At 44.2% G+C, this 57671-nt stretch carries 50 protein-coding genes (1 of these 50 running past the window's edge); 24 read left to right on the top strand and 26 right to left on the bottom strand.

The window, feature by feature from the left end; all coding sequences use genetic code 11:
- Nucleotides 1–576 precede the first annotated feature (576 nt).
- From H4K34_RS07465 to H4K34_RS07370, 20 genes are all read left to right on the top strand, one after another.
- The gene (locus H4K34_RS07465; RefSeq protein ID WP_210760194.1) at nt 577–1842 is read left to right on the top strand and encodes an RHS repeat domain-containing protein; all 1266 of its coding nucleotides are present in this window, start codon (nt 577–579) and stop codon (nt 1840–1842) included.
- Entirely contained in the window at nt 1839–2300 is a 462-nt protein-coding gene (locus tag H4K34_RS07460; protein WP_210760193.1) for a hypothetical protein, read from the top strand. Before H4K34_RS07465 ends, H4K34_RS07460 begins: the two co-directional genes overlap by 4 nt.
- A 228-nt stretch (nt 2301–2528) precedes the next feature.
- Entirely contained in the window at nt 2529–2795 is a 267-nt protein-coding gene (locus H4K34_RS07455; RefSeq protein WP_210757338.1) for a transposase, read from the top strand.
- A gap of 32 nt (nt 2796–2827) precedes the next feature.
- Nucleotides 2828–3613, top strand: a complete 786-nt coding sequence (locus H4K34_RS07450; RefSeq protein WP_210760513.1) for an IS3 family transposase — start codon at nt 2828–2830, stop codon at nt 3611–3613.
- Between the two features lie 320 nt (nt 3614–3933).
- Complete coding sequence (locus H4K34_RS07445; protein WP_210760192.1) at nt 3934–4455, top strand: hypothetical protein; 522 nt, start codon at nt 3934–3936, stop codon at nt 4453–4455.
- Between the two features lie 195 nt (nt 4456–4650).
- Nucleotides 4651–5025: a hypothetical protein gene (locus H4K34_RS07440; RefSeq protein ID WP_210760191.1), complete on the top strand. Its 375-nt coding sequence runs from the start codon at nt 4651–4653 to the stop codon at nt 5023–5025.
- A 639-nt stretch (nt 5026–5664) separates the two neighbouring features.
- Nucleotides 5665–5865 (top strand): HTH domain-containing protein, encoded by a 201-nt coding sequence (locus tag H4K34_RS18180; protein WP_210760190.1) that lies wholly within the window; start codon nt 5665–5667, stop codon nt 5863–5865.
- 116 nt (nt 5866–5981) lie between these two features.
- Entirely contained in the window at nt 5982–6173 is a 192-nt protein-coding gene (locus tag H4K34_RS07430; RefSeq protein ID WP_210760189.1) for a hypothetical protein, read from the top strand.
- 50 nt (nt 6174–6223) lie between these two features.
- Complete coding sequence (locus H4K34_RS07425; RefSeq protein ID WP_210760188.1) at nt 6224–6412, top strand: hypothetical protein; 189 nt, start codon at nt 6224–6226, stop codon at nt 6410–6412.
- Nucleotides 6413–6482: 70 nt separating this feature from the next.
- A complete protein-coding gene (locus tag H4K34_RS07420) occupies nt 6483–7415 on the top strand; it encodes a carboxypeptidase-like regulatory domain-containing protein (protein ID WP_210760187.1) in 933 nt (310 codons plus the stop codon).
- Nucleotides 7416–7421: 6 nt separating this feature from the next.
- On the top strand, nt 7422–8360 hold the full coding sequence (locus tag H4K34_RS07415) for an ATP-grasp domain-containing protein (RefSeq protein ID WP_210760186.1): 939 nt from the start codon (nt 7422–7424) through the stop codon (nt 8358–8360).
- Nucleotides 8361–8517: 157 nt separating this feature from the next.
- Nucleotides 8518–9636, top strand: coding sequence for a grasp-with-spasm system SPASM domain peptide maturase (gwsS, locus tag H4K34_RS07410; protein ID WP_210760185.1), 1119 nt, complete (start codon nt 8518–8520; stop codon nt 9634–9636).
- Nucleotides 9621–11840, top strand: a complete 2220-nt coding sequence (locus H4K34_RS07405) for a peptidase domain-containing ABC transporter (RefSeq protein ID WP_210760184.1) — start codon at nt 9621–9623, stop codon at nt 11838–11840. Before gwsS ends, H4K34_RS07405 begins: the two co-directional genes overlap by 16 nt.
- A 16-nt stretch (nt 11841–11856) precedes the next feature.
- The gene (locus tag H4K34_RS07400; protein WP_210760183.1) at nt 11857–13224 is read left to right on the top strand and encodes an HlyD family secretion protein; all 1368 of its coding nucleotides are present in this window, start codon (nt 11857–11859) and stop codon (nt 13222–13224) included.
- Nucleotides 13202–14167, top strand: a complete 966-nt coding sequence (locus H4K34_RS07395) for a DUF6624 domain-containing protein (protein WP_210760182.1) — start codon at nt 13202–13204, stop codon at nt 14165–14167. Before H4K34_RS07400 ends, H4K34_RS07395 begins: the two co-directional genes overlap by 23 nt.
- Before the next feature lie 335 nt (nt 14168–14502).
- Nucleotides 14503–14913: a hypothetical protein gene (locus H4K34_RS07390; protein WP_210760181.1), complete on the top strand. Its 411-nt coding sequence runs from the start codon at nt 14503–14505 to the stop codon at nt 14911–14913.
- A gap of 50 nt (nt 14914–14963) precedes the next feature.
- Complete coding sequence (locus H4K34_RS07385) at nt 14964–15431, top strand: hypothetical protein (protein WP_210760180.1); 468 nt, start codon at nt 14964–14966, stop codon at nt 15429–15431.
- A gap of 48 nt (nt 15432–15479) precedes the next feature.
- The gene (locus H4K34_RS07380) at nt 15480–16097 is read left to right on the top strand and encodes a hypothetical protein (protein WP_210760179.1); all 618 of its coding nucleotides are present in this window, start codon (nt 15480–15482) and stop codon (nt 16095–16097) included.
- 290 nt (nt 16098–16387) lie between these two features.
- The gene (locus tag H4K34_RS07375) at nt 16388–16615 is read left to right on the top strand and encodes a hypothetical protein (protein ID WP_210760178.1); all 228 of its coding nucleotides are present in this window, start codon (nt 16388–16390) and stop codon (nt 16613–16615) included.
- A gap of 141 nt (nt 16616–16756) precedes the next feature.
- Nucleotides 16757–17338, top strand: coding sequence for a hypothetical protein (locus H4K34_RS07370; protein ID WP_210760177.1), 582 nt, complete (start codon nt 16757–16759; stop codon nt 17336–17338).
- Nucleotides 17339–17781: 443 nt separating this feature from the next.
- Here the strand turns inward: H4K34_RS07370 and H4K34_RS07365 are convergent, their stop codons facing one another.
- The gene (locus H4K34_RS07365) at nt 17782–18309 is read right to left on the bottom strand and encodes a hypothetical protein (RefSeq protein WP_210760176.1); all 528 of its coding nucleotides are present in this window, start codon (nt 18307–18309) and stop codon (nt 17782–17784) included.
- A gap of 276 nt (nt 18310–18585) precedes the next feature.
- Here H4K34_RS07365 and H4K34_RS07360 point away from each other — a divergent pair, with 276 nt between their 5' ends.
- Nucleotides 18586–19740 carry a hypothetical protein gene (locus tag H4K34_RS07360; RefSeq protein ID WP_210760175.1) on the top strand — a complete coding sequence of 385 codons (1155 nt, stop codon included), beginning with the start codon at nt 18586–18588 and terminating at the stop codon, nt 19738–19740.
- On the opposite strand, the gene H4K34_RS07355 is transcribed toward H4K34_RS07360, so the two are convergent.
- From H4K34_RS07355 to ppk2 (H4K34_RS07340), 4 genes are read right to left on the bottom strand one after another with little or no spacing between them, the layout of a single operon-like run.
- Nucleotides 19737–20408: an alpha/beta hydrolase gene (locus H4K34_RS07355; RefSeq protein WP_210760174.1), complete on the bottom strand. Its 672-nt coding sequence runs from the start codon at nt 20406–20408 to the stop codon at nt 19737–19739. The two genes, H4K34_RS07360 and H4K34_RS07355, sit on opposite strands and share 4 nt — an antisense overlap.
- A gap of 9 nt (nt 20409–20417) precedes the next feature.
- On the bottom strand, nt 20418–20834 hold the full coding sequence (locus H4K34_RS07350; RefSeq protein ID WP_210760173.1) for a hypothetical protein: 417 nt from the start codon (nt 20832–20834) through the stop codon (nt 20418–20420).
- Between the two features lie 42 nt (nt 20835–20876).
- Nucleotides 20877–21638 carry a polyphosphate kinase 2 gene (gene ppk2, locus H4K34_RS07345; protein WP_210760555.1) on the bottom strand — a complete coding sequence of 254 codons (762 nt, stop codon included), beginning with the start codon at nt 21636–21638 and terminating at the stop codon, nt 20877–20879.
- Between the two features lie 23 nt (nt 21639–21661).
- Nucleotides 21662–22510 carry a polyphosphate kinase 2 gene (gene ppk2, locus H4K34_RS07340; RefSeq protein ID WP_210760554.1) on the bottom strand — a complete coding sequence of 283 codons (849 nt, stop codon included), beginning with the start codon at nt 22508–22510 and terminating at the stop codon, nt 21662–21664.
- A 121-nt stretch (nt 22511–22631) separates the two neighbouring features.
- Here ppk2 (H4K34_RS07340) and H4K34_RS07335 point away from each other — a divergent pair, with 121 nt between their 5' ends.
- Nucleotides 22632–23033 carry a hypothetical protein gene (locus tag H4K34_RS07335; protein ID WP_210760172.1) on the top strand — a complete coding sequence of 134 codons (402 nt, stop codon included), beginning with the start codon at nt 22632–22634 and terminating at the stop codon, nt 23031–23033.
- Here H4K34_RS07335 and H4K34_RS07330 read toward each other — a convergent pair.
- The 13 genes from H4K34_RS07330 to H4K34_RS07270 form a co-directional block, all read right to left on the bottom strand.
- On the bottom strand, nt 23023–26169 hold the full coding sequence (locus H4K34_RS07330) for a M4 family metallopeptidase (RefSeq protein WP_210760171.1): 3147 nt from the start codon (nt 26167–26169) through the stop codon (nt 23023–23025). The two genes, H4K34_RS07335 and H4K34_RS07330, sit on opposite strands and share 11 nt — an antisense overlap.
- A 71-nt stretch (nt 26170–26240) precedes the next feature.
- A complete protein-coding gene (locus tag H4K34_RS07325) occupies nt 26241–27956 on the bottom strand; it encodes a glycoside hydrolase family 26 protein (protein WP_210760170.1) in 1716 nt (571 codons plus the stop codon).
- Nucleotides 27953–28858 carry an MBL fold metallo-hydrolase gene (locus H4K34_RS07320; protein ID WP_210760169.1) on the bottom strand — a complete coding sequence of 302 codons (906 nt, stop codon included), beginning with the start codon at nt 28856–28858 and terminating at the stop codon, nt 27953–27955. The genes H4K34_RS07325 and H4K34_RS07320 overlap by 4 nt, the downstream gene beginning before the upstream one ends.
- The gene (locus H4K34_RS07315; RefSeq protein WP_210760168.1) at nt 28848–29345 is read right to left on the bottom strand and encodes a hypothetical protein; all 498 of its coding nucleotides are present in this window, start codon (nt 29343–29345) and stop codon (nt 28848–28850) included. The genes H4K34_RS07320 and H4K34_RS07315 overlap by 11 nt, the downstream gene beginning before the upstream one ends.
- Nucleotides 29346–29371: 26 nt before the next feature.
- A complete protein-coding gene (locus tag H4K34_RS07310) occupies nt 29372–30262 on the bottom strand; it encodes a DUF1853 family protein (RefSeq protein WP_210760167.1) in 891 nt (296 codons plus the stop codon).
- A gap of 51 nt (nt 30263–30313) precedes the next feature.
- Nucleotides 30314–30961 (bottom strand): trimeric intracellular cation channel family protein, encoded by a 648-nt coding sequence (locus H4K34_RS07305; protein WP_246452213.1) that lies wholly within the window; start codon nt 30959–30961, stop codon nt 30314–30316.
- 27 nt (nt 30962–30988) lie between these two features.
- A complete protein-coding gene (locus H4K34_RS07300; protein ID WP_210760166.1) occupies nt 30989–31960 on the bottom strand; it encodes an NAD(P)-dependent alcohol dehydrogenase in 972 nt (323 codons plus the stop codon).
- A gap of 29 nt (nt 31961–31989) precedes the next feature.
- Nucleotides 31990–34278, bottom strand: a complete 2289-nt coding sequence (gene pbpC / locus H4K34_RS07295; RefSeq protein WP_210760165.1) for a penicillin-binding protein 1C — start codon at nt 34276–34278, stop codon at nt 31990–31992.
- The gene (locus H4K34_RS07290) at nt 34254–39734 is read right to left on the bottom strand and encodes an alpha-2-macroglobulin family protein (RefSeq protein WP_210760164.1); all 5481 of its coding nucleotides are present in this window, start codon (nt 39732–39734) and stop codon (nt 34254–34256) included. Before H4K34_RS07290 ends, pbpC begins: the two co-directional genes overlap by 25 nt.
- A gap of 77 nt (nt 39735–39811) precedes the next feature.
- Nucleotides 39812–40927: a hypothetical protein gene (locus tag H4K34_RS07285; RefSeq protein ID WP_210760163.1), complete on the bottom strand. Its 1116-nt coding sequence runs from the start codon at nt 40925–40927 to the stop codon at nt 39812–39814.
- A 71-nt stretch (nt 40928–40998) separates the two neighbouring features.
- On the bottom strand, nt 40999–41310 hold the full coding sequence (locus H4K34_RS07280) for a hypothetical protein (RefSeq protein ID WP_210760162.1): 312 nt from the start codon (nt 41308–41310) through the stop codon (nt 40999–41001).
- 61 nt (nt 41311–41371) lie between these two features.
- Nucleotides 41372–42058, bottom strand: a complete 687-nt coding sequence (locus H4K34_RS07275; RefSeq protein ID WP_210760161.1) for a helix-turn-helix transcriptional regulator — start codon at nt 42056–42058, stop codon at nt 41372–41374.
- Complete coding sequence (locus tag H4K34_RS07270) at nt 42058–43062, bottom strand: helix-turn-helix domain-containing protein (RefSeq protein WP_210760160.1); 1005 nt, start codon at nt 43060–43062, stop codon at nt 42058–42060. The genes H4K34_RS07275 and H4K34_RS07270 overlap by 1 nt, the downstream gene beginning before the upstream one ends.
- A gap of 228 nt (nt 43063–43290) precedes the next feature.
- Between H4K34_RS07270 and H4K34_RS07265 the strand changes: the two genes are divergently transcribed.
- A complete protein-coding gene (locus H4K34_RS07265) occupies nt 43291–44385 on the top strand; it encodes a hypothetical protein (protein WP_210760159.1) in 1095 nt (364 codons plus the stop codon).
- Nucleotides 44386–44455: 70 nt separating this feature from the next.
- Here the strand turns inward: H4K34_RS07265 and H4K34_RS07260 are convergent, their stop codons facing one another.
- The 3 genes from H4K34_RS07260 to H4K34_RS07250 all read right to left on the bottom strand — a co-directional run bounded on the left by H4K34_RS07260 (nt 44456) and on the right by H4K34_RS07250 (nt 47380).
- On the bottom strand, nt 44456–45256 hold the full coding sequence (locus tag H4K34_RS07260) for a class I SAM-dependent methyltransferase (RefSeq protein ID WP_210760158.1): 801 nt from the start codon (nt 45254–45256) through the stop codon (nt 44456–44458).
- A gap of 4 nt (nt 45257–45260) precedes the next feature.
- Nucleotides 45261–45599, bottom strand: a complete 339-nt coding sequence (locus tag H4K34_RS07255) for a zinc ribbon domain-containing protein YjdM (RefSeq protein ID WP_210760157.1) — start codon at nt 45597–45599, stop codon at nt 45261–45263.
- A 104-nt stretch (nt 45600–45703) separates the two neighbouring features.
- A complete protein-coding gene (locus tag H4K34_RS07250; protein WP_210760156.1) occupies nt 45704–47380 on the bottom strand; it encodes a pullulanase X25 domain-containing protein in 1677 nt (558 codons plus the stop codon).
- A gap of 117 nt (nt 47381–47497) precedes the next feature.
- Here H4K34_RS07250 and H4K34_RS07245 point away from each other — a divergent pair, with 117 nt between their 5' ends.
- The gene (locus H4K34_RS07245) at nt 47498–49330 is read left to right on the top strand and encodes an alpha-amylase family glycosyl hydrolase (RefSeq protein WP_210760155.1); all 1833 of its coding nucleotides are present in this window, start codon (nt 47498–47500) and stop codon (nt 49328–49330) included.
- A gap of 64 nt (nt 49331–49394) precedes the next feature.
- On the opposite strand, the gene H4K34_RS18115 is transcribed toward H4K34_RS07245, so the two are convergent.
- The 5 genes from H4K34_RS18115 to H4K34_RS07220 form a co-directional block, all read right to left on the bottom strand.
- Nucleotides 49395–51206, bottom strand: a complete 1812-nt coding sequence (locus tag H4K34_RS18115) for an MFS transporter (RefSeq protein WP_246452211.1) — start codon at nt 51204–51206, stop codon at nt 49395–49397.
- Nucleotides 51207–51217: 11 nt separating this feature from the next.
- Nucleotides 51218–52588, bottom strand: a complete 1371-nt coding sequence (locus H4K34_RS07235; protein WP_210760154.1) for an alpha-amylase family glycosyl hydrolase — start codon at nt 52586–52588, stop codon at nt 51218–51220.
- Nucleotides 52589–52595: 7 nt separating this feature from the next.
- On the bottom strand, nt 52596–54923 hold the full coding sequence (locus H4K34_RS07230; RefSeq protein WP_210760153.1) for an alpha-amylase family glycosyl hydrolase: 2328 nt from the start codon (nt 54921–54923) through the stop codon (nt 52596–52598).
- Nucleotides 54924–55055: 132 nt separating this feature from the next.
- On the bottom strand, nt 55056–55739 hold the full coding sequence (locus H4K34_RS07225) for a formylglycine-generating enzyme family protein (RefSeq protein ID WP_210760152.1): 684 nt from the start codon (nt 55737–55739) through the stop codon (nt 55056–55058).
- A 69-nt stretch (nt 55740–55808) separates the two neighbouring features.
- On the bottom strand, nt 55809–57671 hold the 3' portion of the coding sequence (locus H4K34_RS07220; protein ID WP_210760151.1) for a family 65 glycosyl hydrolase domain-containing protein. 423 nt of this gene lie beyond the right edge of the window; 1863 of the gene's 2286 nt are visible here — the last part of the coding sequence; its start codon lies beyond the right edge, outside the window — the gene reads right to left on this strand; its stop codon occupies nt 55809–55811.

Below are 57671 nucleotides of genomic sequence, written 5' to 3'. Positions count from 1 at the left end.
TGTTTTACTGATAATGATAGATCCCCTATCCTTATTTGAATGGTACTTTGATTAGAACTGACGTAACTGGATAAAGGAAGAAATCTCCCGGCCACAGAGCCGGGTTTTTTATGGGGCGTAGGCCTGCCTTGTCTTGTAGTCCCTGAGCAGCGCGGAAACCACTTTGATAACAGTGTTCCTTTCCTCGGTCCGTAGCTGATCTACTTTGTAAGTCCCCCTAAAAATCCAACAGCTTAAATTGCGTAATTTGATTCTCACTAACCGTTTATTCCTGAATTATCAGCAAGCCTTTAGAAGATAGCCCCTACACCGAAGACCTTAAGTCTTATCGTGATTTAAGCCAGCAGCGAGCTGAGTATGCTTTAAAGCGCTTAGATATTGTAATGATTGCTCATTCCAACTCGGCCTTGGTACTTTTGGGTAATTTGTTAAAGGATAATTTGGGACACAAGGAGGCTTTAGCCCTATTAATATGGCCTTTTGTGATAGCGATACTTAGTAATGTGCTTTCGCAGTTTTATATCGTAAAGTATTTAGTTAATAGAGGAATTCAAATCATTCTGTAAGCATTATTACATGGCCAGCCAACGCATCGCCTCTGCCTTAAGTCACCGGGATGATACCACTGGTTTCGTGCCAGGCATAGGCTATGAGGAAGGTAATATGAGTTTAAGTACGGATGCGATAATTGTTGATATTGAAGCAAGTTTAGATTGTCTTTACGGAGAGGATGTAGATTTGGATTGGGAGCAGATTTTGGCGCCCGTATCTTTGGGAGAAGGAATTTTATTTAATGGATGTGATGGGACAGAAGCTGAAATTGAGAATCCGTATTTATCCTCGCTTGTTAATGATTCCTGTGCTTGCGCTCAAAGCACTTATTGGGCTTCCTTAAGCGGAGTGAATTGCTCGGCTATACCCACTATGTACTTTTATCATCCAGACTACCTAGGTAGCGTAGAGTTTGTGACTGATATGAGTGGGGACCCGTGTCAGTTTTTCTTAAATACTATTTGGGGGGGGAATCTACAGAATCAGATGGCTCTTAGTACAACTACTTTTAGTAGTCGATTTAGGTTTAACGGTAAGGAATGGGATGAAGAAACTGGTAACTTCTATTATGGGGCGAGGTATATGGATCCACATATCTCCATGTGGTTATCGGTTGACCCTAAAGCCTATGCCTTCCCTTCAGTTACGCCATATTCTGTCATGATGAACAATCCCATCAATATGATTGATCCGGGCGGGGACTCAACATATGTGTTTGGGGATCAAGCTCAGATGTTGGTTGATGACTTAAATAAGTCAAGTGATCTGACAATAACTCGGGATGAAAAATCAGGCCGACTATCAGCGTCAGGAGAGGCAGTGACTGATGCTGATAAGGAACTCTTAGCATCAATTAATTCAGATGATTGCAATACAATTATTTACGCCAATGATAAAGATGATATGCAGACAAATGGGAAGAATTATGCCATTGATGGTGGGGTATTTATGGGAGGATTTGATGAGGGTAAAAATGGGAAACCAACTTCAATCCAACTCGTTAATGTAACTCATACTCGAAATATTGAGTCTGCAGGAGGAAGATCGTCCGGTGTTTCCATAACCCATGAGCTCTTGGAAGCTTGGAGTGGAGTCCAAAGAGGTGATTTATTATTTTTAAAAGATGTCCTCGGCACCAATCGGCAAAAGGAATTCTTTGATAGATTATATACTCCTTCTCATAATCAAGCAATCGAATGGGATAAAGTTAGGTGGGAAGATTATGATAGTCCACAAACCTATAAGAGGGTGATAAAGGGTAAGACAATTGACGTAAGAACAGGGCGATGACGATAAGAAACATTTTAGTATTGATTAATTTAAGTATTTCTGTTGTAGGTTGGGCTCAGAAAGACTCCTCATTTTGTTATTCCATATTTGAAGTGGATAGTAGTACAAACACTTTTGTGGGATATAGAGGTGTTAATGTAATGACCAAGGACACCATTGTTATGGTATTATCCCTTGATTGTGATTATGACTATGGTTTAGGAAGTACTATCTGTTCTAAAATGGATACGTCATTTATTATACCTTTTGAATATAAGGATGATTTAAAGGATAGCACATATTTACTATATGAATATCGATCCCTTTCCACACCAAATGGAATGAAGATATTGAGTATGAAAGATGATATATTCCCTTTATATCCTATTATATGTAAACCCAAGTGGTTTCATAATATTCCTGATGAATACCGAAAGTCTAAATATAGCCCTGATTTGTTTAACGAACTCTGCAAATAGGTTGCCCCCTGATTGTTCGAGTGTCCGGCTTGTGTAATTACCTTAGAACAGCCCAGCCACTGTGCCGGGTTTTTTTTTGTGGCGTAAGCCGGCTGTCTTATTAATCCCTGAGCAGTGCAGAAACAACCCTGATACCGGTGTTCCTTTCCTCGGTCCGTAGCTGATCTACTTTGTAAGTCCCCCAAAAAATCCAACAGTTTAAAAGTGTGTAAATTTAAACTGTTGACTATGAAAAAATCAAGATTTAGTGAAAGCCAGATCAGCCAGGCTTTAAAGGAGCATGAGGCTGGTAAGAAAGTACAGGATATCTGCAAGGAGTTAGGTATAAGCGCCAATACTTTTTATATCTGGCGCAAGAAGTACGGGGGCATGGATTCAGCAATGCTACGCAAGTACAAGGAGTTAGAGCGAGAAAACACGAAGCTAAAGCAGATGTATGCGGATTTGAGCTTAGACCACAGGATCCTTAAGGATGTGGTGGAAAAAAAGCTCTAGGGCTCTGTCAGAAGAGGTTTTTAGCAAAGCAGATTAAAGCGGATTACGCTGTCAGTACTGCCAGGGCCTGTAAAATCATTAGCCTTGAGCGCTCTGGATATTACTATATATCCAAGCGAGACGATAAGGAGGTAGAGGAAAAGCTACGCTGGTACGCGGAGCATTATCCTGCGCGTGGCTGCCCATTTTATACCAAGCGTATTCGTAAAGAGGGTTATGCCTGGAACAAGAAACGTATCCGCAGGGTGTACATCAAACTGGGGATGAACAAGCGCAAGAGGAAATGGAAGCGACGTATTCCTAACCCTGACAAAGAGGTGTTGCTGCAGCCTTTAGCTCCTAACCTATGTTGGAGTGCCGACTTCATGCAGGACCGCTTAGAGAATGGTGTGAAAATGCGTGTGCTCAACATTATTGACGACTACAACCGCGAAGCTTTGGCTTGCAAGGTATCCAGCAGTTTCCCTTCCGAACATGTAGTAGAGCAATTTGAGCAGCTAATAGAGTGGCACGGTAAGCCATTTACCATAAGAACTGATAACGGAACAGAGTTTATGGCAGAAGCCTTTCAAAAGTTTTGCAAACGACATCAGATAAAACACTTAAGAATACAGAAAGGAAAACCTATGCAGAATGGCTTTTGTGAACGCTTTAACCGCACCCTGAGAGAAGACGTGCTCAACGCTTATCTCTTTGAAACGAAGACGCAGATGCAAGAGTTAATCAATCATTGGATGGAAGACTACAATCAAAACCATCCGCATTCTTCTCTTGGAGACATGTCTCCAAGAGAATTTAAACAAAGGCTTATTGCCTAAAATCGATAATTTAGACCTGTTGGAATAATGGGGGACTTACAGGTTCCATACCAATGGATTCGGATTGGATAAATGTTCATGTGAGTGGAGGCATAATGATCACGGAGTTAACAGCTTGTAATACCAGTAGAAATGTGGGAGTATTTCCTTCAATGGAATGAGTTTGAGAGTAAAAATAGCAGGGAATGCCCTGTAAGTGTTTAGGTATTTTTAAGGAGAATGGTATTCCCTGTAGGTGCCATGTTCTAAGGCTAAGAACCTTGGGCAATGCTCTTAGGTCTACAAATGTGAGCTTACATTATTAAATTAAGCGGTTTAAGATGAGGTACTTTCACATATTGCTATTAATAATTCCCATTACTTGTTTAAGTCAGAAGGATTCTGAGCTTATCTGTTATTCAAATTATTCAATAACAGATAAATCATTAGATGGATTTTTGGGAGAGCAGCTAAGGGAATTGAGTGCTTGTTTGAATGATAGCGTCGTGCTTTCCTTTACAGTGTATACTTCTAGCTTTAAAAACAGTACCCAAATTGATACAAACATTGCCCTAGAAATTGCCCCCTTGTTCACATGGGGAAATGTAGGGCGCAATTACTATGGAGTAACAAAAGTTGATGGTGTCATGGTTTTTATCCGTGAAAATGAAAGGGAACTTTTCTTGCAAATTTTAGAAACGGATACATGTGTTAGCCAAAAAGTAATTGGTGTTTTTGATCCAGAGTTTAATGAGTCTTCTACTGAATTGCCAAATAGTATTTATCAGAGTATTAAATGTTATTACAGAATAGAGAATGGCGTTTTTGTACTGCAAGGCCGAAAATGCGAATGCATAGAGTGATGTATGACTTTATCTACCCCCTTGAACCAGTTTCAGGGGATTTGCGTGGAGTGGCCTAATCTTTAACTTAGGGGTTTTAGCTTATGCAAATGTAGCGGCTTTGTAAAGTGGGTGTATTCTAATGATATCCAGAAGAGTAAGAATAAGGGAGGGCCTAATAGTAGAATTCTATTAAAGCTACTAGTGTTTCAATTGATGGTAAAAATTCTTCGTGCCATTTATTGGCGGTTTCATATTTTGATCGAGCCTTTTACAGCGGATTCGGAGTCGGCAAAAATTCTAGGTTCATCTTCTTTATTTACAATGGCCACCACCTTTTGGTTTTTATCAATCTATAAGGGTATTGCAAAGCACTTTATGGATAGGCCTCTATTGGATAGGCCAAAAGTTGGCGTCGTTTTTTTACTTGCCCTACTTATTTCCATCTACATAAGCACAACAACAAAAAATGGCAAGGAGTATTCGCCTTATCGAAACACTAAGGCAAACAGGTTTTTAATTCCTTTGCTGACTGTGGTTTATGTATTGGGAGCATATATCACATTTTTTGGTTTTACTCTAGATAGCTGAGTTTTTTTAGCAAGCACTTTTAAGGCTACTTATTTCTTCCGATGTCAGTCACCAACATTAAAGGCTTAATAAAGAGGATCTGATGCTTGTCCAATATTGTCTTCATAAGGTGAAATATTGACTTGGATTTAAATATTCTTGCTGGATTCAGGGCCGGATTAAAATATTTTCATAGTTTTAATTCCAAGGGAAGAAAGATTAATAATAATGTGCGATGAAACACAGCCGTACTCTATTCTTTCGTTCTATTTGCCCTGTCCTTAGGGCTTATTTCTCAGCTTTTTATCTTTCAGTTAGTAGTTGGAGTCTTTTCAATTATCATAGATTGAAAATGAATTCTAGGCCTTTTTGGGCTGCTCCACCTCCTATTCCGAATTGCGGATAATTTCCATTGTACTTCTGAATTCAGCTTTAGTAAAATTTAAAAGACTTCTAATTCATTTACAATCTTTTAGCTTTACGCTTGAGATAAATTGTCTTATAGTCTCAATTTAAAGAATGTGTCCATCATTATTTAAATGTGGAATACTATTTAATTTGTATGATTTTTATGGCTATTGTATTAATTCAGTAAAATTTTCAAATGCCTTCTGAAAATTTTTTACATCCTAAAGATAGTGCTCAAAGACCCATTGATTTATGGATTATATAACCTACCAAAGTAGACTGTCGTATATAGTTGAATTACTTGAAAAAGAGGCTGTTGTAACTCCTGTGGGCATGTCGGAAAAGTATGAATGCTCCACAAAAACTATTAACAGAATGATAGCTCATTTGCGTGAGTCGGGCTATAATATAAAATGGTGCCGCAAAAGGAAAAGTTATTGCTTAAGTGTTTAATGTGTAATTAAATCCTAATTTAGGCGGACAAATAGTGTCCTTCTGCTCTCTTTTATTTGTAAGGCGTTTGCCGAAAAGCAGTATAGAGTAGGCGGAATTAATAATTTTAGTTTTAAATGGAAGCATTAAATTCTAAGAAATTTGAGGCACTTAGCCCAGAGGCTATGGAATCTCTAAACGGAGGAAAATGGGTGTACCAATGGCACGTTTCAGATGCAGATGGTAATACCGCAGTAATGTATTACCAAGACTCTGGTATTCGACGTTTTTTTGGCGATGATTACAAACAAGAAGTAGATCATACCTAGGCTTAGGTTGAGTTCAAATTCTTATTAATCATTTGAAATAAAATAACAGTATGGAATCTTTAAACAGTAACAAATTCAATTCATTATCCGCTGAAGAAATGATGGCCCTTGAAGGGGGAGCCTGGAGTAAGTGGAAAGTAATTGATGGTGTAGAAGACCCTTATGGGTATACTTATTATCAACGCTATAATTGGTTTGGTTTACATGCTACAACCGATACCAGAGCGGAACAAGACTAGTTATTACAGTTAGTTATTAGGATGAGGCTATCTTTTTTAGGTAGTCTCATTTTCTTTTTTCAAATTTTCTATGCGCAAATTCCTTCTTCTTATCCTTTCACTACTTCTGCTCTTAGGAATTCCTTTGGAACTGTCTTCACAGTCCCATTCCTATCAGGCAATTGTATTGGATAAGAGTACCAATGAGAGTTTGCCCTATGTGAATGTGCGCGTTTACCAAGGAGATAGCACTTTTTACTTTAGTGCCACAGATGTTCAAGGGCGTTTCATCATTAAGAGGGGTTTTCCGATCGGGACCCAAATTAGTGTGAGTTGCATGGGCTACAGCACTAAGAATTTTCCCCTGGTATTTTCGGAAGCCCTGGATACCATTTTTCTCGAGCCGGATCCTATGTATCTTAATGAGGTTACCGTGATGCCGATTGATCCTCAAGAAGCTGAATATTTTGAAACCGGAACCTATCGTAAGTCTGAGGACATTTATATATGCAGGAGGCCCGGCAATAGATCGGCTGTTTTGCTGGAGCCCGATGAGGATGTGAAGCAAGGGATTCTCTGGCGCTTCGGATTATTAATCAGCGAAAGCTCGAAAGGAGAGCATCCCTTCCGAATTTTCTTTTGCGAGGTCTCCGATGCTTCAGACCAAAGGCCGGGGAAGATAATTGCCGGATCGGAGATTAAGGCTTTGAGCCAAGATCAAGGGGGATGGCTCTATTTTGATCTAGACTCATTGCGGATTCCCTTTAGTTCCAAAGGGCTTTATGCCGTTATTGAATGGCTACCAGAACAGACTCCGGAGTTGGAGTCCTTTTCGAATCTGGGCCGGCGCCGATTAGAACCCATCAATCATTTTTGTTTGGCAGAGCACCATTGCAAGTTCGAAGACTATTTAGGCTGGTATCAAAGACCCGGTGATTTTGAGGGTTGGCGCAGATTGAAAGAACGCAAAGATTTTTTAGTGGCAAATCCCATAGTATATGCGAATGTCTTAGTAATAGAATAGGGGGAGATGGTTACAATATATTCAAGGAGAGATGAAGGAAGTGTAGATCGCGTATTAGACTGGCTGCACTTTTCTGATATACCATTTAAAAGAGTGTTTCCGGAAAGCATAGCGCTAACAGGCGAGGCAGTGATTTCCAGAACCTACAACATTGAGAGCCAAAGCAGAGCCGGAGAGCGAAAAGATACCTATTGGTTGCGCAATTGGTCTAAAGCCAGGTTTGAACCCAATCCCGACTTGCCAGGTCTTGAGAAAAATCTCGAGGGAGATCTCATGGCGATTTATGATTTGGAGGCCCTGCGAAGTCAAATTCCAAGTCTGTATAGAGCGGTAGAAAAGCCACGTCAGTTATACTACGCTGTTCAACATGGCCTGCAGATTCCAGAAAGTCTGATTAGCAATAATCGAAAGGATGTACAGGCATTTATAGAGAAAGAGGGTTCGGTGATTACCAAGCCCTTGGCATTTCCCTATACCTATTATGATCCCGAGGGAAAGCAGAAGCCCAGACTATCTTATACCCGAGCCATTAGCCTCGAGGAAGTAGAGAAGCTTCCCGAAGTATTTCATTTTGGCCTCTTCCAAAAAATGGTAGAGAAACAATACGAAATCAGGACCTTTTACCTCAATGGGAAATGTTGGTCAATGGCCATATTTAGTCAGTCTTCCGAGCAAACGAAGGTGGACTTTCGAAACTACAATCTTAAAAATCGCAATCGATCGATTCCCTTTCAGCTGCCCAAGGAGATGGAGAATCGAATTAGAAGCTTCATGAAAGCCTGCGATCTCAATTGGGGCTCATTGGATTTTGCGGTCGATCCCAACAACAATTTCATCTTTTTTGAGGTCAATCCTCAAGGGCAATTCGGAATGGTTTCGAATCCCTGTAATTATCATTTAGAAAAGGAACTCGCCGAATTCATTGCTGCCAATAATCTATACTAGTGAAAGATTTTAAAATTTTTGAAGAGCATATTAGCCCTGCCTATCGAAATCTGCAAGAACCAAGCTATAGCGCTTACGGTAAGTGGGCATCCTCAGATTTGCATCAAACGGATTCCTATCAGCTAAAGTCCTTTTACAAACCGATTATTTTAAATAGATGAGTGTCGCTCGTTTTAAACGCTTTGCGCATGTCTTTCCGGTAAAGGGCTACAATCGAGCGATATTGTACGATTTAGGGCGCAAAGCTCATTTTATAATCCCCAATAGTTTTATTGGCTTTTTGGAATTTTGCGAGTCGAAATCCAAAGAGGAAATCGAGGAATCTCTTCAACCTAAAGGGATTTACCCCCTTGAGTATTTTCAGTTTATGATGGAGAAGGAGTTTGGTTTTTGGACAGAAACCCCAGACTTCTTTCCGCCCCTCAATCTGGATTGGCAGTCACCCAGCCATATCACTAATTTAATTTGGGATGTTGAGGGAGAACAACTTTCCACGCTTGTAGATTGGGTAAAGGAGCTTAATGTTAAAGCTTTGCATCTCCGTTTTTCGGAGGGAAATCTAAGATCCGAATTGAGAAAAACCATTCAGGCATTTGAAGGCTCCCCACTAAGGTCTCTGGAAGTGGCCTTTCCTTTTTCAGAAGTCATTGATCTGCCCTTTTTGAAGGATTTACTCTATGATAATCCTCGGATATCCATGTTTATAGCGCATGATGCGCCGGCCGATGGCGTGGATTATTTAGATGAGCGCAAAGCCCATTTTTACATCCAAACTCGAAGCCCCTTATTCTACGATCCTAATCGCTGTTTGGTCAATCGCTACAGCTTTCAAGTGGACTCCGAATTGTTCATTGAAGCTCAATCTCATCATAGCTATTTTAATCGCAAGCTATATATCAATACCAAAGGAGAGCTGAGAAATGCTCCTGAATGCACCACAGTGTTTGGCAATCTGAATGACATTAAAAATCCGAAGGAAATTTTGACTCTAGCGGGGATGGGTTCTCTGGATCAGGTGGCAAAATCGAAAACTGACATTTGCAAAGACTGTGAGTTCAGATACATGTGTGTAGACAATCGACTGCCCAAAGATCGAGGCAATCAACAATGGTATCATAGCAGTCCCTGCAATTACAATCCTTATATCAGTAAATGGAATGATGAACCTGGCTTCTTGTCATTGGAGGAATGTGAGGTGAAATCAAATGGGCAGGGGTTCAGTATGGATGAGGATAAAATTTCAGCCCTAAATCAGCGTATATGGCAAAAGGCCTAAATCCAATCAGGCAAAGGGATGAAAAGGATTGTGGCCCGGCGTGTCTGGCCATGATTAGTGAATACTATGGCAAAGCAATGCCCCTGCAAAAGTTGATCAAACTTTGCAAGACTACCCGTATGGGGTCCTCTTTATTGGGCTTAAGTGAAGCGGCCGAAAAAATAGGCCTGCGCTCCCTGGGAGTGAAAATCACCTTGCAAAAATTGCAGGAAGAAGCTCCCTTTCCAGCAATCCTGCATTGGAACAGAAACCACTTTGTGGTACTGCATAAAATTAGTGGTAAAGATGGGGACTTGGTCTTTCATATTGCGGATCCCGCCCACGGTTTAATTAAAGTAAATAGAGAGGATTTTACCGCAGCCTGGCAGCAATCTGGCAGTACTACCGAGCCAGAGGGGATAGCGCTTTTAGTGGAGCCCAAAGCCGAGTTTTATCAGGATCAAACGGATCCCGATAATTTGGAAGCTGATAAGCGGGGCTTTGCTTTCTTATTTCGCTATTTGCGACCCTACCGGAAATTGGTGGTTCAGCTCTTCCTGAGCCTTCTAACCGTTTCCTTATTGCAGCTTTTCTTCCCTTTTCTTACTCAAAGTATTGTAGACGTTGGGGTTCAAAATCAGAATATCCAATTCATCTATCTTATTCTAATTGCTCAGTTAATGCTTTTCCTGGGCCGTACCTCAGTAGAATTAATAAGGGGTTGGATTCTATTACATATCAGTCAACGTATCAATATCGCCCTCATTTCCGACTTTTTCATCAAACTCATGAAGCTGCCCATCAATTACTTTGATGTAAAGATGACCGGTGATCTGATGCAGCGAATAGGCGATCATAAACGCATAGAGCAATTCCTTACTGGCACCTCCCTAAATACTGTGTTTTCCGTATTCACCTTTGTCATCTTTAGCGGGGTTTTGGCTTGGTATAACTGGTGGATTGCCGGAGTCTTTTTATTAGGTAGCGCCTTATACGCGGGCTGGATTTTACTCTTCCTTAAACGCAGGAGAGACCTCGATTTTCAACAGTTCGGGAAGCTAAGTGAAAACCAAAGTGTAATCATGGAGCTGATTAATGGCATGCAGGAAATTAAGCTGCATAATGCTGAGCGTCAGAAAAGATGGAAATGGGAGAATTTACAAGCCTCTTTGTACAAAATCAGCATCAAAAACCTATCCCTTCAACAAACACAAAGCAGTGGCTCTGCACTAATCAATGAGTTGAAGAATATCGTGATGACCTTCCTATCGGCCATGTTGGTAATTCGCGGAGAAATAAGCCTGGGGATGATGCTGGCCATCAGCTATATCATTGGTCAGCTGAATGCCCCTCTAAACCAATTGGTGCTATTTATCCAGCAATTACAAGATGCACGAATTTCTCTCGATCGCCTTAGTGAGATTCACGCTAAGGAAGATGAGGGACATGACTTAAAGGATATGGCCGTGCATCTCAATGGCAGCATTGATGATTTAAAACTGGAGCAAGTTTCCTTTCGCTATACCGGAGCGGGAAATGCTTTGGTGCTTAAGGATATTTCAGTCACTATTCCGGCGAAGAAAACAACGGCTATTGTGGGAACCAGCGGCAGTGGAAAAACCACGCTGATGAAGCTCCTGCTTAAATTCTATGAGCCCGAAAACGGGAAGATCAGAGTCGGTGCTTTAGCCCTTTCAACCATAGAGCCTTCGCATTGGCGGGATAAGGTAGGATCAGTAATGCAAGAGGGCTTTATCTTTTCGGATACCATTGCCGGGAATATCGCGGTGGGAGTGGATTATCCGGATACCGCCAGACTTCTGCATTCGATTAAAGTGGCCAATATTGAATCCCTGATAGAGCAGCTTCCCAGCGGCTTAAACACCGTAATCGGAGCGGAAGGCTTGGGTTTAAGTACGGGGCAAAAACAGCGAATTCTAATTGCAAGGGCGGTTTATAAAAATCCGGATTATCTCTTTTTTGATGAGGCTACCTCTTCCTTGGATGCCAACAATGAAAAGGTGATTATTGAGAATTTGAATCATTTCTTCGAAGGAAGAACGGCGGTAATCATTGCCCATAGATTGAGTACCGTAAAAAATGCAGATCAGATTTTAGTCCTGGATGAAGGACGTATCGTAGAATCGGGTACTCATGAAGAGCTCAGTGCCAAGCGTGGACATTATTATGAATTGGTGAAGAACCAACTTGAATTAGGGGTATAGATCCAAACATTAAATTGTGGAAGAAGTAAAAGATCAAATCCAGAAGGAGAAAAAAAGCTCGCTAGAGGAGCAAGCCCTGCGCTCTTTTGTGGTAAATGATATTATAAATAAGCCGCCACATTGGTTGTTAAGGTGGGGGGTAACTTCCGTTTTTATCGTTATAATTCTTGTTTTACTGGCCTCATGGTTTGTTCGTTATCCGGATATAATTTCGGGCATGGCCACGGTAAAAGCTGAAAACCCGGTGGTGCTGAAATCCAGTTTGGTGAATGGTCGATTAAACAAGCTTTTTGTGGTGGATGGCCAAAAGGTTCAAAAGGGTGATGCTCTGCTATCTTTTGAGAATCCGATGTCGGCCGATGAATATTCTTACTTACAATCTTTCTTGATTCAATTTGACTCGATATCTAATAAGTCGGACTTGGCCCAAAACCTAATTCTGGATATTGATACCAATCGAAATTTTGGTCTTTTGCAAGCCAGCTTCAATCGACTAAGTTCTGCTTATTTGGCCATCCAGGAATTAAATAGTCGTAGCATAGATAGTATGCGTTTGCTGAATTTAAAGGAGCAGATCAGCAATTACGAAAACCTGGTGTCTATTGCCGAAACTCAGGTTAGAATTGCCAGGAACGAATTGCGAAATGCAGAGCAAAAGCATAAGGCCGACAAAAAGCTATTTAAAGAAGGAGTTTACTCGAAAGTAGATTTCATGGATATGGAAAGCGCCTATCGAGGCAAGCTTTCGGCCTTGGAAAATGCAAAACAAACTAAAGGTCAGTATAAGGTTACTACCGCGGATTATAAACGGCAATTATCGGAATTGGAATATGAGCTGCAAAAGGAGCGTCGAGAGCTTCTGATCGAGTTAAATCAGGCCCTAGCTACCCTGAAAAGTGAAATGACCAATTGGGAGCAATCGAATATTATCCTGGCAAATACCGATGGAACTATTAATTATTTGGTCGATCTCTTCGAAGGACGAACCGTTTTAGCAGGAGAGCCTCTCTTGGCGATCATCCCCGAAGATCAACAGTACTATGTTTCTGCCTTTATTCCTCCTTCGAATTATGGTAAGGTGCAAATAGGGCAGGAGGCGAATCTTAAATTAGACAATTACAATTGGCAAGAATTTGGGATACTAAAAGGCAAGGTCAAGACCGTGAGTGAGCTGCCTACAGAAGAGGGTTATCGAGTGGTGGTTGAGGTACTCAATTATCCTGAAGTAAAGGCGGCTCATAAGCTCGAGCTAAGGCCGGAAATGAATGGCATGCTGGAGATAAAAACCAATGATTTGAGATTGATCGAGCGCTTTTTCCACAATCTTAAAAAGATCTTTGAACGTAAACCCATTAAGAAAGATGAAGAGAAGGATGAGAAATGAGGCGCTTAAAGCCTGGGCAATACTGTTCTTAGTCGGTGGACTAAACCTTGACCTAAGAGCACAAGATATTGCGGTTTCGAGCTCGGCTTCATCAGCTCAATCAGAGGCAGGGCAGGATACCAATACCTTTTCAGCTTATTTGCTTTCTGCGCGGTCCGATGCGGAAAAAGGCTCCTTGGAAGAGGCATTTCAGCAATTGGAAAAAGCGATAGATAAGGGCGCGGGTCGGGATCTGGTTTATTATGATCCTGCCTTTAAGGAGCTTAAGGCCAAATACGCTTCGGAATTGGATGTATTGCTACAGAGGCAATATCAGCAGCAATACCCTACCGCAGGCAAAGCCGAGATAGGCTATAAGATATGGTCATGGTATTTGGATGAAGAGCAGGAATTATTGCCATTAAAATCCATGGATCAGCCGCCCACTGCCTCGCAGATGGAACTGATCCGCGAACATCGGGAAGAACGTAGGGATGCTTTGTTGGACCTAATCGAACAAATGGGCTGGCCGCGAAATTCTGAGGTAGGCGAAAAGGCTGGAGAGGCCTGCTTCTTTTTAATCCAACACAGTCCTCCCAAGATTTTAAAGAAGTGCTTGCCACTTTTTATTGAGGTTGCTATGGCTGGTGAAGCGGATAAGGCCAAGGCCGCACTTATGGTAGATCGCTTCTTAGTAAATAAAGAGGGGCTGCAAATCTTTGGTACACAAGCAGGGCGATCGGCCAATTCGGGCGAAGGTCTATCTCAGCAGAAGCTCACTTTATATCCCATTGCCGATGAATCAAATTTGGCCCAAAGAAGAAAGGTATTAGGCCTTCCCGCAATTGAAGAATATTGCAAGCAATTAAAGGTGGACTATGTCCCTATCGAAGAACGCCCGGACTATGAGCCCATTAAGCTCAAGGAAAAGTGGCGCAAAAAAGGGTATTTATTGGGAACATAGATGCTTTGCGTCTTGGGCCCGGAGATTCGTTTATTCCCAATTGCTAGGGAAAGGGAGGGTGTAGATCTAATCCATTAAATTAGGGCTCCAATCAAGACGGTAAACTATAATCGTCAATGCAATCAAGAAAAAGAAAAGCGGGTTTTACTTTAGTATTCATTAGCTTAATGCTGAGAATTCCGACCCTGGCTCAAGGGGATTCAATATGCCTTAAGAGTCTTTCAGAGCTGGAAAGCTTCGCGGATAGCAATATCCGAATCCTGGCAATTGACTTCAGGCTTCCTGCAAATTTTGATTATTCCCTTATTCCAAAAGGGCTAAAGTGCTTAAGGTTTTTGAAACCTTCAAAGAACTTAAAACAACCGGGAGCATTGTTTGAGAAAATGGATCAGCTGGAAACCTTGGAGTTAAATGGCGAAATGATTAGTTTTTTACCTGAGCTTCTATTCTTTAATCACAGCATTCAAAATCTATGTTTAACCGAGGCCAGCCTTGCTGATCTTTGGGCCTATACGGCCTTTGTGGATGATGTTAAGATTGAGAAATTGTATTTAAAGGAGATTGAGATAGAGAAGGATTGTCGAATATTTGAAATGCTTTTTTATGGAGGTAGATTGAGTGCCGATTACCTATTTCTTCAATATGAAAAAGCTCCAGATGCAGAGGAGCTTGCCTTTTTGATGGATTTATTTGGGGCCAAGCAATTGCACCTAAATGGGGAGCAGCAGAAGCTTTATGTGGACTAATATCCAGCTTAAATCTCTAAGGCCATAAAGGCTTTGCCTAATATTGGAATATGAATAAGGCCAAGCACATCATAGTAAACTTTTCTCTGCTGTTCAGTTTGATATTAACCAGCTGCGGATCATTTCACCAAAGTAAAACTTCACGAGAGGCGCTGGAAATTGTTATTCAGCAAATCAATCTAGTGGAAATGGATACGGGACTTACCTATATAATCAGATCCAGACGCATTGAAGTGTGGACTGATGAGGGCATGGTCTATAGCTCCGATATCACGGAGGATGAATTGTTGGAGCTGGAAAAACATCGTAAAGTATTGGAGGGTTTAAAGATGTATTATGATGCCAATATGATCGATGGATTTGTTTGGAAGGTGGTGCTACGGGACCAAAACACTTTGAACTTTGTTTATCTAAATAATGTCGGATTGCCATCCACCAACCGCTTATTTGAACAGATCAATCGTCTGCTTCCTGAAAAGCTTGAAAAGATATACCTTTTAGAACCCCTTGAGCCTTAGCTATAATGTGCTAGAAGGCTTTAGATTACTTGAATTTGATCATTAAGAATGAAACGGGATCAGGCTGTGAGCTTCCTTTTAGTACTGTTTTTGCTGGGCCTGACTCCAGATGCTTATGGGGCTTCTAAAGCGATAGAGGTAGATTCCTTACTAAAGGAATTTGTCAGCTTAGAGATATGTGAAAGCATCGGTTCTGAATCTGCCTTTATTGTTTTGCAGCATTATTCAAAGGAAGAAAGTGACATATTGATCTTTAAAATGCTTCAAAAAACTGAATTGAAGTCATATGAATATATGCGTATGACTCATTACTCTTTTATGGGCTGGACCGTCTTTATGGATACCAACCTTTTGTGTAGGACCTGTAACTACTGGAATGAGGAAAGCTTGTGTTTTAATGTAAGGAATGAAGACTTCTATCCATTCGCTATCGCAAAAGATGCAGATACACTGCTATTGCTGTTTGATGAATTTCCTATCTTCAAGATTAGTGAATATGAAGTTTTTGACACTAAAAGTCCTGTGCTCCTAAATGAGCAAAAATGTGATTTAAATAAGGTAGATGTTTATCTCGATTCACTCTATTTTGATGGCTGGAATAAATTGTATTGGGAAGACTGGAGTTCGTTCAAGAACTATCAATTTAAACCATCTGAGAAGCCCTGATTTCATTGTATTTTGAGCGCACATTTGTTAGATAAAAAAAAGTAACAGTGTCCTTGATTAATTTTCATACTAAGTTCTGCTTGCTCCTGGGCTTTGTCGCTTTTATGGGCTTTTCTGCTAATAGCCAGAAAATTGAAATACGACCACATTCGAAGATTCAGGATAGAAGCTTTATGATCGAGCTAATTGTCGCAGATAGCTTGATTGAAACTACGCAGACTTATGCGGGACAGAATCGATATTTTTATTCGATTTCTAGATCAGAATTCGATTCAATAAAGCGAAAACTATTGGAGCAGGAAATACCTGAACCTAGTATGAAGGAGATTTATGGATCAGCTTCGGATGTGTTTATTTTGATTTTTGTAATGGAAGGGGATAAGGTGTCTGAATACTATTTAGAAAGTCCTCAAAGCTTTGAGGACTTTTTTAGAGTCAGCGCAAAATGTATTCAAAACGAAGCCTTGAAGAAGCAGGTTTTGGCATTGAGGGAATTTGCTGCTCATTTGCGGGAATAGAATTTCAGCCGAACTTTAAGAATGATACTGTTTTAAGGTCTTATCTTGATGTTCCCAATGATGAAGTCAAAAGCACGATTTGTTTACCCCATTAAGACAGGGCTGCTAGGTATCCTTTGTGTTCTTTTTCAGGCCAATTTGTTGAAGGCACAAAGCCGGAAAATCGACTTTGATCCTTCCCTATGGCCAAGCTACGAAGAGGAGCTAAGTTGCATCGAAACCTATTCTATATTTTATAAGGTATCTATGGATTGTGATTCCATTGGCTTGGAATCACCGAAACTGGACTTAATGGTAAATGATTCTGTGATCAGCTTAAGTGCAGAAGGTTTATCTGTTGTCTTAGCGGATAGAGCCTTTAATCCTGAGGAGCATTTGCTCGAATTTGAAACCTTGAAATCTGATGTTAGGGTACTGTACAAGATTGATAGTTTGGTTTATTATGGTAGCTATGATATTGATACGCCAGCTACCGAGTTGGTAGACTTGACTTGTGTGATCCATAATCACAATATTGCTATTCCTAAGGCCGCTTATTCCGACTTATATGATCCCTTATTGCGTGATTCTTTTGGTTCTAAGTTTCAAATGGTAGGAGTGTATCGATCATTAGATCGGGAAAGGTTGTATTTAAAGCTAAATAGCATAAGCTCGGGATATGAGGTGATCTTCATCATCGACGGCTTTAAGTATATCGGAAGAGTTTTGTGGCCAGGGATTTAACTTAATGTGCTCCCAATGTATCGATCGCTAAAACTTCTATTGACAATCCTTGGACTGTACGCTATTCTGGCCAAAGTCTATTTTATGTTTGTTTTAGTTAATGGCCTGCAAAGTTTGGGATTCGAGCTTTTAATTTCTCTTTTGATGTTATTGCTGGTGGCCCTTTTTCTATTTCAGCTTTGGCGGCCTCGCTTATCGAAATTGGCTAGGCCCGGAGGTATGTTAATATTGTTTGCAGCTTCTTACCTCTACTTGCATTTTGGCTGGCTTGCCGCTTGGGATTTGCTAAACAAAAGACCGGATGCCGAAATGGCAAATTCAGCCTTTTGGCTAAATGATCTTCCCAATCTCTTAGTATTGCTTTTTGCACTCTGGTTTTTAATAGGCCTGTTTCGTAGGCAGTTTCTAACCTCGAGTATTTCTTAGAGCTTTTTAGAAGCCTCTTACTGCAAATCCGTTTTACCCTCTTCCATTAGCTTATAGTGCTTAATGGCTTTTTTAAGAGCCTTTTGCAATTCGTCAACTTTGCCAGAGCCAATAAAAATCCTTTCACCCCAGCTGGTTTCTACACTCATACCATTGCGCCCTGAAAAGGTGAACTTCTTTTGTAGTAAGTAATGGTTATAGGATTTTTGCCAACTAGCCATGCGAGGAATGGACACAATCCGGATAAAGCTAATTTCATCCCAAGGGATGATTCGCTTATTATGGTGAAAAGGCATCATTTTATACTCAATCCCCTTTTCACTAATTGAGGTTTTTAGGCTTAAGTGCATTAAAAACCAGATGAAAGCTAAACATAGGATAAGGGCAATGGCTCCCAAGAAGAGATCTTGAACTTGTACTTTAAAAGAGGGGCTATAGTAAAGGCGAAGCAGGGTAATGCCAAGTAAGAGCATAAAGCTAGCTATTACCCAAATGGGCTTAAATGAAAAGAATTGCTGTTTCTCTTTAAATACTTTTTTGGCCATGACAGCTATCTGTGTTAATATTGAATTAACCCCAAGTTAACAATAAATTAACAATGGGCAAGGCTTTTCAATCTGAGTCTGATATTTAAGCAGGGTTTCTAATCGTAGAAAACTGGCCTTTTCAAGCCTGCTAAGATTCAGTAGGCAAGTCTCTTGACTTCGAATAATTTGATTTCAGCTCTTTCCCTCAGCCTTCTTTCTCTTCAACTTAATTGCCCTCCCTAAGTCCTTGACTGGCACCTTTTTCGCTGCTATGCTGTGAACTAAAAAATTCCCATGAAGCGATTTTACCCTCTTATTTTCAGTTTTCTAGCCTTAGGAGTTCAGGCCCGTGATCTTCAGATTAATCCCGGAATTCGTTTGCCAAAAGACAGTCTTGAGGCCAGTCATTTGATCCAATCCTTAGCAGGCTTTTTAGAAGCCAGTCAGGCCGAAAATTCAGCTAACCCCTATGTTTGGCCAGCGGAGAAATTCGAAACCTATTTATTGCTGGATGAGTTTAAAGGCATAGAAGCCAGTAGCTCTTTTAAGGATGAACATTTCTATCAGCCCCAGCTTTGCAATGTTGCTCCTCTGGAGGAAGGCCAGTATTGGTTGCAAATCTCCTATTTAGGCCTAAAGGGAGATACCTCGATTCTGCGCGCCAGCTTTGATCTTATTGCCCATCCGGATAAAGATCAATTCAAATTTGCCTCGCCTCTTAAGCGTAATACCCGACATTGGAAGGAGTATAAGGTCGGCAAAAGCCTGTTCTTTTATCAAGATAGCCTTTATACGGCCCATGCCATTCAATACGATCAATTAAGTTCTCGCTTTGATGGCAATTTGAAGTCCGAGAACAAGGCGAATATTGTGTACTGCTGTGAGAATTTAATTGCCATGGAGCGATTGCTGGGCCTCACTTATAAGATTGATTATAATGGCTATAATTCCAGTGTTTGGGCTGTAAATGAAGCAGGCACTAAAATTATGGCCCTGGCTAATGACAATGCCAGCTTCGAGAATTTTGATCCTCATGATTTGTGGCATGCACGCCTGAGTATGGTGATATCGCGTAGGGCGGTAGATCATTCGGTTGACGAAGGCTGTGCCTACTTCTATGGTGGTAGTTGGGGATTAAGTTGGGAAGAAATTTTAAAGGCCTTTAAGGAGCAGGTCGCCTCAGACTCGGCTATGGACTGGCGAGAGCTCAAGGAAAAGCCGCAGTACTTTCAAACGGGTGAACATCGCAATTCGGCCGACTATGTAGTTTGTGCCCTGCTGGTTCAGGAAATTGAAGCCAAACACGGCTTTGAAGGGGTTTGGGAATTTTTAAATATTGGACCTAGAGAAAAGGGCAATGCCAAATTTTATCAAAAGCTGGAGAGCTTATTGGGGATTTCGGCAGAGGAGTATAATGCTAAAGTTTGGGAATTGATAGAACAGGCTTAAACCCTTTTTAGGGCTAACAATTCAGTTAACGATTGTCTTATACAATCACTTACCGCATTCGCCTGGTCGTACACAATTAAATGACCACCATTAAGCAGTTTGGGTGCTTGGCTTCTTTGCTTAAAGGCCAGCACCCGATCTTGCTTTCCGTGAATTTGAACGAGCCTTTTCGGAATCATTTGGTTTTCCCATTTGCCAAGTGCTTCCAGAGCCCATTTAATAAAGGCCGGATCACCTTCTCTTATGATCGCTCGCAAGAGTTTCTGCTCCGAACTCCCAAAAATGAAGGCCATGATAGAGGAAGGGAAATGCTGAAAACCCCAATTAGGTAAATAGGGAACCAGGCCCGAACGGAGCAATATTCGGAAATAACCTGGCAAATCTTCACTGCAAACTATTGATGAAATGGAGATGGTGGCAAGAGGTTTAAGATATCGATTCATCTCAACGGCAATCATGCCTCCCAAGCTTAGGCCGATTAGAATGAAGGGTTCACTGGGATCAATGGTCTCCGACAGACGTTTGGCATAATCGCTAAGACCTTCTTTTTTTTGAGGTGCAATCCAGGGAATGGGGATAGAAGGGAAATCCAGCTTCAAGCGTTTGAACACTCTTTCATCGGCTCCCAAGCCACTGATTAAATAGATTTTTGGTGAGCCAATTTCCATTTTTTCTAACTACCGCCTACCGTCAAAATAACGTCGATTCCAAGCGCCCATACCTGCATTTTGATTATGAATAAAATGCAGAGAATCCCCATCAAAGTGATACTGTAAGGTCCCATACAGGCTACCACCGTCCCAATCGTAAAGGCCTTCTCCCGAGCTATGGATTTTGATATCCTTAAGGATGTAAACATCTCGAGAATCGTAGTCAATTCTAAAGTTGAGGCTAGAGTCTCCAGAGCCCTTGCTAATTTTTACAATAGCATCCGAATATTTATAACTGCTTCCGGTAATGACATCACCACCACCTACTAAACCGCCACCTATATAGGTACCCGTGTATTTTTCTAAATAAGAAGTTTCTTCCTCTTTTTTACAGGATAAGAGACCTAAACTGAGGCAGAGGAGAAAGATGCGAGCTTTAATCATGGACAAGTATTTTAAAATTTGCGTCCTCTAGTTCCCTGTTGCTTAGTAAGGTAAGGATTTCAAAACATGCTCCAAAGCTTCCAGTCGGGCTTTGGTTTTTTGATCGGCCTGAATTATGATCCAGGGGGCATTCTCAGTATGGGTTTCCTTAAACATTCGCTCCTTGTAAGAGGTGTATTCATCCCATAGCCCTTGTGCCGCTTCATCTACCGGAGTCATTTTCCAACGCTTCAAAGGACTACTTTTGATATCAGCAAAACGACGCGCCTGCTCTTCCTTAGTGATGGAGAAGTAAAACTTGATGAGATAGGTGTCTGAGCTTTGTAGCATCCTCTCAAAGTCGTTCACCTGAGCCATAAAAGTTTCATATTGTTCGGCCGTGCAGAATCCATTCACAGGCTCTACCACCGCTCGGTTGTACCAGGATCGATCGAAGAATACCATTTCCCCGGGCTTGGGCAAATGATTTACATAGCGCTGAAAATACCACTGACCAGATTCTTCTTCAGTCGGTTTAGGCAGAGCGATAATGCGATAATGCCGGGGATTAATGTGTGCGGCAATCCGGCGAATAGCACCGCCTTTACCCGCGGCATCGCGACCTTCGAAGAGGATAACCACCTTTTTCTGTTGGTCAATTACCCATTCTTGGAGTTGAATTAATTCGGCTTGTAAGTCGCGCAAACGTTGCTCATAATTGGCTAATCGCAATGCCTTCAAAACATCCGTTTTCTTATCCGCAAAAAGGTATTTCAATCCCAGCGGAGAATTGAGCAATTCCAGCTCGGCATCGCTCAGGGCCATGATTTCTTTTTCTTTCGGATTCATTAGATGTCAATTTGTTCAATATGTCGATAATAGCGTGCTACCACATTGGGATCGGGTAAAATGGTGGTCCGGTTTTTTAGCCTTCGATCTTGATAGGGGAGTTGGGAGAGCACATAGCGGATGCTTTCCAAACGCGCTTCCCGTTTATTATTGGTTTTTACAATGATCCAAGGACTGAAGGTGGTGTGGGTCTTGGAAAACATTTGCTCCTTATAATAGGTATAGCGATCCCATAATTCCTGTCCCTTCATATCTACCGGCGAAAATTTCCATTGCTTCAAGGGGTTTTTCATCCGCGATTTAAAGCGTTTCTTTTGCTCCTCCTTGGAAATGGAAAACCAAAATTTGATCAGGATTACTCCATCCTCATAGAGCATATGCTCAAAGCCCGGCACCTGCACCATAAAGCGATCGTATTGCTCGGTATTGCAAAATCCCATAACCGGTTCTACCACCGTTCGGTTGTACCATGAACGGTCAAAGAAAACAATCTCACCCGGATTGGGGAGCTCCTTAATATAGCGCCTGAAATACCATTGACCGCTCTCTACCTCGGTGGGTTTAGAAAGGGCCACTACCCGCATGGAACGTGGATTGAGATGTTCTACAAAGCGCTTAATTGACCCCCCTTTGCCAGCCGCATCCCGACCTTCGAAGAGCACCGCTACTCGGAGCTTTTTCTTGGCTACCCAGCGCTGCAAATTCACCAATTCGGTTTGCAGCAGGCGCAGTTCTTCTTCATAGCGTTGATTGCGAATAATTTTACTGAGATCGGTCCCACTTTGCTCGGCAATCTGAACCAAATCCTTGCGCTGTTTTACTTTACACAGCTCTTCACGAGTATACATGTACAATAAGGCTTGGAGAAACATCTAAGTTACGAATTAAGCCGCCCAGAGTGGCTCTAAATAAACTGCTTTTCGCAAGTGAAGCCTTGGCTCTATTTAACAGAGCGACTATCTTTAAAGCATGTATAGATGGACATTTTTAGCCTTCTTGTTTTTAGGTGCTTGCAAGAGCAGTCAAGTACAAAATGCTGCGACGGATTCAGGTTTTATTCGCATTCGCTTTGAGGAAGTGGGTGGCTTTACTGGCGGAAGTGGTATGTATAGCTTGGAAGCCGATGGACGGGTCCTCAATAAGGGAGCAGAATTAAAGCAGCTTAGCGAATCCCAATTAAAGTCGCTTCAGGCGAAAGCCCAGGCCATCCGCAAATTAGCGCCATTTCAAAGCTCTGGTCAGCACATCCAAAGAAGCATTTGGCTCGAAAGCGCCCAGGACACCTTAAGCTTTAGCTGGGGATTGGAAGATACCGCGGCTAGTGCCCACGATCGACTTTACCAAAGTTTGTACCAACTCACTATTGAATAATCATGCGCTGGGCATACTGTTTTCCCTCCGGACTGCGTAATAGCACGAAATAGGTACCTGCGGCCAGATCCGTGCTAAAGTTCCAATTTTGATCCCCGGCTTGGGTTTGAATACTGCGTTTGCTGATCACTCGACCTTGGAAATCCTGTACTTCCAATTCATAGGTACCGGCGGAAGCTTTTTCTAAGCGAATATTGAAATCACCATTATGAGGATTAGGATAGAGCGCAAAGCTAAAGCTGGCTACCTTAGGTTCTTTTAGACCAATGCCGCTGCTGCCTAAGTAAATATTATCGAGGTTGATAATATCGCCATCATTGGTGACCGAATTGGTACGCTTATCCACCAATAGATGGGTCTCAAAACAGAGCTCGAAATACTGCCCGGCAAAATCATCCAAATTCACAATTTGACTTTGGAATCCATCGCCATCCGGATTGCTGGCAATAAAGGTTCCGCTAACCGGCTGTCCATTGGCTAAAACCCGCAAGCTGCTGGTATAAGCGCTGTTACTGGGTTCTGAACGCAAACGTCGGATTAGGCGAGTATAAGCCTGCTGTAAATCGAAGTTTAATTGCAAGGCTCCTTCCTGACGGGCATCTACACAGGTGCAATAAGTGGAGCGGAAGCTGGGATTTACCTGCCAAACGGCAGTGTCATTGCGAGGCACCTCAAAAGGATCCGAATAATTAACCAGCGGGCCACCCACTATTTCCAGTCCGCGATTACCGGTACTGGCCACAGAATTGCGTCTACTGCTGCTATTGTTACCATGGCGAATAAGCAGGGAATCTGCATAGGCGAAGTCCTCAAAGCCGATTTTTCCGCCCAGTAATTCATAAGGTTTTAGAACCCGATAGTTCACAATGCGGTTGTTATTCAAAGTAGGATCGCCGCTGTATACCAGGTTTAAAGTAAGGGTATAGGCCCCACGCGCATCCATATTCAAATTGGTTGGGAAGTCGAGAATTAGGGTGTCACCATAATGCACGCTTCTGCTTAAGCTGGTGCCGATATTTTGACTGGCAGTGCCGGATAAACTGTAGTCTAATGAAATATTGGTACCTACAGCTAGGCTATCACAACCCAGGAATACTGCGGCTAGGCTAATGTTGGTACTGTCATTTAACTCACAGCCCGAGATAGGATTGAGCACCTCCAGCAATTTCCATTCGGCATTCTGATAGCTTTCTTGGCGAACCCTTTGCTCGTAGGTGTTATTGTAAGTAAGGCTGTCGCTGGATGTGGATATCGAGGCGAAGAAATCGTAATTACCCGTCTGACTTAAATCGGCAGTTTGACTGTGTACGATATAGGCCACAGAATCCGGTAAAAGGGTATTGCTAATTACGGTACTCATGGTTTGCAGGAGTCCGCCATTAATGCTGTAGCTGAGGTTAATTGCCGTTCCCGCTGTAATGCTTTGGGCGCAGCTATTATTGCGAATTACAAAAATCACATCTTCCGCAGCACCTAAACTGCAGTCACGTTCGGGAAGCACCAGTGCATCAAGACTAAGATCATAATCGCCGGTAGGCTCTCCTACTCCCACTGCATACCAGGCATTGGTGGTTTGAATATACTCATTAGAGCAGGCCCCATAAAGGTCGATGGCCGATTGCATGGCCCCCATGCGGGCATCAAAATGATCCGAAAAACGGGTGAGGTAATTGTCGAGATTATGGTAGGCAATATCCGCTGCAGCTTGATAGCCAAGACCTTCAATATCGTAGCGATCATTATTGTCGTTCACGCCAGAATCACCATCACTTAGCAGGTAGTACCAAAAGTTCTGAACCCCAGAATTACTGTGTACATAGCCATTGTCGAAAAAGAGACCCTGGCCCCAATTATTGCCTTTATACGTATTGGGATGATTAAACTGAGCGGGATTGCGCAGGTTTCGCAGGCCATTGCCAGTATTTAAAAAGTCTTCACCCATTTTCCAATCTCCACCGGCCGAATCATAGGCAAACTCAATCGCTGCTCCGAAAATATCGCTGAAGGATTCATTGAGCGCGCCAGATTCTCCCTGATAGATCAAATTGGCGGTGTATTCGGTAATACCATGGGTGATTTCATGGGCTACCACATCCAGAGAAATTAATGGGGTGGAAGCGACACCATTGCCATCACCATAAGTCATTTCCTGACCATTCCAAAAGGCATTTACATAATTGGAATCGTAGTGTACAAAAGAGTTGAGCGGCGAATTTTGATCATCGTAGCTGAAGCGATTGTAATGCTGTTTAAAGTAGCTGTAAACTCTCTCTGCACCCCAATGCGCATCGGTAGCCGCCTCATCAAAATTGGCATTGAAATTATTCCAGTAATTGTCATCGTCGTAAAAGTCGATCGCCGTCCCCTTATTGGTCCGCTTTTGCATATTGAAGGTGTAGATCCCTCCGCCAGTAAGGCTATCGTGCAAAACATAAAGAGCCGAATCGCTATCGTAGCTGGTGTAAATACTGCGTGTGCCCGAATACTTGGTGCGTGCTGTACCGGTATCCTGACTGTGAATGCGACTAAGGCTATGGCTTAAGCTGCCGTTTTGAGCGTTGATATAAACCCAATTGCGATCATAAGGCTCATAGCTGTATACATCAAATTTCCAGCTGAGCTGATATTGCTGAGCTTCCTTGCTGAAATTCTTATTGAGAATAACCAGGTTTCCTTGTGGTCTGGCTTCTCCCTTGGCTTCCCAGGCAAAGATTTGAGCGGGGAAATAATTGAGGGCATATTGTAAAGCTTGGCTTTCGCTGATGCTTGCCTCTGGATTTAAGTTTAAATCGGATACAATTTCGCCATTGGCCAGGTATACTGCATTATTGCGTAGGTGAATAATCAGCTCTCCCGCTTCCACTGGGATTCCTTGATGCAATTGCTGATAATGGCGATGCTCGGAACCGTCTTTGCCATAGCTCACTCTTTGCAGCTCCAAGCGATCTTTTTCGCCTAATCCCAATTGTTGATGGTACTGCTCAATAAAGGCCTCCGCGCTTAAGCTTTGACTACCGGTATATCGATACCAACCGGCTGTTTCCATTTCTTGAAGTCCAGTGCTGTTTACCTGCTGGGCATAGAGGCCAAAGCTCATTCCAAAAAGGAGGCAGGCCATTCTCAATCGTACATTCATAGCGCTGAAATTTAGGGTCGTGGAAGTTACACGCAATTCTTGAAATAGCATTTCAGCTCCCTAAATGTTCACTAGGGTCGATCGAGAGCCTTTATAAAGTTGCGATAAGTTTGGGCTTCCACACTCCAATCGGGTGGAGCAATATCGCCCCAGGCTTTAGGCACATCATGCATATTGAAGTAGTTAATACCTGCAATCTCCTCAGCCGATTTTATAGTTTCGGCCGCCTTTAAAAGCCATTGTTCCTGAAAATCTTCAGGGCCCTTTACACCAAATTCGGTGATGAAAATGGGCTCGGGGGCTTGCCGCATTCGCCAGGATTTACGTCGGTAAATTTGCGCGAATTGCTCCTGCTGGGTGGGGTCGGTGATATTCTTATCCGGCAGGCCATAAATGGCGATGCTGATATAATCTACCTGATCACTGCCCGGGTACCATTCCAAAGAACCACGATCGCCCGCCGGCCCCCATACTTTTAAGATATTGGGAATTGCCTTTTCGGCTCTAAGCATCAAATACCGATAGGCATCGATGTACAATTTGGGATCTTTACTTTGCCAGGGATAGCGCTCAATGGGGATCTCCATTTCTTGGGAAAAGCGGAGGTATATCTGCCGTGGGAAATGTTGCAGGCTATCTAAAAGCTCTTCTAATTCCGGATCGTATTCACCATTCAAGAGCTTTTCCAAACATTGATCATCGCGCTCAAAATTGCGATCTTCTATGGTCTCGAGGGTAAGGATAAGCTCGCGTCCATTTTGCTTTACTTTTTCCAATTCCTCAAAGAAGCCCTCCTTTTTATAGGTCGCTAAATTGATAAAGAGATGCTCGGCATTAATTCCAGCCAGGTCATCTAATTTTCGATCGGGATCATATACTCCTAAATGGAAGAGGCTGTCCTCAGCGACTTTGGTTTCCAGATGCTCAAAATATTGCCTATTGTAAAGTTGGGGATTTGCTTTCTGAAAGGCGATTTGTGATTGCCAGAGTTCCGGGCTTAGATCATCATACTGTCCGGCTAAAACTAGGCATTCATGATTAAAGAAACGCAGGCGATGTAAGCGGCGGTACACTTCATCTTCTAATTTCATTTTGGGATAAACCTCTAAAGGGATTTCCGAATGAGCGATGAGGGTGATGCTCAGAGCATCTACATAATCGGAACCGGGATAATACTCCTCCAAACCGGGATAACCTGCCGGCGACCAAAGCATTTTTACGCTGGGGGCTTTGGATTTTATTAGGGCCTGCACATGGCGATAGGCATCGATATAAACGGAAGGATATTCTTGCCAGGGAAAAAAGCGCCCGGGGACTTCCATTTGAGGATTGAAATTGAGGTAGACCTCCTGCTTGAGGCTGGCCAACATATCCGCTAATTGGATAATCTTTTGATCGTAAACTCCCTCCGAAACTGCGCCCAGAGGGGCACTGCGGTATACCGGCCAATATTTACTTCCCCAACATTCGAGATCAATTATTAAAGAGGCTTGGGTCGGAAGGTCCTCAATAAGGGCAGTTGGAATTTGCCAATCTTCACTTTGGTTGAGCTGTACATAGCGATGCTCAAAAGCGGGATTTAATTCATATTGACTGTAATCCGCAATTTGAGTTTTAAGCAGCACTGCTTGATCGCGCTCGCCCCATTTATGACTGATGTAAAAGTCCTTGGCGTAGGAAGGGTAATTTACCCGGGCCCAAAAGAAAAGGGCCGAAAAAATGACCAGGCCAAAGGCGATAGCCAGGAGAATAAAACGCCGCCACAGTTTTCGCCCTGCTTTACTCATAGATTAAAGATTTGTCCCTTCCAGGATAAGCGATAGCCCTTGGCTTCCACTTCCTTAAAAGCATCCGATTGAGGCTTCCAAAGGGGATTGCTATGATTGAGATGGATGAAGTGAATCTTGGCTTTTTCTTCCGTATCTAAGCGATCGAACAGGGCCATGCTTTCCACTACAAAGGGATGGGGAATCTCACTCATATCGCGGCCTGGCAATTCTTCGGCATTGTAAAAGGTTGCGTCCAAAAGCGCATAGTCTACCGCTTGCACCAATTCCACAATATCCTCATCCCAAAGCTGCCATTTATCGATATCTGGAATAAAAAGAGCCGTCTTGGATTTTCCTTTAATGATATAGGCCAGGGTTTCGGAGAATTCATCCCGATGGGGTACTTTAAAAACATAAATGCCGGGACTGTCCACCTGCGCAATAAGATCTGCCGCTTTTAGGCTGGCTTTCTGAGGATGGAGCTTCAAATTTTGCAATTCGAATAATTGCGACCAGGGCCCATTCGTACTTAGAAATTCGGCCATTCGCTCTCCACAAAATAAGGGCAATTGATGAGTGTTGCAGGCTTCCCGACCGAAATACATCAATCCCGTATAATGACCAATATGGGCATGACTAACATAAACAGCCTTGGGTAAGCGGCCATAGCCTTGGGGAATTAATTGAAATTGCTCGCTAATATCCGGACTGGCTTCAATTAAGGTCCATTGTGCCGAATCCGGCTCCAGCCAGGCTAAGGAAACCACATTGCCTTTAGTGGCTCCAGGCTGGCAACATTCTTTTTCGCAGCCTAGTTGAGGTTTTCCTGCATCTTGGGCACGACCCAATACCATGAGCTTTTGGGCCGAAAGCTGTAGGCTTATTAAGATGCCAATCCAAATTTTGAAATTAGGCCTCATAGCTTTCCGTATTTAGGACTTGCTCTAGCTGCAACAGACTCTCATAGGCCTGGCCTTGATCAAATACATCGATATAATACTTAGGTCGGATCCAGAGCTGCAAATGAGAATCTACAATTTTCAGGCTAAGAACCTCACCAAAGCTGCGCCAATTGGCCTTACGGCGGATGCGAATTTCCTGATGATCCGAACTCAAGTCCACTTTAAATTCTCGCGGGGGAAATTTTTCCAGTAGGGCGGGATAAAGGCGCTCCAATTCCAATCCGGGAACCAAATAAGTTCGGCGGAAGTACTTAAAAACATCGCCGGGTTTTAGACCTCGTCGGCTTAATTGATAGCTTGCCCCCAAGGCAGAAATTAGGCTTACGGCGGCAATTTTCCAGGCGGGAATCGCATCACCCATCAAGGGGCCGGTCACCAATTCGCCCACCACATTTAGGGCGAAGAAAAAGAGCAGTAATACAAGGATAGATCTTAAGGGGTACAAAGCGGCCTTTTGGCTAAGTTAATTATTTAGGGTTTGGAATAAGGCCATCCATCTGGAATGATAAAATAGCGTTCTTCCTCCTTAAAGCTGCTCTTTGAATCACTCATTTTGGCGATAAGTTGCGGCCGATAGATTCGCTGGAATTCAGCTTCTAATTCTTCCACCAGCTTTGTAAGGGAAAAGCATTCTGAAGGGCTTTCAGTAAAATAAGGGCCTATCCAATCCGGTTTTTTGAGAATGCAAAATTTAGCAGTACTAACAGAATGGAGTTCTTTTAACTGATGGATGCTGAGGAAGTAAAATGAGGGCGCATCGGCTCGAGCCTGATTGGGCCAAAGCTTTTCTTTAGCCCAGGGATAATAGAGTTCACCCTTTAGGAAGAGCTCCGATTTTAAGTCACCAAACTCCGCTCGGATTTGCGAATGATGCGATAATGGCAATTGTAATTTGCGGAGTTTCTCCATCTTCCGACCCAGAAAATCACGACGACTGGGACCCAAAAAATTATGGTGATTGCCATCTTCACCCACCTGCAAGTAGTATTTCAGGGCTACTTCCCAATGTCGCTTTTGTTCCTTTTTTTTATCGTAGAGGATGAGGTCTAATTCACCCCGAGTGATTTTATCTTCGATTATCTGCACATTGGCGGCTAGTACCTCATAATGAGGGTCGAGTTCTAGAACGTATAAAAGCAATTGCTCAAAATAGCGCCCCATGACTTGCGGAACCTGAGCTTCAAAATGCGCATTGACTTTTGCGCTTTCTTGGTCTTCTTTAATTAAGAGCTCGGCAATTAATGCGCGATGTTGATCATCGTGAAAATAATGGGCAGAATCGGGTAAATCCAAAAATGATGGGGTGCTTAGTGCCCACCAAATACGGCGGAGATGTACATTTTGCAATGCTAGGGGAGCCATAGCTCTAAAGTAGGGGCAGAAGATGAGTCGGCAATGGCCGGAGCCCAAAACTTAGTGCTCCTTTCGCCCCAAAGGTAAAAAGGGACTTTCCCAGCCATATGCAACAGCCATACTGCGAATGAGTACCACCACGCAAATGGAAATCAAGGCATTGAGGGCCGTGTTTACCTCCAACAAACTACCCAGCCAATAGAGTAAACCGCCGGCCAGAGAAGCCAGGGCATAGATTTCTTTTCGGAATATCAGCGGAACCTGGTTGGTGAGCACATCGCGGATAACGCCCCCAAAAACAGCCGATACAATACCCAGCATTAAGGCGATGGGAATGCTAAGCTCGGCAATCATTGCTTTTTGAAATCCCAATATGGTGAAGAGTCCTAGACCAATGGAGTCGAAAATGAAGAGACTGCGGCGGATATGACTTAAGCGGGGATAGAACAGATAGCAGAGGATCATGGCCAGAGCCACGATTCCTAAATACTCTTCATGCAGCATCCAATTTACCGGAGTGGCGCCCATTAAAACATCGCGGGTGGTGCCGCCTCCCAAGGCGGTTACAAAGCCAATAATAAAGGCACCGACCAAATCGAATTTACGTTCTACAGCTGCCACTACTCCCGAAATAGCGAATACCAAGGTGCCTAATAAGTCGAGGATATATATGAGGTCTTGCAGGGGCATGCCGCGAAGGTAGGGCAAATGAAAAATGCTTTGCTAATAGCAGCCTTAATCCTGATCCCAGCAGAGGATCAGATTGCCTGTCTTTTGACCGGAGCAGGCATAGTGGTAGGCATCTTCCGCCTTTTGAGGCTGAATCTTAAGTGGGTCTACTAAACCCTTGTATTTACCAGCGGCCAGTAATTTGTGCATCTCCTTAAGGCTGCCAGGTATATCCTTGGGAACCGGGAAGTACACCTTAGACTTTTGCATAAAGGGCTGCAATAAAGATAGCCACACATTGGAGGCATAAGGTCCGAGTTCGGAGGAAACATAGGCGCCACCATGGTTGAGCAGATGCTTGCATTGGAAATAGCTACTCTTACCCACCGCATCCAGTACATGGGCGTATTTTTTGGAGCTCTTGCGAAAATCTTCCCTTTCGTAATCCCAGTAGCTTTCTACGCCTTTTTCTTGCCAATAATCGCGATGACTGCCTGGCCCCACCGCATCAATACGGATTCCGCGGGCACGAAGGATTTGAATAGCAGCTGAACCTATGGCTCCGGTAGCTCCTATCACCAAAACTTTGGAGCCTTTTACCAAATTAAGGGGTCGTAAAAAAGTGAGGGCATAATGGGCTCCTTCGGCGCAGCATATAGCATCAACATAGGACTTATGACCCGGTATATGACTGATAGCAGCGTTTTCCTTAATCTTCACAAATTGAGCCTGACTACCCAGGCCTTCATCATTAAAGCCAAAGACATGATCGCCCACCTTAAAGCTTTTTACCTCGGCGCCAATTTCCACTACTTCGCCTGCGAAATCGCTACCCAATATAGGGTTGCGCGGTTTGGGCCATCCTACAAAAAATCGGAAAATGTAGGGCTTGCCCCCTAAGATGCCACAATCAGTCCGGCTAATCGTGTTGCAATGCACTTTAACCAGTACTTCATTTTTAGCAGCTTCGGGTTGAGGTATATCCTGGAGCAAGATGCGCTCCGGTCCTCCGTAATTCCTGCGGACTAAGGCTTTCACGAGGGGAATTTAAAAACAAATTTGCTTGATTAATCCACCACTTTTATAAATGACTGGGCCGAATTTCCTTTTTCATCCATAATCAAGAGGCGGTGGGTGCCGAGCTCTAAGGCTACTTCCATGCGGTGATTGATCCGGCTGGAGCCGATGTATTCGTCATCCACATACCAGAAAACCTCCACTTCTCCTTGTCGATGCCCTGCTTCGAGAATCACCTTTCCAAGGGTTCCTTCAAAATCACGGGATCGACGCACGACCTCAAATTTTTCCGGGTAAATAAATTTCAGAACTTCATCTATTGGCGCCAGGCATTGAGGATCCCAATCCGGAGGCGCCTTATAATTCAATTCTGAACGTTGGGCATACCAGGTCATGGCCGGACTTAAAATCATCCAGCTCGAATCTTTGGGTTCATCCAAGCTACATTCGCGATGTACTCTTAATCCTTTAGTGTTCAAGAAAATGGGCTCGCAATAGGGGCAGTTCTTAAGGCTCGCTTTAGAGCCGTAAATGGTATCCCTATAGCGACAGTGCTCTTGCGCCAAAAAACCACTTTCGCGGCAAATCACCTTGGCATGCTGCCAGTCATAGGGTGGTTCAAAGAAGGGAGAGGCAGGCAAATAATCCATAATACTAAAGAGCAAGGGCGCTGAGGTCTCTACTCCAATAACTCCGGGTCGCCCCTCATAATTAGCATTGCCAGTCCAGCAAACAACCAACCATCGACCATCGGTACCCACGGCCCAGGCATCTCTAAAGCCATAGGAGGTTCCGGTTTTCCAGGCTATTCGTCGGCTGGAGCCCCATTGTTGCCAGTTGCTGGGTCGATTTAGGCCCTCCATAATTTGCAAGCTGCTGTAAATCGCTGCCGGATCTGAATTGGGGATTGGTCCCCAGTCTTGAGCCTGCCCCAGTATATCATAAATACTGTCTTCTTCTTTGCCTTGCATGGCCCAAATCCAGCGTCGATACATATGGGCAATTTGCAGGGCTGGCACTTCGGCTCCTCCTAAGATTAGAGATAAGCCGTAATAGCCGGCATCGCGATCTAAATTTTGCAAGCCATAGGCACGCAAGCGATGCAAGAATACGGGAACGCCCATATCTCTTAAGACTCGAGCGGCAGGCACATTTAAAGATTGCTGCAGGGCTCTGTAAACCGGGGTGGCGCCTCGGTATTTAAGATCGAAGTTCTTAGGAGTGAAATCACCGAAGCGGGTTGGGATATCAGGGACCAGAGCCCGAGAAGATAATTGCCCCAAGGCCATGGCATCGGCATAGAGCATGGGTTTTAAAATGCTGCCCGTACTACGCGGTTTATTGAGCATATTAATCTCCTTGCCATCGGCCAGCTCATTGGTGGTATTGCCAACATAGGCTTTGATACTCCCATCTTGAAGATCCATAACCAGAGCCGCTGAATTATGCACAGAATTCCCCCGCCATTGTAAAACATGGAGGTTTACCAAATCTTGGATATGCTTTTGCCAATTGGCATTTAAGCTGCTGCGCAATCGGCTTTCCGGCATCATCTTCATTTGGTACTGACTAAGATGATGGGCAATATCAGGTAAGGCTTGCGGCTCCAGGGGTAGTTCTTCCAATAAAGAAAGGCGATAGGTAAGGGAGTCAATCACTTCCTCGCTTAGTAGTTTTTGCAGCAGACGATTGCGTTTTTGCTCAAATGTCTGGTGATTACGTCCGGGGTGTATGATGCCCGGTGCATTAGGCAATACGGCTAGGGCCGCGCATTCCGACCAGGATAAACGATGCGGAGCCAGGGCAAAATAGCGCCAGGCGGCTGCTTCCAGTCCTACCACATTGCCACCAAAGGGAGCTTGACTGGCATAGAGTTCTAAAATTTCTTCCTTAGAATAGCTTAGCTCCAATCGCAGGGCTCGCAAGATCTCGGTAAACTTTTCCCAATAGGTGCGCGGTGGATTGCCACGAGCCAGGCGTATGCATTGCATGCTAATGGTGGAGCCTCCAGAAACAACTTCACCCGCCTGCCAATTTTGATACAGGGCCCTAACAATGGCAATGGGGTTAAAGCCGGGATGCGAATAGAAATGCTCATCCTCATACTGTACAATCGCCTGCCGGAAGCGCATCGGCACCGAATCCGCCGGTGGGAAACGCCATTGTTCATCTTCCGCAATACGCGCGCCCAATAATTGCCCGTTCTCTGCCTCGGTAACCGTGCTATAAGGCGGGTCAAAGAGGGGCTCGGGCAGGCAATTCCACCACCAAATTAAAAATATCAGGCCCGCAATTAGGGCAATACGGCGCAGTATTAGTCGACGAGGACTTCTACCCATTGGCCTACATTATTGGCGTTAATGCTTCCTTCGTACATCGCTTCTGCCCAAGTGGGAGGCAAATACCATTTTCCAGGATAGGTAGCGGTAAGCTCTACTTGGATGGTCATGCGTGGCGTGCGATAGCCATTGTAATAGGTCAGTACCCGATCATCGCGAATATCCTGATAGTCGAAATAGGTTTCCGTGTCATCGCCACCAGCCAGTACTCGATTATTGGTGATTTCCCAACCACTGGGGAAGAGTTGACTCACCGCCAGGTTCTCATAATCTTTGGATAAGCTTAATCGTTGCAGGGTCACTTTAGCGATAATCGGGGTGCCAATTTTTAAGGCCGAAGGATCTAGTTTGTTTCCACTTTGATCGAGGTATTGCACCGTCATATCAATACGACTGCTATTTGCTGTTTCGCTTCCGTAAACGGGTAGGCCCTCACGCATCACCGTAAGGTAGAGCGATTGTCCATTTAAGCTTTTGACGCTGATATCTTGAGCCTTTTCAAATGCTGCATCTTCATATTGGAATACGCTGAGGTCGCTGCTAATACGGCGTGTTTTGCCATTCACCACCAATTCGAAATCCATTTTTTCGGTGCCACCCCCAAATACCTGGCTCATAGCCTGTAGGGTATAAGCAATGGTTTGGGTACTATGCCAACCATCACTCAGTTTATCCGCAATTTCTTTGGCTAAGCGCAGGGCTTCTTCCTTATCGCCCATGGCATAGAAAGTTTCCATTTGCATGGCCAGGCTGCGGGTAGCACTACCATAGCAGTAATAGTAATAACGATCTTCAGCTTCGGTATAGTCATGAGCTTGCAAGAGTGCACGGGCTGCCTCTTTTTCGCCCACCAAGGCATAGGCCGCTGCTAAACGGAAGGCGGCGGAGCGCGTAAGGTCATTGCGGTTTTTCAAGCGCGTCATGGCCCCTAATTCGGGTCTTCCGGCCAATGCCAAAACATAGAGTCGATAAGCTTGGTTGAAATCATTGTTATAGGAATAGTGATTATTGTTATTCCACTCCCGCGCCGCCTTGCGCGCAAAGCGTAAATAAGAATCCTTCATTCCTACCGGGAGCTTATAGCCGGCCTTTTCGGCGGAAAGCATAAAATGCCCTACATAGGTAGAAGCCCAGGCATTGGCATAGTTCTGTCCCGGCCAGTAGCGGAAGCCACCTTCACCCAATTGCAGGGTTCTCAATTTGGATAGGCCCGCTTGAATATTACTCTCAATTGCTGCTTTTTGATTGGCATCCAGTTTAATCCATTTATTCAGATTAAGCTGAGCAAAGCATTTGGAGGTAGTCTGCTCCAAACAACCATGCGGATAGCCAATAAGGTATTCCAAACGCTCGCTTAGGTTCATCTTTGGTAGGCTGCTTACTTCTACCGTAAGCTTATTACTTCCTGCAATTCCAAAGGGCTCCGCTTTATAGCTTACCGGATTGCTGTCTTCCAAAATTGCATCGTGGAATTGTTTTTGGCGACGCATAGGGCTGCGCACCGCAATTTCAGTTTCTTCAAAGCTTTTCTCTGCACCGGATTTAGCGGTGATTTTTAAACTGCCCTTTCCTAAGGCCCGTTTTACCTTAGCCTTGAAGTAGACGGTTTGTTGTCCGGTTTTCGAGAAAGTCACTTTTTTATTGCGGTCAATCAGCTCAATTTTGCCAGTAGAACTCAGTTCCAGGTTTACATCCTTAATGCCCTCTTCCATGGCAAATACCGTCACCGGAACTAGTAGTTCCTCCTCAGGGCCTAATACCCGAGGTACGGTCATTTGAACCATCAAAGGTTGTTTCACCCGAATATTGGTATCGGCAGCGCCATAAGCTTCCTTATCATTGGCGGCTACTACCATCACCCGCACATTACCTATGTAATTGGGCATTTGCAATTTGTGATTAGCCTTTTCGCCCGCCTTTAGCTTGAAAGGTCCTAAGTGACGCACCACCGGTACAAAGCGATCAGCGTCTTCCTCATTGCTTTCGAGTAGGGCACCATCACCACCAATAGCCAGCATTTTGGCGATTTCACCACTAAAGCCACCAATCACTTCATCGTATAGGTCCCAGGTGCGTAAACCCAAAGCAATTTTAGAATAGAAATAAGGCCAGGGGTCTGGACTTTGGAAATTGTTGAGCCCTAAGAGTCCTTCATCAACCACCGCCAGGGTGTACTCCATAGCTACCCCATTTTTCTCGCTCACCTTAATGTTGTACTCCGAATTGGGACGGATTTTCTCCGGTGCTTCAATCTGTGGGTGTAAATGCGTAGCCGGATCCTCCACCATAATGGGGATGATGCCATAAAGCCTTAGGGGTAAATCATTGCCTTTACTGCTATGGGGCTGTAAAATCATAGCATGAGCATAGCAGTTAGGCGCCATTTCTGGGGTGATCTTAAGCTCATGCACTGTAGATCCTGCATTGGTAGCCAATACCTTTTGGGTGATTTGGCCTGTAGCATTTTCATAGCTGAGGATTAAGCGACCACCTGCGGCACTGGGCACACTGATTTTAGCGGTTTCGCCCACTTGATAATTGTCCTTATCGGTTTGAACATTCAATACACTTACTGATTCACCACCGGCTCTGCCACTGCGATCGCGGCCCCAGCCCCAATCTACATAGGCCAGACTGGAGCTACGGTGACCACTTTCTGGATCTTCAACAACGATATAGAGTCGACCCCAATGGTCATCAGGTATGTTTAAAGTGTAACGACCGCGGCCATTTACTAGCTCTACTTCTTCGCTGGCAATACGGTTATTGGAGCTGTTATTTAAGTAGGTGGCATTGCCTCTTTGGGCCGACCACCACCAAGACCAACTCACCTTGTAAACACTCACCTTAACCTTGCCATTGACAGCTTCGCCTTTTTGGTTTACCCGGATTAAGCCTACCGGATGATCTTTTTCAGTTTCGAGATAGCCGTATTTATTGGTTTCGGGCATTTGGATACCCACAAAGTTTTTGAAAGGCGCTAATTCGAGGCTGGTGCTATTAATGCTAAAACGACCGCCGGGCTCAAAGACCTTGGTGCCCATATTGAGGCGGAGCATTCCGGGGCTGTTTTTCAGGTAACCCAAATCGGCGGTGATGTCGGCCATTCCTGTGGCATCTAATTTATCATTGAAGATTTCATTGCCCGACATGGAAGGAACGGAACGCGATTCATCGTAGAAATCAAAAAGTGGGTGCTTATCGGCGAAAGCCCTGGGATTCCCCGAAATACTGGCACGCACTTCTGCCTGCAAATCTGAGGCTGATGCACCAGTGAGCCATTCGGCTTCCAGCTTAATTTCGGTTTCACCTCTTTGGCTACCATCGATAATTTCCGCTGGTGCACTCAGGGTGATATCGAGGCGGTTGGGTTGGATGGTTTCAATGGGTAGAGATTTGTAAAAGCTTTTACCACCCACTTTGATTTGCGCGCTGTAATTACCAGTAATGGCCTCCTTGCTGGTGGTTACCGGGAAGCTGAATATTTGAACCGATTTCCGAGGCTGAACCGTGCGATAGACCTCTTGACCGCGAGGGTCTTTTAAAGTGAGCACGATGGGGTGACTGGCCGGTAAGGGGTTTTTGGTGTCGTTTAAAATGAAGTCGAGGAAGAGGGTATCTCCAGGTCGCCAAATTCCGCGCTCGGTATAGATCATCCCTTCAATGCCGGTACTCACATCGCGACCTCCAACGGCAAAGCTGGAAACGGAAAGGCTGCTGCTGTTTTCCAGACTGAGGTAAGCGCGCTCGGAGCCACTTTCCGCCACCACTAAAAATGGTCGGGTGTCTAAATCTAAGCGCAGATAGCCATCTCCATCGGTAACTCCTTCTTTAATGAGTTGACCTTGATAATTGTAGTATTTGATTTTAACCCCATTTAAGGAGCTGGTGCTCGAAATGCGTTGGGCATAGGCATACCATTCCTTATCGGTTCCCTTTACCACCAGGCCAATATCGGAGGCTAAGACATTGCGCTCAATTTTCCGAGAGCGGTTGTAATAAGAGATATGGCAAGGATTATCGCGTTCGCTGTAATCATAACCATCAAAGTACCAGTAGTCGTAATAGTCTTCGTCGAATACTTCTTCGGGTTCATCCCAGTTTTCGGCCTCCAGACTTTGCAGTTCACTATTCTCGTCGCCTTCACAAGGGTAAAGCGAATAGGCTTTTTGATAATCGATTTCAATGCGGTAGATAGCACCCGGTTGCCTTTCGATGATGCGATCCAGGTCGATGGCAAAATTGTTCCATTCTTGCAGGTTTAAGCCTTCGCCATCCAGTTCAATGCGTTCACGATGAATAGGGCGAGCTACCCTTCGTAATTCGCGTTTGCCACTCAGTTTATTAATTTGTAAAAACTGATGCACCTTATTGGCGAAGATTTGATACACCTTAAGGTCTACCGCACGTAGGCTTACTGCCTGAAAAGGAATATTTACGGAACCCTTGGTGGGGATGATGGTACCACTGTTTACAAAACGAATTTCGGGTTTCCGCGCCTGGAAGCTTACCTGTGTAATGTATTCTTTAGGGAATTTGTAGCCGAGGATGTTTTTTAAGCCCGGGTAAATTTTTAGAGCCACCGTACCGGTTTTACGACTCTTAGGGTAGAGATGCACTACGGAGCCTTCAATTTCCAGAGAGGCTACATCTTCGCCGTCCACCTGAAACATACCGCTGGTACTTTGTTTTTCGCTGAGAGGATCAGAAAAGGAGATGCTGATTTTTTGCACCGGTAATTGCTGTACGTAAACGCCAATCACCTCAAAGTCGGAGAGGCTGGGTACCCTTAGGCTGCCAATTTCTTTACTCTTATGAAGGATGGGAATCTCGGAAGCCTTTTCCTTTCGTTCAATCGAATCAATACTAAAGAGCCAACGGTGCTCATCGCTACCGGGGTTCCAATGAATAGAGCTGCTTTCTATACCTTCAAACTTCAAGGCTTCACTCAGCTCTTCGGCATGACTTAAATCGGCGGTATTGATCTCTCCCTTTAAAACATTTAAAGCAGGGTTTTTAGCCTGATAGGGTTCGATATGAAATTGCAGCAAGGCATAAGACTGTTCAATGGCTTGAAAAGCAAATTCGAAGGTTTTTAATTTGGACTCTACCGTGGTGAGGCTGCCCAATTCGAATTCAGCGCTGTAATGCTGGCCAGGTTTAAGACTTTCTTCCGGCTTAAAGCGAATTTCGCTGCTACTTTCCCAAACTGCCTGGCCTTTGATGTCCGGACTGAAATCAAAGATCTTCGCTTCAATGGGGGTTCCGGGTTCCACCCCGGGATTTAGGTCTTGGGCCAGATGAATCTCAATCTCCGAATAAGCAGAAATGACTCCTGAGGTATGGGCCAGGATATAATCGGCAAAAGCCGGGTCATTTTCGGGGATTTCAGGTTGGTTGTTACAGCTCAGGATAAAGAGACTGAGCAAGAGCAGGGAAAGACGGCGAAAAGTCATGAATTGCAGAACTAGAATTGAAAAGCTTGAACCCCTACAAGTTAAGCTAAGCTCTAAAGTGCCGCAAGCATCTTAGTTTATTTTCCTGTGATTTTTTCGAGGGCCATTACTTTCTGCATTTCCCAAGGCGCTAAATCTGATTTAAAGGTCTCTATGCTCTCTAGAAAAAGGGCATAATGTTGTTGCATTTCTTTCAGCCTTGCGGCGGATGGATTAAGCTCTAGTTCCCGAAGGAAGCTATCCCAACGAAAGACCTCTCTAAACAGTTCCAAATTGCGGTTTTTAGCTTCACCCTCTTTAGAAATTCGATAAGTGAAACCACGCACATAGAGCTGATCTTTGAAGTCCCGGTAATTGGCTTTGTTCACGGTAAAAGAGATATGAAGGGGCCGCTCTCCCGAATATTGATCCAGGAAATAGGTGCATACATTTTGCCAGTTTTTGGCGAATTCTCCGATTTCAATCTTCTCAAATTTGAAAGGCTTTAAACCCAATTTCGCGAAGGTGGGTTCCTGGAATTCAGCAAAGAGTAGAAAGTCGATATTAATGACTTGCACATCGGTGCGGATAGCCAAAGCATCTTGCAGCATCCAAAGCGGATAGCTGTCATTATCTCCCTGAGTTAAGAGAATGCCATTGGGTTCCACAGACTGTAAGAGGTTGTAGGCGAAATCGAGCCAGGCTGCCGAATAGTCTCCACTGCGATACCAACGCAGATTAGCCTCCTTCCGTAAAGCTTCATTGTGGGTGCTGATGCTATAGGTTACCAAAGGAGCCAGTAAACCCGGGAAATCGGGATTCATCTCATAGGCTTTGAGCAGGTGATCTCCCGCCTGAGGATCGACCCCACCGGTGGAGCCTTTTACATAATGGTAAATGAAAGTGCCGGGAATGGCTTCCTCCATAAGGGCAACAATATCGCTCCCCACTCTTAATTGCGGACCATGATTTACAAAGTCGGGGTTCCAGCCAGCGCTGCCCTCGGCATTGCGACAAGCACGGTAGTAATTCCACCAGGCCATTTCATCCTTGGGGCTCTTTTCTATTTCCTGCCACCAGAGAGCGGCTTGTTTTACATAGTAGTCATGACTGCGACTTTCCTTGGCGAAGGAGATTTGAGCTTCGGCTTCGGTGAGGCTTTGCGCCGAAAGGAAAATAGGAGTCAGGAGGAAATAGAATAGTACCTGTCGCATAGATTAAATTTCCCCAAAGATGGCAATCCAATCAAGGACAGGTACTTAGTAAAATCTTAAAAAATTGAAATTTAGTGAGGATCCGATACCAATTCATAGTGTTCCATGGCTACATTGGGGAGATCCATCAAGGCGAAAACCTCTTTGCAAAGCTCCGATTGCATGGCTCGTTCCGAAGCTTCTTTGGCATCATCAAGGCTATCCCACCAAACCAGGTCGAGGTAAACTGGATGTTCCATTTCGGTGTAAGTGCGATTGCGATAGCCTTTTTGCGCCTTTAAAAAATCATTTAATTGAGCTAAGGCTTTTTGAGCTTGCTCGGCATTTACTTCATCGCGAAAGCGACAGCTTACCAATTCTAAACAAAGTTTTTTTGTTGACATATGATATGTGTTTTTAGGTCAACAAAATTCGCGGGGGCCTATGACAACAGTATGTCAGTAGCTATAAATGGGATTCCTGCTTTTTTTGAAAATAGCCTTGTAAAGCGAAGGGTCGTAAGGCAAAGTGCTCGTCTTTATCCAAAATCTCTTGAATTCGATCAACGCGAAATTCCCGTTCTTCCTGGCGCAATCGGCAATGGGCAACCATTACCCAGCTTTCGACGGTGAAATATAGGCCCAGGGGTTCTACATCCCGCTCGCTCCATTTTCCTGCAGAGTCGAGATACTTCAAATGCAGGATTTGATATTCTACTATGGCCTTTTGAATTTTGAGTAATTGAGCTTCTTTCTTATTGCGGGAGGGTAAGGAAGTACCCATTTTTAAGTCCAATTGACCCAGCCTTTCTTTTTGATCCGTAGGCAACAGATTACTCACTTTATCGCTCAGGCTGCTAAAAGCTTCTTTTACGCTTTGGTCGCCATGCCTTTGCAAAAGCGTATTGGCAATTAAAATCGCGAAGGCCTCCATTTCACTCACTTGTAAGGGGGGCAAACGATAACCATCGGCTAAGAAATAGCCTTCACCGGCCTCGGCCCCAATGGGGATGCCCGCTTCTTCCAGCACGCGAAGGTCGCGGTATATGGTGCGGACACTTACCTCAAAGCGCTCGGCCATTTGAGCGGCGGTAAGCACTTTCCGACTTTGCAGCATGGTGAGCAAGGCAATAAGGCGTGGCAAACGTTCCATTATCCGAGTATGCGTGCTTTAGTAGCTTCCAGGTCGGCCTGAAGATGGCTGATAAACTGATAGCGATATTTAGCCGATACACTGCTAATCAGGTTGGCTTTGCGCACCAGACGCTCGTACCAAAGCAGGGTTTTTTGATTCAAGGCCGGATGATCGGAGGTTAGGGTGTGGAAAGTAAGGTGGCCGATAAAGCTGAGGCGGTGCTCACCTACCATCGCTAAGGCACCATTACCGGTTAATTCGATATCACTTTCGTAGAGCTTGTAATTGTCTTTCTCCTTATCCGTGGGAACGCGATCAATAACCTTGGTTCCTTTTTCGGCCATAGTATTGAGTCGGTCTAGCATAATTTGCAAATCCGCAAAAAGGGCTTCATTTACTTCGGGGGAACGAATATGCCCGGCATTATTATAATACTCAATCTGCCTTAAGGTGCTGTTTAGGGTATTGGTGGTCCACAGTTCTATGGACGGGATTTTACAATAGGTATCGTAAATCAGTTTTCCTTTTTCCAGAAAGTAATCCGGGATAAGCTCCGGTTCGAAGATTTTGGTTTGCAGCTCTTCCACCTCTAAAATGGAATGCATCCAATAGAACATTTTAAAGGCGGCAATTTGCGGAGAACCCAAATTGAAAAAGATGGGAATGTCCAAACAGGAATAGTAGAGCCGGGCATCGGGAGCCGCTGCTAAACGATTCAAATTATTGAGGAGCAAATCCAAATACTCGGAAAAACTGCTGAAGCTGGGCTGTAAATCCTGAAAGCTGAAATGGGCATTCTGCTGGGTGGGGTCGGTAAGACCATCGAGACTTAAATTATACTGACGGGCCAGTACCAAGGCTTCTTCTAAGCTAAAGGTGGTTTTACCATTAATTCGACGATAAGCAGAGTCCATACTGATGTCCAGAGCTTCGGCAAGCACCGGAGCCAAAGATTGACCGGGGGGAATAAGCTCCTGCAGGCGGTCAACGAAAAGCATCTGTAAGGTTTGAGATTTTGTCATAATCCTAAAATACGCATAAATCGCAATATTGCACACAACTATTTGCACTTTTCGCAAGTGAGGGGTGCGTCATTCCGATATGCCGCAAGATGTTAACGAAAATTTTTAGTTTCTCATGCCAGGCTTGCGAAAAGTGCCGGATTACTTAGTTAAAGCGGCGTTTCACCGTTTTATCTAAAAGTTATGCACGCATAGCTTTGGTCTCATAATCAATAAAACAATTCGATTATGAAAAAGATGGTTTTAGGTCTGATCACGATTTTCGGACTATTCGGCGCAAGCCTCCAAGCACAACCCAACACAGAAAATTACCGAAGTGTAGCTATAATTAGTGTAGATGCCAGCGGCATTGCCCTCGACAATATTGCCATGGCAAATTTGATTCGATTTGAGCTTGAGAAAGCCCAAAAATTTGAAGTACTGGATAAGTACGATGTAGAAGCCAAAATGAAGGAAAATAAAATAAACCCTAATGAGGCTTTTGGTAAATCGGCCCTAATTGATATTGGAAAGCAAATTGGGGCCGATTTTATGTTGAGCGGTTCCGTTCAACGCTTTGGTTCCAAGATCATTTTCATTTTAAGGATGATTGATGTGCAGAAAGAGCGGATCTCTCGCTCGGATGTCAATGAGTATGTATACGACGAAGATTACCTCCAAATGATGGCTAAGGTGTCTATCGCCAGTCTTCTGGACCTGCCAGGGGACCCCGAATTAAAAGCCAAACTAACTAATGTGGAGAAGCCGGTTATTACCGATGGGCAAACCCTCAGACTTAATGGTCCTCGTTTCGGAATGCAGGTGATTGGGGGCCAGGTTGGTAAACGATTGCAGGAACCGGAGGCTGATGGTGGCTATAACTCGGTTAACTACTCAACTGTATTTGCTTATCAGCATGAAGTGCAGTATGTGAGTTCCGGGCATTTTCAGGCTTTATTGGAAATCATTGGATCTATTAATGCCATTGAAACCAAATATGCCAGTCCCAGTCTAACTCTCCTAAATGGCTTTCGTTATAAAGGCTTCGAAATTGGCTTTGGTCCGGTGTTCCGCTTTAGTCGTACTGCCTATGGTTATTACGACTATGATAAAAAATGGCATATAGGTGAAGTGCCTGAGGGTGCACCCTTCACCAGAATTTTGAATATCGACCGTCGCGGTGATCTGGATTTAACTACCGGATTAATCGTGGCGGTAGGCAAAACCTTCCGCTCTGGTCATATCAACTTCCCCGTTAACATCTACTATTCGCAGGTGCCCACCTTCGACTCCCATGTAGTGGGAATCATGTTAGGATTCAATATCGCCCGCTCAAACAAATAAACCCTGATTAATCTATTCTTTAGATTGGTTGTTCAAGAAAGCGGTGTTCTTCGGTCGAAGAGCGCCGCTTTTATTTTGAGGCCTTGCTCATTTTGAGTGCATAAACCATGGGCATTTTCCCTTCCAATCCTTTGATCTGGTATTTGCCCTTTTCCACTTCCACCAAATTGGCAAAGCAGGCATAAGGCGAATAATCGAATTCCTGAAAGATTTCCAGCTTTAATCCGGCTTTAATGAGGGCGCTAATTACCTCGGCCAAATTATGGTTCCAACTTATTGTTTTGTACTCGATATTGGCTTCCTTATCGGCATAGGTGCCGCTTTCGATCTCTTCGATGCGTTCCCGATTGAAATAGGGATATTCAATTTTTTGAAACTGACTGTCGTACATCCATAACACCGGATGGAATTCTGCAAATATGAATTCTCCCCCGGCTTTAAGATATCTGGCCACAATTTGGGCCCAGCGATCAACATCCGGCAACCAGCCGATAGTTCCATAGGAGCTAAATACCCGATCGAATTGTTCGTCTAAATGCTCCTCCAGACTGTACAGGTCACAGGCAATAAATCGACTGTTTAAACCCAGTTCTTTATTTAAATTATGTGCGGTTGCAATGGCGGCATCCGAGAGATCTACGCCCGTAGTTTTAGCGCCCATTCGAGCTAAACTAAGGGTATCCTGTCCAAAATGGCATTGCAAGTGAAGCAGACTCTTAGCATTAAGATCACCCAAAAGGCCTAGCTCGATTTCATTTAAGGAACTAGCACCGGCCATGAAGTCTTTAAGATTGTAGAATTCAGACTCCAGGTGACTTTCCAGTTTTTGATTCCAGGCTTGGCGGTTGATATCAATGTAATCGTCTGACATCGTCTTAGGCTTTTTTCACAAATTCAGATTTCAGGGCCATTGCTCCGAAGCCGGTGATCTTGCAATCAATATTATGATCGCCTTCCACCAAACGAATGTTTTTCACTTTAGTACCGGCCTTAATTGGTTTTGGAGATCCTTTAACCGGGAGGTTCTTAATTACCACCACATCATCACCATCCTGTAATTGCTGACCATTGGAGTCAATCACGGTAAGTTCATTTTCACGCGCTAAGGCTTCGGGGTCCCATTCATGTCCGCATTCAGGACAGGCAAAAAGATTATCTCCGGTGGAGTAGCCATAGGGAGAATTGCATTCGGGACAGGTTTGGGAGTCGGACATAGCTTGAAATTTGGCGGCAAGTTAGAAATTCCCCAAAGTTCGGGGCATAAAAAAACCCTCTCTGGTTTTATTCAGAGAGGGTCTTAATTAAGCTTATGCTTGGATTATTTCAATACTACTTTTTGAGTAGCAGTAAATCCTGCTTCGTTGCTCACATTAATAATGTAGATACCAGAATTCAATTGAGCGGCATTCCACTCAACTTTACCTTCTACATTGCTCATGTGCTCAACAAGACTTCCGGTTAAGTTGTACACTTTAACTTCGAAGTTACCTTCTGGCAATTCGATGGTAGTGCTTCCGGAGAATGGGTTAGGATACACTTTTAGGCTTGCAACTTCGTTCTCGCGGATGCCAACGGTAGCACAGTCTTCCCATGGAGCACTGTTTACGATAGCATTGCTGCTGGTGCGAACAATGAAGCGGTTATAGTCACCAGTTCCGCTAGGCTCTAAACAAGAGGTGTCACTTGCACTTGCGAAGCTTTCTTCTTGTTGGTTGCCACTACCGTCTTCAATCATGTATTTGAAGGCGATACGACCGGGGCATAACTGTGTAACAGTAGTTTCGAATACACCAGGCTGAGTAGTAGAAGCAGTAAGTTCGATAGCACCACCTTGCCATGATGGAGTGGTGAAGTTACCGATCAGGAATACCTTAACAAAACTGGAAGGTCCATTGGTCATGTCCACCTGGAAAGTTACATCGGCAGGAGGAGGAAGAGGAGAACAAGCTCCGCTGGCCTGACCAAAACAACGTACCGCTAAAGTGGTATCACTAGAGAGTGCAATAATATGATTATTACCACCTTCGTAGTTTGGTGATATACCTGTTTTTCTGATACGGGCTTTGTATTCGAACTCTGGACCAGGAATATTTGGAAGAGTGATATCATAGATTAAGTCACCATCGGAATCATCCATAAAGAATTCAGTGGCACCCCAGCCATTGAAAGGACCAGCGATATCTACAGAGTCGGTAGCAGGGTCAAAATCACAAAGAGCTGCGCTCATATCCACTTGAACTGTGATAGCAAAAGTGTCGGGAATAAAACAAGGCCCACACTGAGCATAGCAAAGAGGACCGAAAACGGTGTCGTTTGCAATGATCAATCGGCGGTTATTATTCACTGCACAAGCAGAAGGAACTCCTTCATCAGAACCCCAGGCAGCACCATTTAAGAACTTGAAGTTCATGGTATCAGTAGTGGGAATGTAGTAGATATAACGATACATAGAATCGTTTAGGATATCATGTAGCAAAGTGGTGCCAGGGCTCCAGCCTTGGAAATCTCCGGCTACACTTACTGTATCAGCAATACTGGCTTCTAAGCTCATATCTAATACCATAGAAACAGCCGACATACCAGCCGGAGCAGCTCCTCCGTACATCACTGCGGCTAAGGTTTCATTTCCAGTTACTTGTACCCAACGGTTGCTGTTACCACCATCAAATCCTAAACCGGCACTTACTTGAGCGGCTGCAGGAATACCCTCGTCATCACCCCAGGCATTTCCGTTAATGAATTTGTACTGGTATAATCCGTCAGGAATGTTCACAGTTACTTCGTAAATGTTGGTAGCACCAACCTGCGAAAGTGCAGTGGCGGCAGGGTCCCAGTTACTGGCGGCACCGGCAGCCATTTGAAAATCACCGGCAATATGAACACCATTGGCACTCACAGTTTGCCCAGTCATGTCTACTTGAAAAGTAACACTTCGCTGAGCCCAGGCTGCACCTGCCATCATCATGGCCAACGCTAGCGTGTAAATTTTCTTCATAACAATTAATTTAAAGTTCCGATTTAGTAAGTGTAAGAATTACATTTATTAGACAAATAAACGAAAAAATATCTTGTTTGCCCTAATATTGTGGGCAAGTTAAAATCACTTTTCTGCATGAAAACTGCTCAAAATCATAGTTTTTGGATTTTCTTATTGTCAACTTTGTGTTTTAGCCTCTTAGGCCAAAGCCATTTTTATCCTCCCCACTGGTTCCGTGGTTTGCAGGAAAGTCAACTAGAAATCATGGTCTATAACCCCAAGGGTTTTGGGGATTCGCCTAAGGTGGAGCTACCATCTGGCCTGCAAGCGAGTTGGCATCAATTAGAGGGAGCGGCTGGTAGTGCCCATTATCTCTTTATCGATTTAGACCTGGCCACTTTTCAAGGTTCCGCTTTCGATATCCGCATTAATGGCAAGAAGTACCAATATCAAATTAAGGAAGCCTCAAGTCATCAGCCCCAGCCTTTAAATCCTGCAGATGCCATTTATCTGATTACCGCCGATCGTTTCGCCAATGGTGATCCGGATAATGACCATCCTAAGGACATGAATGAAAAGAAGTATGGTCGGGAGAACGAATTTGGTCGCCATGGAGGTGATTTACAAGGGGTGATCGATCATCTTGATTACATTCAGGATTTAGGCTATACTGCCACCTGGACCTCGCCGGTAATGACTAATGATGAGTTCAAGGAGAGCTATCACGGTTATGCTATTACCGACCATTATGAGGTGGATCCTCGTTTAGGGAATGCTGAGACCTTTCGTGCCTATGTAGATGAATCCCATAAGCGGGGTATGAAGGTGATTTTAGATGTGGTGTACAATCACAGTGGTTCGCAACATTTCTTAAATCTCGATCCACCGGATTCGGCTTTCTTCCATTACGATATGCGTAAGACGCGCAGTAATTTCCGGGCCGTTAACCGGATGGATCCCCATGTATCTAAAGCCGACCTTAAGAAATTTGGCGAAGGTTGGTTTGACGATCATATGCCGGATATAAATCAGCAGCAGCCGGAGTTTGCCAATTACCTTATTCAAAATTCCCTCTGGTGGGTGCTGGAATATGGTTTGGATGCTTTCCGAATAGACACCTATGCTTATCCCGATCAGGATTTTATGGCGGAGCTGGCTAGAAGAATTAAGTTAGAGCGTCCCAGCTTTTTCATCTTCGGCGAAATTTGGGTGCATTTTCCAGAAGTGCAATCCTACTTCGCTGGTGGTAATCCCTTCAATAAATACAATTCGCAGTTAGATGCTGTCACCGATTTTCAGTTTCGCTATGCCTTAAAAGAAAGTATAGATAATCATCAAAGCTGGACCGGCGGTATCGCCAAGCTTTATTATCGTTTAGCGGCTGATCATATGTACAAGAACCCTTCGAACTTGATCACCTTTATGGATAATCATGATGAGCCGCGCATCTTTGGGGAGCTGCATGAAGATACGGCCAAGATGAAGGTAGCCCTGGGGATTTTATACACCATGCGTGGAATTCCGTGTACCTATTACGGCACCGAAATCTTGATGAAGGAAACCAAAAATCACGGAGTGATTCGCGAAGATTTTCCCGGTGGATTTGCTGGTGATGCCATCAATAAATTCGAAGCTCAGAACCTGCAAGGTAGAGAAGCCGATTTCAATCAGTATCTGCGACAATTATTAAAATGGCGTGCCCAAAGCTCAGCCATTACCCAGGGCTCCTTCTTGCATTTTGTGCCGGAGAACGACGTCTATGTTTACTTCCGAATTGTGGAAGATGAAACTGTGATGGTAGTGGTAAATAGTAATTCGAAGGAAAGCAGAGCGGTAGATCTCAATCGATTCCGTGAAGTGTGGCCAGTTGTAGGTGAAGCCAAGGATGTAATGAGCGGTGAAATAGCCCCGATGGATAGCTTGGAGATGCCGGCCATGTCGATCCGGATTTTCAGCCGTAAGCCTTAAAAAATCGCAAAAGCACAGAGAAGTGAATTCCTTCGCTTCTCTGTACCAATGCGACAACTCCTGTTTAGTTGGTACTTTTCTTTAGGGCGTCTTCTTCCCTGAGTTTAATGATTTCCGCTTCCCCGAATAAGGGTTCCTTAATACGTAGGGTTAGCAAGGCGGCAATTACAAATAGTACTCCACCAAAGGCCAAATAGTAAATCGCGTAATTGTTAAAGAAGGCGTGTACGATAGGTCCGCCAACTAAGGCATTTACAATTTGGGGGATTACAATAAAGAAGTTGAAGATACCCATATACACTCCCATTTTGGCGGGAGGTAGGCTATCGATGAGTAGGGCATAAGGCATGGTTAAAATACTGGCCCAGGCAAAACCGATTCCGATCATGGGGATCAGCAAATAAGTGGGGTCATGAATAAAGAGCATCGAAATCAAGCCCAAACCACCTGCCAATAAGGAAATGATATGTACAAATTTACGGCTGGTACGGGCGGCGATAAAGGTGATTAAAAAGGCAAAGAGGGTTGCGATGGCATTGTAAGTTCCAAAAAGAACTCCGGTCCAGTCACCACCTAATTCATGTTGCACCTTAACTCGCTTATAAACAAGACTGGTTTTTAAATCTTGATTAAAGCTGAATGAGCTTTCATCCAATAAATAGCCAAGGATTTCAGAATCTCGCAAAAGCTCTGCTGAAGTTTTGGTTTCTATTTCACTAGCGAAATTTCCCGGTTTGCTGTATAAGGCTTCCAGAGCACTTTCCTCAAGTTCTTGATCCGAAACAAAAAAGCTATTGGCGAAAAGTCCAGCTTGGCTCGAGTTGACAAAGTAAAGACCCTCATTAGCTTCAATGTTTTTAAAGCTTTCGATCAATTTAGCTTGATCCTCGGCCTCCTTTTCATCAGCGGGAATAGGCAGAGATTCTAGTTTGTTAAGCGCTAATTGATAGGCCTCTTTATCTACTTCTACCTCATAGGCGTTTTGCGAAATAGCCACGGTGGTAAATACCCACATTGTGAAAAGAGCAAACCAAGAGAAGAATTGCACCAAACCCAATCTGCGCATGCGCTTGGGCATTTTCCAGGCATCTTTAAAAATATCACTCATCGGTGATTTCTCAAGGCCTTCGCTGTCTTCAATTCCTTGAAAGCGTGCAAAATCCTCGGGAGGATATTCCTTGGTAGTGATGATGGTGTACAGAATGGTGCCCATCAGGATTATTGCACCTATATAGAAAGACCAGACCACATTCATGGCAACATCACCTCCCTCCGGGGTATTAGAAACGCCAAACCAATTGCTGAGGATATAAGGTAAGAAGGAACCTAAAATGGCACCCAATCCGATCAATATCGTTTGTACGCTAAAGCCCAGTGTACCCTGACTTTTGGGGAGCATATCTCCCACCAGGGCCCTAAAGGGTTCCATCGAAATATTAAAGGAGACATCCATTAAGGCTAAAAAGCCAATGCCAATCCAGAGGATGGCCGAAATGCCCATGAAGTCAACCGCCGACATGCCTTCGCCGGCAATGATATTCGAATTGGGTAAAAAGATTAATCCCAGGGAAGCAAGCAAGGCCCCGATGAGGAAATAGGGCTTACGTCGGCCTAATTTGCCCCAGGTATTATCGCCCATATGCCCAATAATAGGCTGAACGATTAATCCCGTTAAAGGGGCTACAATCCAAAACCAACTTAAATGGTGAACATCCGCACCATAATTAGCCAGAATACGGCTGGCATTACCATTTTGTAAACCAAAGCCCATCTGGATTCCCATAAAACCCATGCTGAGGTTTATGATGGATCCCAGGCCTAATTTGGGCTTTTCAGCTCCTCCTCCGCTCGAAGTATTTTGACTTGCTACACTCATGAGATTGGAGCTTAATTATTTACAAGAATCAGGAAGTCGTGAGCTTTCAGGCTATGTGCCTTTGAGGCATCCACACTTTTGCCATTCATGTAGTTTTTCAAGTTGCCAGCATCAGAAGCTAATTGGATATCCGCAGCTTCATCACCAAAGTTCATGTAGAAAATAACGTGTTCTTCACCCTTGCTACGGCCATAGGCATATACATTGGGATTATCCGTTTCAATAATCTCTAGCTCACCTTGCTCCGCGCCATTGATTAAGGCAGGATGACTGGCTTTTAAGGCTAAAACTTTTTGGTAGAAGGGATACTGACTTTCGTCGCTCCAATTAATAGTGTCTTTCTCAAAGAAGGCCAAACGCTTGTTTAAGCCAGCTTCCTGTCCGCTGTAAACCAAGGGCATGGAACGTTTCATTCCTGCACAAAGCACGAAGTAATTATGCACATTAGCACCCATGCGCTCGTAAGCAGTACCATTCCAGCTGTTCTCATCGTGATTGGTCACGAAATTCATACGGAGGTCTTCAGGGGCATAAATGCTGTCTTCTTTACTGAGGTAATTGTTGAAATGGCTAAAGTCCATCTCACCTTTGGCAATCTCATTCATGATGTGATGCATCTCCCAACCATAGGTCATGTCGAAAGCGCTGTGGAACTCAGGTCCTTCGGCTTCAGCCAACATAAACACCGGCTTGAGTGAATCCAGTGCCTGGCGACTTTCATTCCAAAATTCCATTGGCACCATCATGGCAACGTCGCAACGGAAGCCATCTACATCCGCTTCTTTCACCCAAAATTGCATGGATTCTTTCATGGCGGCCCAAAGGCCCTTCTCATCATAATTTAAATCGGCCACATCACTCCAATCGGCAACGGGCGGAATAATGGCTCCGGTAGAGTCATGGGTGTACCATTCGGGATGCGATTGCGTCCAGGGATGATCGAAGGCGGTATGATTCGCTACCCAGTCCAGAATAACTTTCATATCCCGGGCGTGCGCTTCATTTACCAAAGCTTTGAAATCTTCCAGAGTACCGAAATTGGGGTTTACCGCGGTATAGTCTGAGATCGAATAGTAGCTTCCTAAACCACCTTTGCGATTTTCTTTACCGATGGGCTGCACGGGCATAATCCAAAGCACTTTAATCCCCAATTCTTTTAAGCGATCGAGATGCTCGCTAAAAGCATTAATGGTTCCCTCAGGAGTATACTGGCGGATGTTTACCTCGTAAATGCTGGCATGTTCAGCCCAAGCTGGGGTCGTTTTGCCCTCGCTTTTGGTGGTATTTGTGTTAGCAGTAGTGCTCTCCTCGCTGGGGGCCGGAGTATTTTGACAGGAAGCCAAAAAGCTGGCGGCCAATAATAGGCTAGTAATCTTCTTCATAGTAGGTTTAATAGTTGGCTAATATTTGATAGGATAATCCCTTGATTGGAGCCAAGCCGGCTCGTTCTAAATTGTCTTCTACCAGTCCATTTCGAACGGTGTTTAAGCTGCGTTTCACTTCCATTTCAAATGGGAGCTCCAGGGCTTGTTGTTCTTCAGAGAGGTTAAATACGAAGGCGATGCTTTGCTCAAAATAATCGCGACGGATAATTAATAAAGGTCCTTCTACATAGCAGGTAGTTTGACCGTAAAGCAAGGCCATTTCTTCACTGCGCAGTTTGTTAAGCTCCGCCACCTGGGCAAAAAGCAGACTTTCATTTTTATTCCAATCCTCAAAAACCATCATACGACGGTTATCCGGATCATTGGCACCGGGCAGCCCAATTTCATCACCATAATAAATACAGGGAATACCGGGAACACTGTAGTTAAAGGCGTGGAGCATTGCCAGTCGTTTGTAGGCTTTAGGGCCAGCTTCGGGAATTTCGCGATCCCAGCCTGCAAGCTTGGCATCTTCATCAAAACGCACATCGCCATTGGCATAGGAGATAAAGCGCGCCCGATCTTGATTACCAGAAATATTGCCCATTAAATGATGGTAGCCGTAGGTGCTTAATCCGGCTTCGAGTACTGATTTTAAGTTGGCCAGGTTTTCACTGAGGGCAAAAGTATTTACGGCCGCATCGTAGAGATTAAAATCGAATTGGGCATCCAACATCCCGGTAGAGATATAGCTGTTTATCAAGCCTGGACTGCCATAGGTTTCGCCAATTTGATACACGGGCTCCGAGCGCAATTTGCGAATGCGATAGGTAAGGGTACGCCAATATAGCTCGTCGATGTGTTTGGTCGCATCATGGCGGAAGCCGTCTAATTCATAGTTCTTTAACCAAAAGAGGGCCGAGTCTACCATAGGGTCTACTACCTCATAGCGGCGCAAATCTAGAGTGGGCAGATGATCATCAAACCAGGTGGTCAACCTTTGCTCATCCCATTTTTCGGTGTTCTTGGTGCCATCCGGCAGATAAAGCGGGGTGGCCCAATCTTTATGTTGCTGATAAATGGGGTGATTGATATGCACATGATTGGCAACGTAATCCAAGATCACATTGAAATTATGGGAATGCGCATCCGAAATGAGAGAAGTGAATTCTTGAGCATTGCCAAAACGATAATCAATACGAATATTGCTGATCGGCCAATAGCCGTGATAACCAGAAAACTTGCTCTTTACCTTGCCCTTATTCCAATAACCCCAGGCATCAGTTGGGTTTTGCATGATGGGAGAAATCCAAATACTGTTTACCCCTAAGCGATCGAAATACTGAGCGTCAATCTGCTGTTGGATACCCATTAGATCACCGCCGTAATAATTGGCTTGGGGCTGAATACTGGTGTCTTGTACCGGCTCATCGTTGGCCGTGTCGCCATTGGCAAAACGGTCTACCATAATAAAGTACATGCTGGCGCTATGCCAATCGTGGCGATCCAGTTGAGAGGCATAACGTACCACCTTTCCATATTCCAAGGGAATCAATTGATCTTTACCGCGGTTCTCACCCAAGAAATGATAGATGCGGATATACGAACGCTTTTGTCTTTTCGCGTCTTCGGGCACACGAATAATACAGGTGGGAGGTAAATTCTTCTTGCAAATCACTTCCAAGCGACGGTTGTTCCAAAGGGCTACTAAATGACCGGCAGGATTTTGATGCTGCACTTCCAGAACATCACCGTTTTCCTTGATTTGAAATTCAGCCGGCTGGATGGAATCTCCCTCTACAATCAAAATATTATTGAAACTCCCCATGCCATTGCTTACGGTCTGTTCCACCAAGGGGTCAAGAACTTCGGTGCCATCTACATAGAGTTTGTACTCATAGCGACCCGGTTCCAATTGCAAGCTCTTAGAATAAACCCCGCGGTGGTAATCCATCGGCTCCGAAGCCCGGTTCCAATTATTAAAGGTGCCTATGAGGTGCACTTCCTTGTCTTTACCAATATCATCACGATCATAGGTAAAATTGATTTCCTTGGCCGCGGATTTAATTAAAACCAAATGCTCAGTTCCCTTGCGGTGACTGATCTCAACGGTGCTGATTTTTTGATGCGGATTACCCACCAGGAGCAATTGATCAGCATCGGTACTGATATTCGCTAAACCTTCGGGTAAAACAATATTTTCGGCTTTCAGGTCCGCCAGATAATCTCGAAGAATAATTCGAGTCGTATCGGGCTGTAGATAGATGGGGGTATAGAGCCCGCCTAATGCCACCTGGGCCTGACTGGACATGCCAATCAGCAGGGCAAAAACTAGGATAAACGTTCTTCTCATAGTAGGTCCTTGAGAACAAATATAAACAACTGTGTAAAATGTACACTTATAAAATAAGACTCTAGAAAGGTAAGGGGATTAATTCCAATGCTGGCAAAGCAAAAGCCTTCTTTTTCAGGCTTTAATCCAGGCTTATAAATTTTGAGCGATGCGGAAGCCTAAATCATCGATCTTAAAACTATGAGGATGACTGCGCCTGCGATTCGTAGCTAAAATGCCACGCTCCGGGTCGCACCAACCACCACCTCTTATAATGCGGTAGCTGCCATAGACCTCCTCATCGTACAAATCGCTGCACCATTCCCAAACATTACCCAGCATATCATAGAGGCCCCAAGCATTGGGCTCTTTAAGGCCTACAGGCTGACTTTGCCCTTGGGAATTTTCCTTAAACCAAGCGATATCATCGATGGGGCCATAGCGCAATTCGGTGCTTCCGGCTTGGCAGGCATATTGCCATTCGGCTTCCGAGGCTAAGCGGTATCCATTGGCTTTCGCCTGATAAGTCACCATTTTGTTTTCGTCGATGCTATAGCAGGGGGAGAGTTCCATTTGCCTGGATAGGGCATTGCAGAATTGAATCGCCTCCCACCAGCTTACATTTTCTACCGGCCTCTGAGGATCGACAAATTGAGCAGGGTTTTCCCCCATAATAGCCTGATAGAGTTCCTGACTAACTACGGTTTTAGCTAAGCGAAATGCATTGATTTCTACCTCCCAGTTTTTCTGGATACGATCATCACGCAGGGCGATGCTGCCAGCGGGAATGGGTAGCATTAAAGCATCAAGCTCAGTACGGAGTGCAGACTTGTTCATTGGGATACCAAAGAAAACAAAAACAGCCCTGAAATCTCAGGGCTGCTTCTAAGCTTTTTCAGCGTTATTTTACAGGCTGATGGTTTCGCCATGCACTACCACTTCAACCGAATCGCCACTAAGCTTTTCGATTGCGTGATCTTGGCTGCTGAGGCGTATTTTCAATACGGAATTGCGGAAGTTGATTTTAAAGGCCAGAGATTTCCAATGCTCGGGTAAGCGTGGATTAAAATGCAATTGTCCATTGCGAACCCGCATGCCACCAAATCCTTCTACAACACTCATCCAGGTCCCTGCCATGGAAGTGATGTGCAAGCCTTCATGAACTTCGCGATTGTAATCGTCAAGATCCAGGCGTGAGGTACGTAAGTACATTTCGTAAGCCTTGTCCATTTTCCCTAAATAGGCCGCTTGAACAACATGTACACAAGGCGAAAGCGAACTTTCGTGAACGGTACGTGGCTCGTAGAAATCGAAATTGCGTTCTAATTCCTCTTTGCTAAAATGATCTTCAAAGAAGTAGAATCCTTGTAATACATCTGCTTGCTTGATAAAGCATGAACGCAGAATGCGATCCCAGCTCCAGTGTTGGTTTATGGGACGTTCGCTCAGCTCCAAATCATCGGCCATGCGTTGTTCTTTGTCCAGATAGCCTTCTTGTTGCAATACAATGCCCAACTCCTCATTTACGGGGAAGTATACATTGCTGCTTATCTCTTGCCATTGCTTCAATTCGCCTTCAGCATTAAAGCCGGTTTTGGCCACAATTCTTTGCAAGGCGGCGGGGTCCATTTCAGCTACTCGGGCATAAACTTCGGCCGCATATTCAATACACCATTTCGCCAAGTAATTGGTGTACCAGTTGTTGTTTACGTTGTTCTCGTACTCATTAGGACCGGTTACACCCAGCATCACATATTGCTTTTTGCTTTCGCTCCAATTAAAGCGCTGGGCCCAGAAACGGGCAATGGCCATCAGTACCTCCAGGCCATATTCTGCCAGGTAGGCCTCATCGCCGAAATAGCGTACATAGTTGTAAATCCCAAAGGCAATGGCACCATTACGATGAATTTCCTCGAAGGTGATTTCCCATTCATTATGGCATTCTTCACCATTCATGGTTACCATGGGGTAAAGAGCAGCACCATTGCTAAAGCCGAGCTTGGCGGCATTTTCGATGGCCTTTTCCAAATGATTGTAGCGGTATACCAAAAGGTTGCGCGCTACCTCTTTTCCGGCCGAAGCCATATAGAAGGGCAGGCAGTAGGCCTCGGTATCCCAGTAAGTGGAGCCACCGTATTTTTCGCCGGTAAAGCCTTTAGGCCCGATGTTTAAGCGGGCATCTTCGCCGGTATAAGTTTGGCTAAGGTGGAAGATATTGAAGCGAATTCCCTGTTGGGCTTCGGCATCACCTTCAATGCTGATATCGCTTTGTTCCCAGCGTTGTTGCCAATCGGCTTTTTGCTCTGCCCATAAGGTTTTGAAACCATCACGACGGGCCTGAGAGGCTAATTCATCCGCCTTAGCTACCAAAGAATCTTTAGGGTAGTGGAATGAGGAACAGATGGCGGCGTATTTGTACAAGCTGTATTTCTCGCCGGCTTTCGCCTGAAGGGTAAAAGCGTTTTCTGCGTATTTGTCACGAGTGCTTTCTTCGGGATAAAGAGGTAGGGGCGCACTTTCATTATGATAGAGCTCATAGCGCATAGCGGCAGCTACTTGAAAATCGAGTTTGCGGGTGCGGGCTTTAATCACCGCTTTTTGAGTGGCCACATTTTCTTCAAGGCCTTCCCAGAATTTCTCGTCGTAATTCGAATCGTGGTTCTCTACATCAAAATCGAGGTAGGGGATAATTTCCACTGGTACATCGCCACCTTTAATTTTAAACTGGTAGCTAATTGCTCCAATTTCTTTGCGCTTCATGCTGATAAA

It is taken from the genome of Croceimicrobium hydrocarbonivorans (assembly GCF_014524565.1).
GTDB classification, from domain to species: domain Bacteria; phylum Bacteroidota; class Bacteroidia; order Flavobacteriales; family Schleiferiaceae; genus Croceimicrobium; species Croceimicrobium hydrocarbonivorans.
Note: the sequence above shows the minus strand (reverse complement) of the source record. Positions and strands in the feature narration are given on the sequence as shown.

Bases quoted from the DNA above. Each gene is read 5' to 3' on its own strand.
- H4K34_RS07465 (WP_210760194.1), top strand. From the start codon at position 577: ATGGCCAGCCAACGCATCGCCTCTGCCTTAAGTCACCGGGATGATACC.
- H4K34_RS07385 (WP_210760180.1), top strand. From the start codon at position 14,964: ATGAATAAGGCCAAGCACATCATAGTAAACTTTTCTCTGCTGTTCAGT.
- H4K34_RS07420 (WP_210760187.1), top strand. From the start codon at position 6,483: ATGCGCAAATTCCTTCTTCTTATCCTTTCACTACTTCTGCTCTTAGGA.
- gwsS (WP_210760185.1), top strand. From the start codon at position 8,518: ATGAGTGTCGCTCGTTTTAAACGCTTTGCGCATGTCTTTCCGGTAAAG.
- H4K34_RS07285 (WP_210760163.1), bottom strand. From the start codon at position 40,927: ATGCGACAGGTACTATTCTATTTCCTCCTGACTCCTATTTTCCTTTCG.
- H4K34_RS07230 (WP_210760153.1), bottom strand. From the start codon at position 54,923: ATGAGAAGAACGTTTATCCTAGTTTTTGCCCTGCTGATTGGCATGTCC.
- pbpC (WP_210760165.1), bottom strand. From the start codon at position 34,278: ATGGGTAGAAGTCCTCGTCGACTAATACTGCGCCGTATTGCCCTAATT.
- H4K34_RS07320 (WP_210760169.1), bottom strand. From the start codon at position 28,858: ATGAGGCCTAATTTCAAAATTTGGATTGGCATCTTAATAAGCCTACAG.
- H4K34_RS07365 (WP_210760176.1), bottom strand. From the start codon at position 18,309: ATGGCCAAAAAAGTATTTAAAGAGAAACAGCAATTCTTTTCATTTAAG.
- H4K34_RS07270 (WP_210760160.1), bottom strand. From the start codon at position 43,062: ATGACAAAATCTCAAACCTTACAGATGCTTTTCGTTGACCGCCTGCAG.
- H4K34_RS18115 (WP_246452211.1), bottom strand. From the start codon at position 51,206: ATGAGTGTAGCAAGTCAAAATACTTCGAGCGGAGGAGGAGCTGAAAAG.
- H4K34_RS07250 (WP_210760156.1), bottom strand. From the start codon at position 47,380: ATGAAGAAAATTTACACGCTAGCGTTGGCCATGATGATGGCAGGTGCA.
- H4K34_RS07325 (WP_210760170.1), bottom strand. From the start codon at position 27,956: ATGAGTAAAGCAGGGCGAAAACTGTGGCGGCGTTTTATTCTCCTGGCT.
- H4K34_RS07430 (WP_210760189.1), top strand. From the start codon at position 5,982: ATGGAAGCATTAAATTCTAAGAAATTTGAGGCACTTAGCCCAGAGGCT.
- H4K34_RS07445 (WP_210760192.1), top strand. From the start codon at position 3,934: ATGAGGTACTTTCACATATTGCTATTAATAATTCCCATTACTTGTTTA.
- ppk2 (WP_210760555.1), bottom strand. From the start codon at position 21,638: ATGGCCCTGAGCGATGCCGAGCTGGAATTGCTCAATTCTCCGCTGGGA.
- H4K34_RS07415 (WP_210760186.1), top strand. From the start codon at position 7,422: ATGGTTACAATATATTCAAGGAGAGATGAAGGAAGTGTAGATCGCGTA.
- H4K34_RS07335 (WP_210760172.1), top strand. From the start codon at position 22,632: ATGTATAGATGGACATTTTTAGCCTTCTTGTTTTTAGGTGCTTGCAAG.
- H4K34_RS07460 (WP_210760193.1), top strand. From the start codon at position 1,839: ATGACGATAAGAAACATTTTAGTATTGATTAATTTAAGTATTTCTGTT.
- H4K34_RS18180 (WP_210760190.1), top strand. From the start codon at position 5,665: ATGGATTATATAACCTACCAAAGTAGACTGTCGTATATAGTTGAATTA.
- ppk2 (WP_210760554.1), bottom strand. From the start codon at position 22,510: ATGTATACTCGTGAAGAGCTGTGTAAAGTAAAACAGCGCAAGGATTTG.
- H4K34_RS07290 (WP_210760164.1), bottom strand. From the start codon at position 39,734: ATGACTTTTCGCCGTCTTTCCCTGCTCTTGCTCAGTCTCTTTATCCTG.
- H4K34_RS07380 (WP_210760179.1), top strand. From the start codon at position 15,480: ATGAAACGGGATCAGGCTGTGAGCTTCCTTTTAGTACTGTTTTTGCTG.
- H4K34_RS07330 (WP_210760171.1), bottom strand. From the start codon at position 26,169: ATGAATGTACGATTGAGAATGGCCTGCCTCCTTTTTGGAATGAGCTTT.
- H4K34_RS07265 (WP_210760159.1), top strand. From the start codon at position 43,291: ATGAAAAAGATGGTTTTAGGTCTGATCACGATTTTCGGACTATTCGGC.
- H4K34_RS07425 (WP_210760188.1), top strand. From the start codon at position 6,224: ATGGAATCTTTAAACAGTAACAAATTCAATTCATTATCCGCTGAAGAA.
- H4K34_RS07255 (WP_210760157.1), bottom strand. From the start codon at position 45,599: ATGTCCGACTCCCAAACCTGTCCCGAATGCAATTCTCCCTATGGCTAC.
- H4K34_RS07225 (WP_210760152.1), bottom strand. From the start codon at position 55,739: ATGAACAAGTCTGCACTCCGTACTGAGCTTGATGCTTTAATGCTACCC.
- H4K34_RS07260 (WP_210760158.1), bottom strand. From the start codon at position 45,256: ATGTCAGACGATTACATTGATATCAACCGCCAAGCCTGGAATCAAAAA.
- H4K34_RS07310 (WP_210760167.1), bottom strand. From the start codon at position 30,262: ATGGCTCCCCTAGCATTGCAAAATGTACATCTCCGCCGTATTTGGTGG.
- H4K34_RS07440 (WP_210760191.1), top strand. From the start codon at position 4,651: ATGGTAAAAATTCTTCGTGCCATTTATTGGCGGTTTCATATTTTGATC.
- H4K34_RS07245 (WP_210760155.1), top strand. From the start codon at position 47,498: ATGAAAACTGCTCAAAATCATAGTTTTTGGATTTTCTTATTGTCAACT.
- H4K34_RS07235 (WP_210760154.1), bottom strand. From the start codon at position 52,588: ATGAAGAAGATTACTAGCCTATTATTGGCCGCCAGCTTTTTGGCTTCC.
- H4K34_RS07280 (WP_210760162.1), bottom strand. From the start codon at position 41,310: ATGTCAACAAAAAAACTTTGTTTAGAATTGGTAAGCTGTCGCTTTCGC.
- H4K34_RS07360 (WP_210760175.1), top strand. From the start codon at position 18,586: ATGAAGCGATTTTACCCTCTTATTTTCAGTTTTCTAGCCTTAGGAGTT.
- H4K34_RS07395 (WP_210760182.1), top strand. From the start codon at position 13,202: ATGAAGAGAAGGATGAGAAATGAGGCGCTTAAAGCCTGGGCAATACTG.
- H4K34_RS07455 (WP_210757338.1), top strand. From the start codon at position 2,529: ATGAAAAAATCAAGATTTAGTGAAAGCCAGATCAGCCAGGCTTTAAAG.
- H4K34_RS07275 (WP_210760161.1), bottom strand. From the start codon at position 42,058: ATGGAACGTTTGCCACGCCTTATTGCCTTGCTCACCATGCTGCAAAGT.
- H4K34_RS07350 (WP_210760173.1), bottom strand. From the start codon at position 20,834: ATGATTAAAGCTCGCATCTTTCTCCTCTGCCTCAGTTTAGGTCTCTTA.
- H4K34_RS07355 (WP_210760174.1), bottom strand. From the start codon at position 20,408: ATGGAAATTGGCTCACCAAAAATCTATTTAATCAGTGGCTTGGGAGCC.
- H4K34_RS07405 (WP_210760184.1), top strand. From the start codon at position 9,621: ATGGCAAAAGGCCTAAATCCAATCAGGCAAAGGGATGAAAAGGATTGT.